Origin of the sequence: Kribbella alba (assembly GCF_039529635.1) — a bacterium.
GTDB lineage: Bacteria > Actinomycetota > Actinomycetes > Propionibacteriales > Kribbellaceae > Kribbella > Kribbella alba.
In genome coordinates, this window is sequence record NZ_BAAANE010000001.1 from 223,362 (window position 1) to 266,929 (window position 43,568).

At 68.6% G+C, this 43,568-nt stretch carries 35 protein-coding genes (1 of these 35 only partly in view); 22 read left to right on the plus strand and 13 right to left on the minus strand.

Features of this window, described 5'->3' with window-relative positions; genetic code table 11:
- The 7 genes from ABD210_RS01140 to ABD210_RS01170 form a co-directional block, all read left to right on the plus strand.
- A protein-coding gene (locus ABD210_RS01140; RefSeq protein WP_344107591.1) for a YhgE/Pip domain-containing protein crosses the window boundary here: on the plus strand, positions 1-358 show its final stretch. 1,706 nt of this gene lie to the left of the window's left edge; the window shows 358 of its 2,064 coding nt (coding positions 1,707-2,064); its start codon lies beyond the left edge, outside the window; the stop codon is at positions 356-358.
- Positions 359-421: 63 nt separating this feature from the next.
- Complete coding sequence (locus tag ABD210_RS01145; protein ID WP_344107593.1) at positions 422-1,699, plus strand: MBL fold metallo-hydrolase; 1,278 nt, start codon at positions 422-424, stop codon at positions 1,697-1,699.
- Between the two features lie 58 nt (positions 1,700-1,757).
- A complete protein-coding gene (locus tag ABD210_RS01150) occupies positions 1,758-2,078 on the plus strand; it encodes a hypothetical protein (protein ID WP_344107594.1) in 321 nt (106 codons plus the stop codon).
- Positions 2,079-2,089: 11 nt separating this feature from the next.
- Positions 2,090-3,421 carry an erythromycin esterase family protein gene (locus ABD210_RS01155; protein ID WP_344107596.1) on the plus strand — a complete coding sequence of 444 codons (1,332 nt, stop codon included), beginning with the start codon at positions 2,090-2,092 and terminating at the stop codon, positions 3,419-3,421.
- Between the two features lie 78 nt (positions 3,422-3,499).
- Positions 3,500-3,886, plus strand: a complete 387-nt coding sequence (locus ABD210_RS01160) for a DUF2267 domain-containing protein (protein ID WP_344107598.1) — start codon at positions 3,500-3,502, stop codon at positions 3,884-3,886.
- 227 nt (positions 3,887-4,113) lie between these two features.
- Positions 4,114-5,367 carry an MFS transporter gene (locus ABD210_RS01165; RefSeq protein WP_344107600.1) on the plus strand — a complete coding sequence of 418 codons (1,254 nt, stop codon included), beginning with the start codon at positions 4,114-4,116 and terminating at the stop codon, positions 5,365-5,367.
- Between the two features lie 7 nt (positions 5,368-5,374).
- Positions 5,375-5,983 (plus strand): DedA family protein, encoded by a 609-nt coding sequence (locus ABD210_RS01170; protein ID WP_344107603.1) that lies wholly within the window; start codon positions 5,375-5,377, stop codon positions 5,981-5,983.
- A 205-nt stretch (positions 5,984-6,188) separates the two neighbouring features.
- Here the strand turns inward: ABD210_RS01170 and ABD210_RS01175 are convergent, their stop codons facing one another.
- Positions 6,189-7,625 carry a gamma-aminobutyraldehyde dehydrogenase gene (locus ABD210_RS01175; RefSeq protein ID WP_344107605.1) on the minus strand — a complete coding sequence of 479 codons (1,437 nt, stop codon included), beginning with the start codon at positions 7,623-7,625 and terminating at the stop codon, positions 6,189-6,191.
- Between the two features lie 118 nt (positions 7,626-7,743).
- Entirely contained in the window at positions 7,744-9,372 is a 1,629-nt protein-coding gene (locus ABD210_RS01180) for an amidohydrolase (RefSeq protein ID WP_344107607.1), read from the minus strand.
- Between the two features lie 159 nt (positions 9,373-9,531).
- Between ABD210_RS01180 and ABD210_RS01185 the strand changes: the two genes are divergently transcribed.
- The 3 genes from ABD210_RS01185 to ABD210_RS01195 are packed head-to-tail and all read left to right on the plus strand — an operon-like array spanning position 9,532 to position 12,995.
- Positions 9,532-10,923, plus strand: coding sequence for an aspartate aminotransferase family protein (locus tag ABD210_RS01185; RefSeq protein WP_344107608.1), 1,392 nt, complete (start codon positions 9,532-9,534; stop codon positions 10,921-10,923).
- A gap of 51 nt (positions 10,924-10,974) precedes the next feature.
- A complete protein-coding gene (locus tag ABD210_RS01190) occupies positions 10,975-11,775 on the plus strand; it encodes a polysaccharide deacetylase family protein (protein ID WP_344107610.1) in 801 nt (266 codons plus the stop codon).
- Positions 11,772-12,995: a YncE family protein gene (locus tag ABD210_RS01195; RefSeq protein ID WP_344107612.1), complete on the plus strand. Its 1,224-nt coding sequence runs from the start codon at positions 11,772-11,774 to the stop codon at positions 12,993-12,995. Before ABD210_RS01190 ends, ABD210_RS01195 begins: the two co-directional genes overlap by 4 nt.
- Position 12,996: 1 nt before the next feature.
- On the opposite strand, the gene ABD210_RS01200 is transcribed toward ABD210_RS01195, so the two are convergent.
- From ABD210_RS01200 to ABD210_RS01220, 5 genes are read right to left on the minus strand one after another with little or no spacing between them, the layout of a single operon-like run.
- Positions 12,997-14,397 (minus strand): NAD(P)/FAD-dependent oxidoreductase, encoded by a 1,401-nt coding sequence (locus tag ABD210_RS01200; protein WP_344107615.1) that lies wholly within the window; start codon positions 14,395-14,397, stop codon positions 12,997-12,999.
- Positions 14,394-15,194, minus strand: a complete 801-nt coding sequence (locus ABD210_RS01205; RefSeq protein WP_344107617.1) for an ABC transporter permease — start codon at positions 15,192-15,194, stop codon at positions 14,394-14,396. The genes ABD210_RS01200 and ABD210_RS01205 overlap by 4 nt, the downstream gene beginning before the upstream one ends.
- Positions 15,191-16,084 (minus strand): ABC transporter permease, encoded by an 894-nt coding sequence (locus ABD210_RS01210; protein ID WP_344107619.1) that lies wholly within the window; start codon positions 16,082-16,084, stop codon positions 15,191-15,193. Before ABD210_RS01210 ends, ABD210_RS01205 begins: the two co-directional genes overlap by 4 nt.
- Entirely contained in the window at positions 16,084-17,208 is a 1,125-nt protein-coding gene (locus ABD210_RS01215; protein WP_344107621.1) for an ABC transporter ATP-binding protein, read from the minus strand. Before ABD210_RS01215 ends, ABD210_RS01210 begins: the two co-directional genes overlap by 1 nt.
- A gap of 4 nt (positions 17,209-17,212) precedes the next feature.
- Complete coding sequence (locus ABD210_RS01220; RefSeq protein WP_344107624.1) at positions 17,213-18,409, minus strand: polyamine ABC transporter substrate-binding protein; 1,197 nt, start codon at positions 18,407-18,409, stop codon at positions 17,213-17,215.
- A 169-nt stretch (positions 18,410-18,578) separates the two neighbouring features.
- On the opposite strand from ABD210_RS01220, the gene ABD210_RS01225 reads away from it, so the two are divergent.
- The 3 genes from ABD210_RS01225 (at position 18,579) to ABD210_RS01235 (ending at position 20,989) form a co-directional block, all read left to right on the plus strand.
- Positions 18,579-19,061 (plus strand): Lrp/AsnC family transcriptional regulator, encoded by a 483-nt coding sequence (locus ABD210_RS01225; RefSeq protein WP_344107627.1) that lies wholly within the window; start codon positions 18,579-18,581, stop codon positions 19,059-19,061.
- Positions 19,061-20,419: an NAD(P)/FAD-dependent oxidoreductase gene (locus ABD210_RS01230; protein ID WP_344107933.1), complete on the plus strand. Its 1,359-nt coding sequence runs from the start codon at positions 19,061-19,063 to the stop codon at positions 20,417-20,419. The genes ABD210_RS01225 and ABD210_RS01230 overlap by 1 nt, the downstream gene beginning before the upstream one ends.
- A 126-nt stretch (positions 20,420-20,545) precedes the next feature.
- On the plus strand, positions 20,546-20,989 hold the full coding sequence (locus tag ABD210_RS01235; RefSeq protein WP_344107629.1) for an SRPBCC family protein: 444 nt from the start codon (positions 20,546-20,548) through the stop codon (positions 20,987-20,989).
- Here the strand turns inward: ABD210_RS01235 and ABD210_RS01240 are convergent.
- Together ABD210_RS01240 and ABD210_RS01245 are read right to left on the minus strand one after the other, a co-directional pair.
- Positions 20,921-21,634 (minus strand): hypothetical protein, encoded by a 714-nt coding sequence (locus ABD210_RS01240; RefSeq protein WP_344107631.1) that lies wholly within the window; start codon positions 21,632-21,634, stop codon positions 20,921-20,923. The genes ABD210_RS01235 and ABD210_RS01240 overlap by 69 nt on opposite strands.
- An 82-nt stretch (positions 21,635-21,716) precedes the next feature.
- Positions 21,717-21,863, minus strand: a complete 147-nt coding sequence (locus ABD210_RS01245; protein WP_344107633.1) for a hypothetical protein — start codon at positions 21,861-21,863, stop codon at positions 21,717-21,719.
- A gap of 628 nt (positions 21,864-22,491) precedes the next feature.
- Between ABD210_RS01245 and ABD210_RS01250 the strand changes: the two genes are divergently transcribed.
- The 8 genes from ABD210_RS01250 to ABD210_RS01285 all read left to right on the plus strand — a co-directional run bounded on the left by ABD210_RS01250 (position 22,492) and on the right by ABD210_RS01285 (position 33,316).
- Entirely contained in the window at positions 22,492-23,280 is a 789-nt protein-coding gene (locus ABD210_RS01250) for a TIGR03084 family metal-binding protein (RefSeq protein ID WP_344107634.1), read from the plus strand.
- Positions 23,277-25,010: an acyclic terpene utilization AtuA family protein gene (locus tag ABD210_RS01255; protein WP_344107636.1), complete on the plus strand. Its 1,734-nt coding sequence runs from the start codon at positions 23,277-23,279 to the stop codon at positions 25,008-25,010. The genes ABD210_RS01250 and ABD210_RS01255 overlap by 4 nt, the downstream gene beginning before the upstream one ends.
- Before the next feature lie 20 nt (positions 25,011-25,030).
- Complete coding sequence (locus ABD210_RS01260) at positions 25,031-26,194, plus strand: acyl-CoA dehydrogenase family protein (RefSeq protein WP_425552609.1); 1,164 nt, start codon at positions 25,031-25,033, stop codon at positions 26,192-26,194.
- Between the two features lie 83 nt (positions 26,195-26,277).
- Positions 26,278-27,825: an acyl-CoA carboxylase subunit beta gene (locus tag ABD210_RS01265; protein WP_344107640.1), complete on the plus strand. Its 1,548-nt coding sequence runs from the start codon at positions 26,278-26,280 to the stop codon at positions 27,823-27,825.
- 5 nt (positions 27,826-27,830) lie between these two features.
- Positions 27,831-29,906 (plus strand): ATP-binding protein, encoded by a 2,076-nt coding sequence (locus tag ABD210_RS01270; RefSeq protein ID WP_344107642.1) that lies wholly within the window; start codon positions 27,831-27,833, stop codon positions 29,904-29,906.
- Positions 29,903-31,060 (plus strand): acyl-CoA dehydrogenase family protein, encoded by a 1,158-nt coding sequence (locus tag ABD210_RS01275; RefSeq protein WP_344107644.1) that lies wholly within the window; start codon positions 29,903-29,905, stop codon positions 31,058-31,060. Before ABD210_RS01270 ends, ABD210_RS01275 begins: the two co-directional genes overlap by 4 nt.
- Positions 31,061-31,105: 45 nt before the next feature.
- Positions 31,106-32,671 (plus strand): AMP-binding protein, encoded by a 1,566-nt coding sequence (locus ABD210_RS01280; RefSeq protein ID WP_344107646.1) that lies wholly within the window; start codon positions 31,106-31,108, stop codon positions 32,669-32,671.
- A gap of 36 nt (positions 32,672-32,707) precedes the next feature.
- Complete coding sequence (locus ABD210_RS01285) at positions 32,708-33,316, plus strand: TetR family transcriptional regulator (protein ID WP_344107648.1); 609 nt, start codon at positions 32,708-32,710, stop codon at positions 33,314-33,316.
- A gap of 33 nt (positions 33,317-33,349) precedes the next feature.
- Here the strand turns inward: ABD210_RS01285 and ABD210_RS01290 are convergent, their stop codons facing one another.
- The gene (locus tag ABD210_RS01290) at positions 33,350-35,623 is read right to left on the minus strand and encodes an NACHT domain-containing protein (RefSeq protein ID WP_344107650.1); all 2,274 of its coding nucleotides are present in this window, start codon (positions 35,621-35,623) and stop codon (positions 33,350-33,352) included.
- 151 nt (positions 35,624-35,774) lie between these two features.
- Here ABD210_RS01290 and ABD210_RS01295 point away from each other — a divergent pair, with 151 nt between their 5' ends.
- Positions 35,775-37,223: an MDR family MFS transporter gene (locus ABD210_RS01295; protein ID WP_344107653.1), complete on the plus strand. Its 1,449-nt coding sequence runs from the start codon at positions 35,775-35,777 to the stop codon at positions 37,221-37,223.
- On the opposite strand, the gene ABD210_RS01300 is transcribed toward ABD210_RS01295, so the two are convergent.
- The 3 genes from ABD210_RS01300 to ABD210_RS01310 all read right to left on the minus strand — a co-directional run bounded on the left by ABD210_RS01300 (position 37,220) and on the right by ABD210_RS01310 (position 43,000).
- Entirely contained in the window at positions 37,220-38,089 is an 870-nt protein-coding gene (locus ABD210_RS01300) for a proline dehydrogenase family protein (protein WP_344107655.1), read from the minus strand. The genes ABD210_RS01295 and ABD210_RS01300 overlap by 4 nt on opposite strands.
- Before the next feature lie 176 nt (positions 38,090-38,265).
- A complete protein-coding gene (locus ABD210_RS01305) occupies positions 38,266-39,690 on the minus strand; it encodes an FAD-binding oxidoreductase (protein ID WP_344107657.1) in 1,425 nt (474 codons plus the stop codon).
- Between the two features lie 76 nt (positions 39,691-39,766).
- Positions 39,767-43,000, minus strand: a complete 3,234-nt coding sequence (locus ABD210_RS01310) for an ATP-binding protein (protein WP_344107659.1) — start codon at positions 42,998-43,000, stop codon at positions 39,767-39,769.
- Between the last annotated feature and the right edge of the window lie 568 nt (positions 43,001-43,568).

A 43,568-nucleotide genomic window follows, 5' to 3' on the forward strand; every position in this document is an offset into this window, starting at 1 on the left:
CATGATGCTGACCTCGCTCACCTTCGTGGCAATCCTGCACGCCTTGTCCGCCTGGTTCGGTGCGGTCGGCAAGTTCCTCGGACTGGTGCTGATGGTGATCCAGCTCGTCAGTGCGGGCGGCACGTTCCCCTGGCAGACGATCCCGGCGCCGCTGTACTTCTTCCATCACGCGCTCCCGATGAGCTACGCGATCGACGGCATCCGCCACCTGATGTACGGCGGTCCCGGCGTCAGCCTGGGCGAGGACCTCCTCGTCCTCGCTGCCTGGCTCCTGGCCGGCCTCGCGGCCTCCTCCCTGGCTGCGCGGAAACAGCGCGTCTGGCCCGCGAAGAAACTCCAGCCCGAACTGGCTCTCTGACAGATTCGGACGGCTCCAGGTGGGTACCCAGGGCGGACGAATCGCCTCAGACCGGGAGCCGTCATGGACAGCATCACTTTCATCGGCACCGCCACCACGCTGATCAGGCTCGGCTCGTTCACGGTGCTGACCGACCCGAATTTCCTGCACAAGGGGCAGCGCGCCTACCTCGGCAAGGGAATCTGGAGCAGACGGCTCACCGAGCCGGCGCTGCAGCCGGGCGACCTGCCGGAGTTGGATGCGGTGGTCCTTTCCCACCTGCACGGCGACCACTTCGACCGGATCGCGCGGCGGGAACTGGACCGCACCGTGCCGCTGGTGACGACCGAGCCGGCCGCCGACCGCCTGAGCAAGTACGGGTTCGTCACTCACGGCCTGCCGGTCTGGCAGAGCTACCAGATGAACCGCGGCGGTGAGTCCCTGACCATCGAGGCCCTTCCCGGGATCCATGCGCGCGGGGTGTTCGGCAGGCTGCTGCCGCCGGTGATGGGCTCGCTGCTGGTCCACCGGGCGAACGGTCGGGTTCAGAGCCGCGTCTACCTCAGCGGCGACACGTTGACGGGCGACCATCTGGACGAGATCCGCGAGCGTCACCCCGCCATCGACGCGGCCGTCGTCCATCTGGGCGGCACCCGCATCCTCTGGGCCACGGTCACCATGGACGCGGCGCAAGGCCTCGACTTCCTTCGCCGGGTGCGGCCCGGGCTCGCGGTGCCTGTGCACTACGACGACTACCGCGTCTTCAAGTCGCCGCTGTCCGAGTTCCTCTCCGTCGTGGCCAACGACAGGGAGCAGTGGCGGATCGAGGCGCCCGCGCGGGGAGAGACCGTCGAACTGCCTGCCGGCCGACCGGGGAGGCTGCGTCCGGTGCCGGCGCCTGAGCCGGAGCCGATCGGTATCCGCGCCCTGCGCGCCATCGACGGCGAGCCGGACCTGCAGCTCAGCTGGCGGCTGGAGTGCAGCCCCGACAAGATCTGGCCGGCCCTGACGCATCCCGACCTGCTCAGCAAGTGGCTGGGGCCGACCCAGCTCAGCGACACGGACTTCGGGGTCTTCCGCGTCCGCTGCAACGACGACGGCCTGGAACGGACCGGCGTGGTCGTCACCTGCGACCCGGGGGTGTCGCTCCAGGTCGACTGGGTCGAACCGCGGGACCAGCGGACCAGGGTGGCCGTGAACCTTGTCCCGGACGGACGAGGCACGCTGCTGATGCTGACCTGTCACGATGCGCCGCGCGCCCGCGGTACGGCGTACCAGGAGGTCTGGCAGGAGCGGCTCCGCAGGCTGACCCAGCATCTGGGCGTCGCCGCGGAGCCGGCGCCGGCCGGGCAATCGGGCTGACATCGGCATGTACGGCGCGTCGACGGGTACCCCACGCGGCGAGTGAAGGGAGCCGACGATGGCAGACAGCAAGAGCAAAGGTCAGACCACTGAGGAACATCGCGGACAGACTCTGGAGACCACCGACCACGACGCGATCCGCGCGTGGGCCGAGCGGCGCGGGGCAAAACCGGCGATGGTGAAGGACACCGGGTCGGGCGGGGACGACGGTGTGTTGCGGCTGGACTTCCCCGGCTACGGCGGGCAGGACCTGCAAGAGGTCTCCTGGGACGAGTGGTTCAAGGTCTTCGACGACCGCGGCCTGCGCTTCGTCTATCAGGAGCACACCAAGGACGGATCGGACAGCAACTTCTTCCGCCTCGTCCGCTCGGACGACTGATCCCGGTCGCTATGAGGGCGAAGACCGTTTCCGTTGCTGACGAGTTGGTCGCCGCGGTGGGGAGCGCGGCCGACCCGATCCCGGATATCGAGACCGTCAACCTCACTGACCTGCTGCGCCGGATCGGTGATGCCCGGCTGGTCCTGCTGGGCGAAGCCTCGCACGGGACCAGCGAGTTCTACCAGCTGCGGCAGCGGATCACCCGCGAACTGATCGAACGGGAGCACTTCCGCTTCGTCGCGGTCGAAGCCGATTGGCCGGACGCTGCGCTCGTCGACGCCTATGTACGTCGTGGTCGGCAGGCACCGGCCGAACCAAGTCAGGCGTTCAGCCGGTTCCCAAGCTGGATCTGGCGCAACCTCGACGTCCTGGAGTTCGTGGAGTGGCTGCGGGTCGACAACGACCGCAATCCTGATCTGAAGGTGGCCTTCCACGGTCTGGACCTGTACAGCCTGAGCGAGTCGATGGCGCAGGTGCTCGAGTACCTCGAGAAGATCGACCCGCAGTTGGCCGACCTCGCGCGGGAACGCTATGCCTGCCTCACTCCCTACGCGTCGGATCCCCAGGCGTACGGGCGCGCGGCCGTCACCAACCAGTACAGAGACTGCGAGGACGACGTCGTCGCACTCCTCAAGGAGCTTCAGGCGCGTCGGGGTGAGTACCTGACCGGCGAGGACGAGGCCTTCCTCGACGCCGAGCAGAACGCGCGCGTGGCACAGAACGCCGAGCAGTACTACCGAGCGATGTACGCCGGCGCGGAACCGTGGAACATCCGGGATCAGCACATGTTCGACACGCTGCAGGCGTTGATGGAGTTCCACGGACGCACCGCTCGCGGCGTCGTTTGGGCGCACAACTCGCATCTCGGCAACGCGCGCGCGACGAGCATGGCCGCCCGCGGTGAGTACAACCTCGGCCAGCTCGTTCGACAGGCCTACGGCGACGCGGCGTACGCGATCGGTTTCGGCACGGACCACGGGACAGTCACCGCGGCGCCTCACTGGGGCGGCGAGGCCGAGACGATGGAGGTCCGGCCGGCGCATCCGAAGAGCTACGAGCGCTTGTTCCACACGGTTTCCGAGGACGCGTTCTTCCTGCCGCTGCGCGAGAAACATGCGGCCGCAGAGGTTCGGGACGGCCTCTTCGAGGAGCGCCTGGAACGCGCGATCGGGGTGATCTACCGGCCGCAGACGGAGCTGGCCAGCCACTACTTCGCGGCGAGATTGCCGGCGCAGTTCGACGAGTACTGCTGGTTGGACGCGACCACCGCGGTCGTGCCACTGGCCGGTGCCGAGCACACTCCGCTCGAGCCCGGGCATCCGTTCGCGGCGCTGGATATTTGACCGGAGCCGGAGCGCATGTGCCTTTGCGGCGGGGGGTACCCCCGGCCCGTCAGAAAACAAGACGACTGAGGACGGACCATGAAACACCACGAAATGGTCGCAGCGGTCAAGCGGGCCGCGGACCTCTCCAGTACGGAAGAAGCCGAGCGAGCTCTGCGAGCCACCCTACGGACCCTCGGCGAACGCCTGGCCGGCGGTGAGCCCTTCGACCTGGCCTCGCAACTCCCGGGTGAGCTGCAAGACGAACTGCCGCCGCTGGGTCCGGGCGAACCCTTCGGCCTGGACGAGTTCTACCGCCGCGTCGCCGAGCGCGAAGGCACCGACGCCGAACAGGCCCGGCGCCACGCCCGCGCCGTGATGGCAGTCCTCCGAGATGCAGTCAGCAGCGGCGAGTTCGACGACGTCCTGGCCCAACTCCCCAAGGAATACGCAGACCTCACGGACGTCTCCCTGACCCAACTCTGAGCCAAGCCAGCCGACGCAAGTGCTCCGGTGGCCTCGCCAGCTCAAGCAGAAACGCGGCCACCGGTAGCACCTTCTCCGACCGCTAGCGCCCAGTTTTGCCCCAGCCGCCGAACAACCTGCCAGCGGAGCCGCCGGGGACACCCGCGCGGGTCCGCGGCGGGTGCGAGCGCCCGGTTCTTACCGCTAGCGGCAAACTTTGCGGCGAGGGTAGGCGGTACGTTCGAGTCATGGGTTGGCGTGGGCGTCGCGGGGGCGCGGCAGGCAGCGGCGAGGTCGGCGCCGGCGACTCGGTAGGGCCGCCGGTGATGGGGGCGTTGTGGGCCGCCGGGTTCACCACTGCGTTCGGAGCTCATGCGGTTGCGGCCAGTTTGGGTGGGGCTTCTGGGGACGCGGTGAAGTCGCTGCTGACGTTGGGCGCGCTGCTTGCCCTGTACGACGGGGCTGAGGTTCTGCTGAAGCCTGTGTTCGGTGCTGTGGCTGATCGGGTCGGGGCGCGGCCGGTTCTGCTTGCTGGGCTGGTGGGGTTCGCTGGCGCGTCGGCTGTCTACGTGATTGCGGATAGGCCGGCGTGGTTGTGGGTTGCGCGGCTTGGGCAAGGGGCCGCGGCGTCCGCGTTTTCGCCAGCGGCGTCCGCGCTGGTCGCGCGGTTGAATCCGGCAGCGCGGCATGGGCGTGCCTTCGGTAGCTACGGGTTATACAAGAGCCTCGGCTACACGCTTGGTCCGCTGCTCGGTGGTGCGCTCGTCTGGCTTGGCGGCTTTCGGCTGTTGTTCTTGGTGATGACCGTCCTCGCGTTGGCCGTTGCCTGCTGGGCCTGGTTGGCGGTTCCGATCGTGCCGCCGCTCCCACGGAAGCGGCAGACGGTGGTCGACCTCGCCCGCCGCATCACGGATCCTGTCTTCCTCCGTCCGACTGCGGCGCTCGCCGGTGCGACCGCAGCTTTGTCAGTCGGCGTTGGCTTCCTTCCGGTGACCGGCGCCGCCGCAGGCTTGGGCACAGTTGCCACCGGCGCGGCGGTGTCCGTGTTGGCCGCCACCTCCGCCTTCGTGCAGCCGCGCGCCGGCCGCGCAGTCGACGCGGGCCGCATCTCGACTCGGCAAGGAATCGCCCTCGGGTTGCTCTTCGCGGCCGCTGGTCTGGGGTTTGCGACTGCTCCCGGGCTCGCCGGTGTCCTCCTCGCCGCGGTCTGTATCGGCGTCGGAGTCGGACTGATCACGCCGCTCGGATTCGCGGCCCTTGCCGCTTCCACGGAGCCGGCACGCCTTGGCCAGACCATGGGAACCGCCGAGCTGGGTCGCGAACTGGGTGACGCGGGGGGTCCCCTCCTCGTGGCCGGCATCGCGACCGCAACCACGCTGAGTCTCGGCTACACAGGACTCGCCGTACTCCTCGCGATCGGACCACTCGTCGCCTTCGGGACAGGCGCCGTACGGCGGGTCCAGCGCGGCGGACGCGGTCGCGAGACGACGATGGAAGGGTGATGGTCTTGTGATCGGGCGATTGACCGACTGGCTTCTCGGGTTGAGCGGCTGGCCTGTCTACGGGTTGGTCGGGCTGGTGGTGTTCGTCGAGGACGCGTTGTTCGTGGGATTCGTCGTGCCGGGGGAGACGGCCGCGGTGCTCGGCGGGGTTGCCGCGAGCACCGGGCATGTGTCCCTGCCGGGCATCATGGCGACTGTCGTGGCAGCGGCGATCCTCGGCGACACGGTGGGCTACGAAGTCGGCAGCCATTTCGGCTCGCGCCTGCTGCGAACCAGTCTGCTCCAACGACGCCGCGAACGGATCGATGCAGCCCGCGAACAACTGGCTCGTCGCGGCGGCATGGCCGTGTTCCTCGGTCGGTTCGTGGCATTTCTCCGCGCGACGACACCCGCGCTGGCCGGGACGGCCGGAATGCCCTATCCCCGGTTCCTCGCTTTCAACGCGGTCGGCGGGATCGTCTGGGGGGTCGCGGTGGTCATGATCGGCTACCTCGCGGGCAACTCGTACGCCACCGTCGAGAAGACCTTCGGCCAGGCGGCCGCCCTGATCGTCCTCGCGTTGGTCCTCGCCGGAATCGGCGTTTGGTTTGTCCGCCGCCACCGCAACCAAGCCTGACCAGCTGTGCCCGAGCTAGCGGAGGGAGTCGCGCAGCGGTCACGAAGTGGCGACCTTGAACACCAAACAGGGACCGCGGACACGAAATAACGTGTTCAAGGCCCCGACTACCTGTCCCAGGTCCCCACTCTTGGCCAGGGCCGCACCCACCCAGCCCTCCGCGGCCCCTTGCCCAAAGGCATCATCACGAACTACGGCTGTCGGACTAGACCTCGATGTTGGACATGACGTGTTTGATGCGGGTGTAGTCCTCGAGGCCGTAGACGGAAAGGTCCTTGCCGTGGCCTGAGTGCTTGAAGCCGCCGTGGGGCATCTCCGCCACGATCGGGATGTGGGTGTTGATCCAGACGCAGCCGAAGTCGAGCCGGCGGGCCATCCGCAGCGCTCGGCCGTGGTCGCGGGTGAAGACCGAGGAGGCCAGGCCGTACTCGACGCCGTTCGCCCAGCGGAGTGCCTCATCCTCGTCGGTGAACCGCTGGACGGTGATCACCGGTCCGAAGATCTCGTCCTGGATCGCCTCGTCGGTCTGCTGCAGCCCTGACACAACTGTCGGCGCGTAGAAGAAGCCGCGATCGCCCACGGCCGAGCCCCCGGTCTGCAGCGCCGCGTGGTCGGGCAGCCTGTCGACGAAACCGCTCACCCGGCGGAGCTGGTCGGCGTTGTTGAGCGCGCCATATGCCACGTCCTCGTCGTCGGGCTGCCCGGTCTTCGTGCCCTTCGCCTGCTCGGTCAGGGCCGCGACGAAGTCGTCGTGGATCCGCGGACCGGCGAGCACCCGGGTCGCGGCGGTGCAGTCCTGGCCTGCGTTGAAATAGCCGGCTCCGGCGATCGCCTCGGCCGCGGCCTCGAGGTTCGCGTCATCGAACACCACCACGGGCGCCTTGCCGCCGAGTTCCAGGTGCGTGCGCTTCAGACCGCGGGCCGCGGACGTCGCGACCTCCATGCCGGCCCGGACCGAGCCCGTGATCGCGACCAGTTGCGGGATCTCGTGCTCGACCAACGCGCGGCCCGTGTCGCGATCTCCGCAGACGACATTGAACACACCCGGAGGCAGGAACTCATTGCACAGCTCGGCCAGCAGGGCAGTCGACGCCGGGGTGGTGTCACTCGGCTTCAGCACCACGGTGTTGCCGGCGGCAAGAGCCGGCGCGATCTTCCAGATCGCCATCATCAGCGGGTAGTTCCACGGCGTCACCTGCCCGACCACGCCGATCGGCTCCCGCCGGACGAACGACGTGTGGCCGGCCAGGTACTCACCGGCTGAGCGGCCCTCGAGGAGTCGCGCCGCACCGGCGAAGAACCTCAACTGGTCCACGCATGGCGGCAATTCCTCGGCAGCGGTGAGTGCCAGCGGCTTGCCGGTGTTGTCGCTCTCGATCTTGGTGAACTCGTCGGCACGCGTCTCGAGCGCGTCGGCGATCTTCAGCAGCATCCGCTGCCGCTCGGCCGGAGTCGTGTCCCGCCACGACTCGAACGCGGTCGCGGCCGCCCTCATCGCCTGGTCCACATCTTCCGGCCCGGACCTGGGCGCCTGCGCGTAGACCTCACCGGTCGCAGGGTTGACCACGTCGTACGTCGCGCCGCTCAGGGCTCCGGCGGCCTTGCCGTCCACGAGATTCGTGAGGGTCTGCAGATCAGCCATGACAGTCCTTGTCTGCTCGGGATGACCGTGAGCCTAATCGCACGACCAACGGAATCGGTAGGCCTTTCGGCCAGACAGCGACTAAATCAATAGGGCTACGGCGCTCATGGCGACGAGATCACCCGTCGAACACCCGCTCGCCTTCGACATAGGTTGCCCGGACCCGGGCCGATGCGATCTCTTCCGGCGGACCCGCGAAGAGATCGCGATCGAGCACCGCCAGATCCGCGAGCGAGCCGACCGCGATCCGCCCGCTGTCGTCCGCGTGGTTCACCCGCGCACTGCCCGACGTGTACGCCGCCAGCGCCGTCGCCAGGTCCAACGCCTGCTCCGGCAGGAACGCGTCGTACGCGCCATCGGCAAGGGCAGCAGGGGCTCGGCGGTTCACAGCGGCGTGTACTCCGGCCAGCGGATCCGGGCTGGAGACCGGCCAGTCGGAGCCGGCCGCGAGCCGCGCACCCGAGCGGGCCAGCCCGCCGAACGGATACTGCCAACTGGTCCGCTCCGGCCCGAGAAACGGGATCGTCAGGTCGAGCATCTGGCGCTCGTACACGGCCCACAAAGCCTGCAGATTGGCGGTCACCCCCAGCGCAGCGAACCGCCCGATATCGTCCGGGTGGACGACTTGCAGATGAGCGAGGTGGTGCCGCAGGTCGTTGTCGCCGTTCGCAACCCGGGCCGCCTCGAAAGCGTCCAGCGCCTCGCGGACAGCCCGGTCGCCGATCGCGTGCACGTGCACCTGGAATCCGGCCGCATCCAGCAGGGTGACGTTCTCCCGCAGAGCCACCGGGTCCACGAGGGACAGGCCCGCATTACCGGTCCGGCAACCACAGCCGTCGAAGTACGGCTCGAGCATTCCGGCGGTGAAGTTCTCGGCCACTCCGTCCTGCATGATCTTCACGGTGCCGGCGGTGAACCGCGGGTACTGCAAGGCGTCCCGGCGCTCGACGAGCTCCGGGATCTGCTCGGCACCGCGATCACGCTGCCACCAGAGCGCCCCCACCACTCGCGCTGTGAGCCGGCCCTCGCGCGCCAGTTCGACGTACGCCGGAGTGGCATCCGACAGGTTCGCGTAGTCGCCGAGGATGGCGTCCTGCCAGCCGGTGATCCCGAGCGAGTGCAGGTACGCCTGGGCTTCCATCAGCGCGGCGACCTGCTCGACGTGGGTGGTCGGCGGGACCAGCCGGCCGACGAGATCCATCGCCCCCTCGTGCAACGTCCCGCTTGGCGAGCCGTCGGGCGCGCGTTCGATCCGCCCGTCCGGTGGATCGGGCGTCCCCGCGTCGACACCGGCGACAGCGAGCGCCTCGGAGTTCACCCAGGCGCCGTGGTGATCGGCGTTGACCAGGAAGGCCGGGCGATCGCTCACCACGGCGTCGAGCTCGGCCGCCGTAGGAGCGCCACCGGGGAAGTCGGGTTGATGCCAGCCGCCTCCGAGGATCCACTCAACCTCGGGGTGCGCAGCGGCGTACGCGGCGATCGTGCGCAGGCACGCCTCGCGGCCGTGGGCCGGCGACAGGTCGCAGCGTCCGCGCTCCAGACCGCCCTGCACGGGGTGGATGTGGGCGTCCACGAAGCCGGGCACCAGCAGACCGCCGGCCAGGTCGACCACCTCGGTCCGCGCAACTGCCAGCCCGCGCAGGTCCTCCTCGACTGCGACGACCCGGCCGGACCGGACGGCCACCGACAGCCCGGGCCGATACCGGAACCCGTCGAACACCGAACCGTTGACGAACAGGGTGTCCACCGGCCGACCTCCTTGGCTATGTGCGGATTTCGTATCAAATGCGAATTTCTACAGCCGACTTCGGCACGATATCGCCTGTCATAGAACGAAATCACTTGCCAGCGCCCTGGTGCGACAGGCAGGATGGCGATCAACGGTCAGCTTGAGATGAGGAACCCGATGATGCCGTCCGACGCCCTCGACGACGCCGACTTCGACCGTCTGCAGCAGTCCGCGCGCGATCACCTGTGGATGCACTTCACCAGGATGTCGAGCTACCAGACGGCCGAGGTCCCGGTGATCGTCCGTGGCGACGGCGCCTACATCTACGATGCCAAGGGCAAGCGCTACCTCGACGGACTGGCCGGGTTGTTCGTCAGCCAACTGGGCCACGGCCGCACCGAACTCGCCGAGGCCGCGGCCAAACAGGCCTCGGAACTGGCGTTCTTCCCGCTCTGGTCGTACGCGCACCCGAAGTCGATCGAGCTCGCCGAGCGGGTCGCCGGGTATGCGCCGGGCGACCTCAACCGGGTGTTCTTCACCAGTGGCGGTGGCGAGGCGGTCGAGTCCGCCTGGAAGCTGGCCAAGCAGTACTTCAAGCTCACCGGCAGACCTGGCAAGCACAAGGTCATCAGCCGGGCCATCGCCTACCACGGCACCACCCAGGGCGCGTTGTCGATCACCGGGCTTCCCGAACTGAAGGCACCGTTCGAGCCACTCGTGCCGAGCACCTTCCGGGTGCCGAACACCAACATCTACCGGGCCCCCCATCACGGCGACGACCCGGTCGCGTTCGGCCGCTGGGCCGCGGACCAGATCGCCGTCGCGATCGAGAACGAGGGCGCCGACACCGTCGCCGCCGTGTTCCTCGAGCCGGTGCAGAACGCCGGCGGATGCTTCCCGCCGCCGCCCGGCTACTTCGAGCGGGTCCGCGAGATCTGCGACCAGTACGACGTCCTGCTCGTCAGCGACGAGGTGATCTGCGCGTTCGGGCGGCTCGGTCACATGTTCGGCGCCGAGCGGTACGGCTACCAGCCCGACATCATCACCTGCGCCAAAGGCATCACCTCCGGCTACTCCCCGCTCGGTGCGATGATCGCTACCGACCGGCTGATGGAGCCGTACCTGCACGGCAACACGTCGTTCCCCCATGGCTACACGTTCGGTGGCCACCCTGTATCCGCCGCGGTCGCGCTGACCAATCTGGACATCTTCGAGCGAGAAGGCGTCAACGAGCACGTACGGAACAAGGAGGGGCAGTTCCGTGCGACGCTCGAGAAGCTGCTCGATCTGCCCATGGTCGGCGACGTCCGCGGTGATGGCTTCTTCTACGGGATCGAACTGGTCAAGGACAAGGCGACCAAGGAGACCTTCGACGACGAGGAGTCCGAGCGGCTGCTGCGCGGATTCCTCTCCAAGGCCCTGTTCGACGCCGGCCTGTACTGCCGGGCCGACGACCGCGGGGACCCGGTCATCCAGCTCTCGCCGCCGCTGATCTGCGACCAGCAGCACTTCGACGAGATGGAGCAGATCCTGCGCTCGGTCCTCACCGAGGCGCAGTCGAAGCTCTGACGGACCACGAGTTTTACCGTCCTTTGGTGTTCGGGTTTGTAGCGTCGGCGCATGGCTCTCGACCGACGGACCGTCCTTCGCTCCACCCTGCTCGCACTTGGAGGAGCAACGGCGGCCGGCTGTTCCGACAACCAGGTAGCCGGCAGTTCGAAGACCGCCTCACCACCTTCCGGTCCCACCGCGCCACCCTCCCGGTCGCCGTCGGCAGCGCAACCCAAGGCGACTCCGACCACCACGCCTTCGGCAGCGCACCTGCCGGCCGAGGTAGCCCACGGGCCGAGGACGGCACGGAAGGTGGCACTGACCTTCCACGGCAACGGCGATCCGGCCCTCGCGCACCGACTGCTCGACCAGGTGGAGCAGGCAGGTGCCCGGATCAGCGTGTTCGTCGTCGGCACCTGGCTGGTCAGCCACCCGGAGATGGCCAAGCGCATCCTCCAGGGCGGTCACGATCTCGGCAACCACACCATGCACCACAAGCCGATGCGCCTGCTGGCCGCCGCCGCGGCTCATCGCGAGGTCGGTGACTGCGCGGCCGTACTGCGCCGCACGGCCGGCAGCCCGGGGCGTTGGTTTCGCGCATCCGGCACCCAGAAGACCACTGCACTGATCCGTTCGGCCGCCACGGCCGCTGGGTACCAGACGTGCGTGTCTTACGACGTCGACGGCCTGGACTGGCAGGATCCGAACGCAGCCACCGTGCAGAGCGCGGTGCTGGACAACGTCCAGCCTGGTTCGATCGTCAGCCTGCATCTCGGGCACCAGGTCACCGTCGACGCGTTGCCGAAGATCCTCGCCGGGCTCTCCGCGAAGCGACTGAAGCCGGTCACTCTCAGCGAGCTGTTGGGATGAACCGCCGCGCCTGGCTGGGGATCGTGGTCATGGCCCTGGTCGTGGTCCCGGTCGGGGGCTGCTCCGGCAACGACGGCGCGACGCCGGAGTCCGACGCCGGCACCAGTCCAGCCCCGAGCGGCTCCCGGTCGACGGCGACGACTGCCCCGGTCAAACCGTCCACGACCGCCACATCCGATCTGCTGCCGGGCATGCCACCGCCCCTGTCGGCCACAGATGTGTGGGCGGCCGACCGGTCCGGACAATTGGCGCCTTCCGTGCGCCGGTTCCCGTACCGGATCTATGTGCCGAACAGCAGGAGTGACACGGTCACCGAGATCGACCCGCGGACCTACAAGGTGGTACGAACCTTCCGCACCGGTCGGCAGCCGCAGCACGTCGTGCCGTCCTGGGACATGCGCACGCTGTGGGTGAACGACGACCTCGGCAACACGCTGACACCGGTCGATCCGGCGACCGGACTGCCCGGCCGGCCGGTCACCGTGCACGATCCGTACAACCTCTACTTCACCCCTGACGGCAAGCGCGCAGTCGTGATGGCCTCGGCCGACCGGCAACTGGTGTTCCGTGATCCGCACACGATGGCTGTGCGCAAGACGGTGCCGGTGCCGTGCGCCGGGGTGAACCACGCGGACTTCTCCGCCGACGGCCGAACCTTCGTCGTGTCTTGTGAGTTCTCCGGCCAACTGCTGCTGGTCGACACCGCCGCCGAGCGAGTACTGCGGGTGGCCAGGTTGCCGCGGCGGCCAGGCAAGATGGCGCCGATGCCACAGGACGTCAAACTCTCACCGGACGGCCGGACCTACTACATAGCTGACATGATGAGCGACGGCGTCTGGCTCTACGACGCGCGCACCTTCGCCCTGGTGAACTTCATTGCCACCGGCAAAGGTGCGCACGGTCTCTACGTCACCCGGGACTCGCGACGACTCATCATCACCAACCGCGACGAAGGCTCGATCTCCCTGCTCGACTTCGCCAGCCGGAAACTGGTGGCGAAATGGCACATTCCCGGCGGCGGCAGCCCTGACATGGGCGGCGTTTCCCCGGACGGCAAGGTGCTGTGGGTCTCCGGCCGCTATCACGGCGTGGTCTACGCCATCCATCTCGTGACCGGCCGGCTGCTCGCGCGGATCAAGGTCGGGAACGGGCCGCACGGCCTTGCTGTCTTCCCCCAGCCGGGGCGCTACTCGCTCGGTCATACCGGCGTCTTCCGCTAGCTCAGAAGTCGAAGCCGAGGCCGAGGCGGTCGAGAGTTCGCAGCCAGGGGTTGCGGCGGCCGCCGTGGGCGTCCGCTCTGGCCATGGACCAGCGGGTGAGGTGGATCCCGGCGGAGCGCAGCGGCTCGGGTGGGAACGGAAGCGGCCGCTCGCGGACCATTCGGAGCTGGGTGCGCTCGGAGTCCTCGCCGTACAGCAGGTCGAGCATCACCTCGGCACCGAAGCGGGTCGCTCCGACGCCGAGGCCGGTGTAGCCGAGCGCGTAGCCGAGCTTCCCGTCCGAGGCGGTGCCGAAGAACGCGCAGAACCTCGTGCTGGTGTCGATCACGCCGCCCCAGCGATGGGTGAACCGGATCCCGTCCAGCTGCGGGAAGGTCTGGAAGAAGTGCTCGGCGAGCAGGCCGTGGATCGCGTCCCGTTGCTCGAGCGCCGGGTCGATCCGGCTGCCGAAGTAGTAGAGCGGGGTGTAGCCACCCCAGAGGATGCGGTTGTCCCTGGTCAGCCGGTAGTAGTGGAAGAGGTTCGAGGCATCTCCCACGCCCTGCCGGTTTCGCCAGCCGATCGCGTCCAGCTGCCCGGCCGAGAGCGGCTCGGTGACCAGCACAAGGTCGTAGACCGGCACCGTGTACAGCCGGAGTCGCCTCAGCAGGGAGGGAAACGCGTTCGTACCCAGCGCGACCTTGTCTGCCCGGACCGGGCCAGTTGCTGTCAGCAACGACCTTGCCCGGCCGTCCCGCCGTACAGCGGTGACTCGCGTGTGCTCATAGATGCGTACTCCGGCGTCGAGGCAGGCCCGGCGTAATCCCCAGGCGAGCCGCGCGGGCTCGACCAGCGCAGTACTGGTGGTGTCGGCCAACGCACCGAGATACGTCGGCGAATTGAGTTCGGCCTGTACTGCGGGTTGGTCGAGCAGGGTGGCCTCGTGACCGAGATCTCGCAGCCGGGTGGCTTCCTCGGCCAGTTCGTCGAGGTGGTGCGGCGCGGTGGCGACGGTGAGTTCGCCGGTGCGCTCCCAGCCGCAGTCGATCCCCAGCCTGCCGATGGTTTCGCCGATGGCCACCAGGTTCTCTCTGCCGAGACGGTCCAGCGTGGGTAGCTCATCCGGCCAGCGGGCCAGGCCGTTGGCGAATCCGTGGGTCAGGCTGGCGTCGCAGAAGCCGCCGTTGCGGCCGCTCGCGGCAGCGCCGCAGGTGTCAGCCTCGAGTAGGACGACATCGAGTTCCGGGTGGCGGTCCTTCGCCCGAAGGGCCGTCCACAGACCTGTGTAACCACCGCCGACCACGGCGAGATCTGCTGACTGAGCGCCGGACAACGGCGGCTCGGGCTCGGGCGCCGCCTTGTCGTCGAGCCAGAACACCATGGGTGCGGCGTCGGCGAGAGCCGCGACCGCCTGGCTGTTCACCGGGTCCTTCGGCGCCGGGTCAACTCACCACCGAGGACGAGGATCACCGCGAGCAGGAACATCGCAGTACCGACGACGTTGATCTGCGGCGGGATGTCGCGCTGGGCCGATCCCCAGACGTACATCGGGAAGGTCACCGTCCGGCCCGCGTTCAGGTTCGTGATGATGAAATCGTCGAAGGACAAGGAGAAACTGAGCAGCGCCGCGGCCAGGATGCCGGGGAAGACCAGCGGGAAGGTGATCCGCCAGAACGTCTGCCACTCGTTCGCGTACAGGTCCATCGCCGCCTGCTCGAGCCGGGTGTCCATGCCCGCCAGCCGGGCTTTCACCGTCACCACCACGAACGACAGGCAGAACATCACGTGCGCGATCAGGATCGTCCAGAACCCGAGCTGGCCGCCGAAGCCGGACGAGACGAACAGGGCCAGCAGCGAGGACCCGAGCACGATCTCCGGTGAGGCCATCGGGAGGAAGATGAACAGGTTCGTCGCGGCGCGACCGCGGTACCGGTGGCGCACCATCGCGAAAGCCATCAGCGTCCCGAGGACCGTGGCGACGATGGTGGCGAGCAGGCCGATCCGCAGACTGGTGCTGACCGCGTCGCACAGCCCGAACGGCTGGCAGGGGTGCAGCCAGTTGTCCAGCGTGAAGCCGTCGAACTGGTAGGACAACCGGCTCTTCGGATCGTTGAACGACATCAGCACGACAACGAAGATCGGCGCGAACAGGTAGAGGAGGACGAGCAACCCGGCGAACAGCACCAGGTGCCGCCCGATCCACCGCCCCGCCCTCGTCATACCAGGTCCTCCGTCCCTGCGCGGCGTACATAGAACAGGACCAGTACGACGATCGCGGCCATCAGCGTGACCGACAGCGCGGCGGCCGTCGGGTAGGCGCCGGCGGCGAACAGCTTCTGGATGTCGTTGCCGATCATCCGCTGCTTCGGCGTACCGAGGAGTTCGGCGTTGATGTAGTCACCAGCCGCCGGGATGAAGGTCAGCAGGGTTCCCGCCACGACGCCCGGCATCGACAGCGGAAGGGTGACCGTGCGGAACGCGGTGAGCGGCCCGGCGAACAGATCACCGCCGGCCTCGATCAGCCGGTGGTCGATCTTCTCCAGGCTGGCGTAGAGCGGGAGCACCATGAACGGCAGGAAGTTGTAGGTCAGCCCGGTGACCACCGCGGCGGTGGTGGCGAGCAGCCGGCCGTCGGAGCCGAGGATGTGGACCGCTTTCAGGGTGTCGACAACCACGCCGTTGTCACTGAGCAGGAGTTTCCACGACAGCGTGCGAACCAGGAAGCTGGTGAAGAACGGCGCGATCACCAGGGCCAGCATCAGGTTCTTCCATCGGCCGGCCTTGAAGGCGATCGCGTAGGCCAGCGGATAGCCGAGCACCAGGCAGAACGCGGTGGTGAGCAGGGCGTACCACATCGACCGCCCGAACGGCCTGGCGTAGTCGCGGAGCGCGTCGACGTAGTTCTGCCAATGGCCGGTCACCGCATAGCCCGTCTCCACCGAGCCGCTCGGGTCGTACAAGCTTGCGCTGAGCAACGACACCAGCGGTATGACGAAGAACAGCAGGAGCCACAGGCCGCCCGGCAACAACAGTAAGTACGCCGTCAGCCGCCGCCCGGGTTTCTCGGTCACCGCCGCGGACGTTCCGCCCAGCTGGCTCAGCGCAGCCATCAGCTGTCCTCCGCGATGTCCTCGACACCCGCGTTCGCGTCCTGACCGGCATCGAGCACGAATGTGTGGGACGGCTGCCAGTGCAGGTCGACCGGATCCCCGACCGCGAACGTGTCGCGAGCGCCGGTGTTCTGTTCGAAGACGGTGAGCTCCTGCCCCCACGGCATCCTGGCCAGGTACTGCGTACTCACCCCGCAGTAGCTCACATCGGTGACGACGCCACCACGCAGGGAGTTCGCCCCGGTGTCGGTCTCGCTGCCGGCGCGGGCGAGGAACACCTTCTCCGGCCTGATCCCGACCCAGACCTCGCCGTCCGTGACCCGCGAGCGGCTGACCGGGACGGCCTGCTTGCTGCCGTGCACGTCGATCACGAGATCCTCGCCGGACCGCTCGAGGATGGTGGCCGCTACCAGGTTGGACTGGCCGAGGAAGTTGGCCACGAAGGTTGTCGACGGCAGGTCGTACAGGTCGGTCGGGGCGCCGCGCTGCTCGATCACGCCGTCGTTCATCACGGCGATGGTGTCGGCCATCGTCATGGCCTCCTCCTGGTCGTGCGTCACGTGCACGAAGGTGATGCCGACCTCGGTCTGGATCCGCTTCAGCTCGATCTGCATCTGCCGGCGCAGCTTCAGGTCGAGCGCGCCGAGCGGCTCGTCCAGGAGCAGTACCTCGGGCCTGTTGATCAGCGCCCGGGCCAGCGCGACCCGCTGCTGCTGACCGCCGGACAACTGGGCCGGCCGACGTTTGCCGTAGCCACCGAGTTCGACCAGCTCGAGCATCTCGTCGACCTGGCGGCTGATCTCCTTGACACCGCGACGACGGAGACCGAAGGCAACGTTCTCGAAGATGTCGAGGTGCGGAAACAACGCGTAGTTCTGGAAGACCGTGTTCACCGGCCGCTTGTACGGCCGCAGGGCCGTGATGTCGTCGTTCCCCAGGCCGATGCGCCCCGCGCTCGGCTCCTCGAGGCCGGCGACCATGCGCAAAGTCGTGGTCTTGCCGCAGCCGGACGGGCCGAGCAGCGCGAAGAAGGCGCCCTGCGGGACGGTCAGCTCGAGATCGTCCACCGCGGTGAAAGCGCCGAACCGTTTCGTCAGGCCGCTGAGCACCAGGTCGCCGGCCATCCGGTCAGCCTCCGATCACCTTGTTGAAGTCCGACTCGTACTGCTTGGCTTGCGCCTCGTCGAGCGCCATGAAGCCGGAGGCCTTCGACAGCACGGCCTCGTCCGGGAAGATCAGCGGGTTGTCGACCAGGTCGGGATCAACCTTTTCCATCGCCTGCTTCGCGCCCTGCACGGGGCAGATGTAGTTGACCCAGGCAGCCAGCGTCGCGGCCACCTTCGGGTCGTAGTAGTAGTTCAGGAGTGCCTCGGCATTCGCCTTGTGAGCGCCCTTGTTCGGCACCAGCACATTGTCGGACCACAGCGACAGGCCCTCTTCGGGTACGACGAACTTGATGTCCGGGTTGTCCGCTTGCAGGGCGAGCACATCACCCGACCAGGCCTCGCAGGCGACGATGTTGCCCGCGTTCAGATCCTGGATGTAGTCGTTGCCGGTGAACCGGCGGATCTGGCTCGACCCGACATAGCCCTGCAGCTTCTCGACCGCCTTGCCCCACGCCGCGTCGTCGAACTTGGCCGGGTCCGCCCCGACGAGCTTGAGCATGAAGAGCATCGTGTCGCGCATCTCCGACAGCAGCGTGACCTTGCCCTTGAGGTCGGCCCGGGTGAGCAGGTCCGTGAAGCTCTTCACCTCGCGGGTGTGCTTGGCGTTGTAGGCGATCCCGGTCAGGCCGGTCTGCCAGGGGACGCTGTAGTCACGACTGGAGTCCCAGGCCGGACCCTTGAGGCTGGCCAACAGGTTCGCGTCGACGTTCGGGATCTTCGCGTGGTCCAGCTTCTGGATCCAGCCGAGCTTGATCATCCGGGCCGCCATCCAGTCCGTCAGCACGAACATGTCGCGGCCGGTCGGCTGGCAGGCCCCCAGTTGGTCCTTGACCTTGGCGTAGAACTCGGCGTTGTCGTTGACGTCGGCGGTGTAGTTCACCTTGACGCCGGAGGTCTTCTCGAAGGCGGCCAGGGTCGGCAGCACCGTCTTCCCGTTCACCTTCTGGTCGGACTCGTCCATGTAGCTCGGCCAGTTCGAGAAGTTCAGCGTCTTCTGGCTGCTCGAGAGGTCGTCGCTGACGCACTGTTGTTCCGTCTGCTTGGCGGCCGGCGTACCGCACCCGGCCAACAGACCCGTGCCGGTCAGGCCGAGCGCGGACAGTGACATCCCCCTCAGGACTGTCCGGCGGCTGACGGTGTACTGCGGGCGGACGCTCATCGGGGGACCTCCAGGGGACCTGCGGTACAGCACGAGAAACGCTGGACGCGGGCGATACTGTCAAAGGCCACCCACTGAGACAAGGGATTCCGTAGCATTAGCGCCCTTTTGCAACGAAATCCTCTGCGGCAACTTGCTTACAGGAGGTGACGCTGGGAGGATCTCCAGCGTGGCTGTGCGAACGGGGAATCCAGACAAGAACCAAGCCTTGCTCGACGACATCTCCAAGGCGATCATCGAGCAACTGCAGGTGGACGGGCGCCGCTCGTACGCCGCGATCGGCAAGGCGGTCGGGCTGTCCGAGGCCGCCGTCCGGCAGCGGGTGCAGCGGCTCACCGACGCCGGCGTGATGCAGGTGGTCGCGGTGACGGATCCGCTCGAACTCGGCTTCGCCCGGCAGGCGATGATCGGCATCAAGGCCGAGGGCGCGCTGGAGCCGATCGCGGACGAGCTAGCGAAGATGGACGAGATCGAGTACGTCGTGATCACCGCCGGGTCGTTCGACCTGCTCGCTGAGGTGCTCTGCGAAAGCGACGAACACCTGCTCCGGGTGCTGTCCGAACGGATCAGGGCGATCGAGGGAGTGAAAGTGACGGAGACCTTCGTCTATCTGAAGCTGGTCAAGCAGACCTATTCCTGGGGCGTGCGCTGATCGCCGACCCGCTCTGGGCTGATCCCGAGCCGCAGCCAGTCCGCCCCGGGCTCGAGGGTGACCGGGACGCCGACGTAGCGATCGTCGGCGCCGGCTTCACCGGCCTGTGGACTGCCTACTATCTGGCGAAGGCAGATCCCACGCTGCGAATCGTCGTTCTCGAGGCGGAGACAGCGGGGTTCGGGGCCTCCGGCCGGAACGGTGGCTGGTGCTCGGCCCTGTTCCCCGTCTCCTCGAAGCGCCTGGCCGCCTTGCCCGGGTCGAGCCGGGAGTCCGCCCGGGCGATGCACTGGGCGATGCAGGCCACCGTCAACGAGGTCGGGCTGGTGACCGCCGCCGAGGGCATCGACTGTGACTATCACAAGGGCGGCACGATCGTCCTCGCACGAACTCCGGCGCAGCTGGCTCGCGCGCAGGCCGAGGTGGCGGACTCGCACGAGTGGGGTCCGGGCGATCTGCGCTTCCTGGAACCGTCCGAGGTCTCCGAGCACGTCCGCGCGACGAAGGTGCTCGGGGCAACATTCACGCCGCACTGCGCGGCCATCCACCCGGGCCGACTGGTCCGCGGCCTGGCCCGAACCGTCGAGCGGCTCGGCGTGACGATCCACGAGCACACCCCCGTCACCGCGATCGAGCCGCGCCGCGCGGTCACGTCGTACGGCGTGCTGCGGGCTGAGGTGGTCATCCGGGCCACCGAAGGCTTCACGCCCGGGCTGGAAGGGCAGTCCCGCGCGATCGCGCCGGTCTACTCCTTGATGGTGGCGACCGAGCCGCTCGACGCGGCGACCTGGGAGCGGACCGGGCTGGCCGGCCGACCGACGTTCAGCGACTACCGCCACCTGATCATCTACGGGCAGCGCACCGCTGATGGGCGGATCGCCTTCGGCGGACGCGGCGCGCCGTACCACTTCGGCTCCCGGACCAAGCCGTCCTTCGACAACTCGCGACGAGTGTTCGCCGCACTGCAGGCAACCCTGCGGGACCTCTTCGACGGGCTCGACGAGGTCCGGTTCACGCACGCGTGGGGAGGCCCGCTCGGGATCGCACGCGACTGGTGCGCATCCGTCGGCCTGGACCGTGCGACCGGCCTCGGCTGGGCGGGCGGCTACGTCGGCGACGGCGTCAGTACTACGAACCTGGCCGGCCGCACACTGACGGATCTCGTACTTCGGCGTGACTCCGACCTCGTCCGGCTACCGTGGGTCGGCCACCGCTCACCCGACTGGGAGCCGGAACCTCTGCGTTGGTTGGGGATCAACGCGGGTCTTCGCGCCATGACCGTCGCCGACGCCGAAGAACGCCTGACCAAGCACTCCAGCCGGATCGCCCGGCTGATATCTCCCCTCGTCGGCGGCTGAAGCCTAGGCTCGGGGTGAGCTTGGCGCTGAGTCTCGCGGTGAGCTTGGTGCTGCTGAGTCTCGGCGTGAGCTTGGTGCTGAGTCTCGGCGTGAGCTTGGTGCTGAGTCTCGGGGTGAGGAGGAACGATGGCAGTCGACGTGCTGACCGAGGTGGTGATCGACCGCCCGCTGGCAGCGGTGGCGGAGTACGTCGCCGATCCGTCCAATGCGCCGGAGTGGTACGCGAACATCGAATCCATCGCCTGGCAGACCGAACCGCCGGTCACGGTCGGCTCCCGGCTGGACTTCGTCGCCCACTTCCTGGGCAGGAGGCTCGCCTACACCTACGAGATCACCGAACTCGTCCCGCACGAACGACTGGTGATGCGGACAGCGCAGGGGCCGTTCCCGATGGAGACCAGCTACCAGTGGTCAGCCGCCGGCGACGACCAGTCCACTCGGATGACGCTGCGGAACCGCGGCGAGCCCTCCGGCTTCGCAGGCGTCGCCGCCCCGCTGATGTCAGTCGCTATGCGCCGCGCCAACCAGAAGGACCTGACCCGCCTCAAGACCCTCCTCGAATCCCGCTGAGCGTTCCGTCTGACCGCTTCGACCCACGGCGGCGAGTGGGTCCTGCTTCAAGAGTGCGGCAAGGACTGGACCGTAGAGGCGGATGGTGGGGTCGCACCAGTCCTCGGCTGTTGGGTCCGGAGCGGCGAGTTCGGTCCGGGTGAGGTCGTAGAGCTGGGCCGCGTTACCGGTCTGGTCGACGATGTACTGCAGCAGGTCGGCGGTCTGCTCCTCCCAGAGGACGTTGTCCGCGGCAACTTCGTCAGGCCGGATCAGCAGCAGGTCGACCTCGCTGTCGAGATCGCCGTCACCGCGGGCGATCGCCCCGAACAGGCTGGCGTGGATCGGCGGGATCAGCCAGTTGGAGAGCTTGGCGGCGAGACCGGCGACGAAGGTGGTGCGGAGATCGGCCAGGAGTTCTACGGCGGGTGCGGCCAGGTGGTGACGGTTCAGCGTGTAAAGCAGGGAGTTGCCGGCCTCGTGAACGTGAACGAGACCGGTCGAGGTGAGCCGCTGCAGGACGAGGCGGACTCCTGCGACACTCCCCGCGCCGCAGAGCCGGTGGATTTCCCGGCCGGACAGCATCCTCGTACTCCGCGCGAGTACCTGCAGAACAGGTCCGTCGAGTGAGGGAACGACCGCGCTGATCGGGTTACCGAGGTCCACCACTGTCAAAATAGTTGCCAAAGGCCCATTTTTCTAATCAGCATGCCACCTCAGCTACTTCCCGTGACTACTCAGGCAGCTCCTACTTGGGGGCCGAGAGGATCTTGTCGACCACCGGCGTGAGTATGTTGATCAGCTCGCCCCCGATCGCGAGCGCATCGTGCGCGTCGTCGACATTGACCGCCTCAGCCCGACTCGCCGGCGGGGATCGCACTTCCTTGATCGACATCGCCACTTCCCGGATCACCCGCCGAGGTCGTTGCCGCTTCGCAGATCGACCCGCGAGCTTGCTCGACTCGCCGGGTCGACGCGCCGAGGCGGCCCCACGACCCGGTCCGACCCGCCGAGGTCGTTGGCACTTCCCGGATCGACCCGCCGGGTTTGCTCGACTTGCCGGGTCGACACGCCGAAATCGTGACGGCGAATCGGCGCGTCGACCCGGGTAGTGGCGATGTCCCGGTGGGTCGGGCCGGGTAGTGGGGCCTGGCCCGGTGGGTCGACCCGGGTAGTGGCGATGGGCCGGCGCGTCGATCCGGGTAGTGGGGCCCCCGGCGCGTCGATCCGGGTAGAGGCCTCCGGCGCGTCGATCCGGGTAGTGGGTCCGCGCCGGGGCGCCGTTGGGGTCGCCGGGTAGTAGCGATGGGCCGGTGGGTCGACCCGGGTAGTGGCGATGGGCCGGCGCGTCGAGCCGGGCAGTGGGGCCTGTCCCGGTGGGTCGGGCCGGGTAGTGGGGCGGTGCCGGTGGGGTCGCCGGGTAGTGGCGATGGGCCGGTGGGCGTAGGAAAAAACAAGCAGGCTTGATTCTTTTTGTCCGAAGTGCCAGGCTCGGCTGACGATCCGATGCAGGGGAGACCCGGGTGCAACTGGACGAAGTGCTTGCCGATCTGAGCGCCGAGAGTGCTGAGCTGGATCTGCTCGTCGGAGCTCTGCCCGCTGACGGCTGGGCCACGCCGACACCGGCCGAGGGCTGGACGATCGCGCACCAGGTCGCGCATCTGGCCTGGACGGACGAGGCCGCGCGACTGGCCGCCGCCGAACCCGATGAGTTCAAGGTCGCGCTTCAGGAGGCGGTGGCCAATCCCACCGGCTACGTGGATGAAGGTGCCCAGCAGATCGCCACACTGCCGCCGGCCGAACTGCTGACCTTTTGGCGTGAGGGTCGAGGCGAGTTGCAGGTGGCGCTGAAGGCGGTTCCGCCGGGCGAGAAGGTGCAGTGGTACGGGCCGCCGATGAGCCCCACCTCGATGGCGACCGCCCGGCTGATGGAGACCTGGGCGCATGGGCAGGACGTGGTGGATGCGCTCGGCGTAAAGCGCCAACCGACCGCCCGATTGAAGCACGTCGCGCACCTGGCCGTGCGGACGAGGAACTTCGCCTACCTGCTCAACGACAAGACCCCGCCGGCGGCAGAGTTCCACGTGGAACTTCGCGCACCTGGCGGGCAGACGTGGAACTGGGGACCGGAGGAGGCGGAGCAACGGGTCACTGGTTCGGCGCTCGACTTCTGTCTGCTGGCGACGCAACGCCGGCACCGCGACGACCTCGACGTACAGGCTGTCGGTTCGGACGCGGAGGACTGGCTCGGCATCATCCAGGCGTTCGCCGGGTTGCCGGGCAAGGGGCGGACGGCAGGGCAGTTCGGATGAGCGCGGGGTCGAGTGAGCCGATCCGGATCGGGAACGCCTCGGGCTTCTACGGCGACCGGTTCAGTGCGTTCGAGGAGATGCTGACGGGTGGGCCCCTCGATGTCCTGACCGGGGATTACCTCGCCGAGCTGACCATGCTGATCCTCGGGCGGGACCGGCTGAAGGATCCCTCGCTCGGCTATGCGAAGACCTTCCTCAGGCAGTTGGAGACCGGACTCGGCGAGGCGCTCGATCGCGGTGTCAAGGTGGTCAGCAATGCAGGCGGCCTCAACCCGAGCGGACTCGCCAATGCCATCCAGGAGCTCGCCGACAAGCTGGGCCTGCACCCCAAGATCGCCTACGTCGAGGGCGACGACCTGCTGCCCCGGGCCAAGGAGCTCGGCCTGGGCCAGCCCCTGACCGCGAACGCCTACCTGGGTGCCTGGGGAATCGCGGAAGCATTGAAAGCGGGGGCGGACGTCGTCGTCACCGGACGCGTGACCGACGCCTCGGTGATCGTCGGACCGGCTGCCGCCCACCACGACTGGAAGCGGGACCAGTACGACGAACTGGCCGGCGCGGTGGTCGCCGGACACGTGATCGAGTGCGGATGCCAGGCGACCGGGGGCAACTACGCGTTCTTCAACGAGGTCCGGGACTTCGGCCGGCCGGGATTCCCGATCGCGGAGATCCACCCGGACGGCAGCAGCGTGATCACCAAGCACGAGGGCACGGGAGGCGTCGTCACGATCGACACGGTCAAGGCCCAACTGCTCTACGAGATCACCGGCAGCCGGTACGCCGGTCCGGATGTCACCGCGCGGATGGATTCCGTCGAGCTGACCGCCGACGGCCAGGACCGGGTCAGGATCACCGGGGTCCAAGGCGAGCCACCTCCCCCGACGTACAAGGTGTCGCTCAACAGCGTCGGCGGGTTCCGGAACGAGGTGGACTTCGTCCTCACCGGGCTGGACCTGGAGGCGAAGGCGGAGCTGGTCCGGCGGCAGCTCGAGCAAGGTCTGCGGAAGAAGCCGGCCGAGGTGAAGTGGACCGTGGCCTGGACCGAGAAGCCGAACGCGGAGACCGAGGAGCAGGCGAGTGTGCTGCTCCGGTGCGTGGTGAAGGATCCGGATCCGAAGGTGGTCGGCCGGGCGTTCTCGAGCGCGGCGATCGAGCTGGCGCTGGCGAGCTACCCGGGGTTCCATGTGACCGCTCCGCCCGAGGACGCTTCGCCGTACGGGGTGTTCACCGCGGGATTCGTCGAGGCGGGCGAGATCGAGCAGGTCGTGGTGCTGCCGGACGGGACGCGGCGCGTGATCGAACCGTCGGCCGAGACCCGGGTGCTCGAGCCGGCGGAGGAAGCGGGTCTGCCGATGCCGTTGCCGCAACTGGTCGCGGCGGGGCGACCTGCGCGGACCTTGACACGGGAGGTGCCGCTCGGACGGGTGGCCGGTGCGCGCAGTGGGGACAAGGGCGGCGACGCGAACGTCGGGGTCTGGGTGCGGACCGAGACCGCCTGGCGCTGGCTCGCGCACACGTTGACGGTCGAGGTCTTCCAGGACTTGCTGCCCGAGACCAGGGATCTCAGAGTCACCCGGCACGTGTTGCCGAACCTGTGGGCGCTGAACTTCGTGGTCGAGGGTCTGCTGGGCGAAGGTGTCGCTTCGCAAGCGCGGTTCGACCCGCAGGCGAAGGCCGTCGGCGAATGGCTGCGCTCCCGCTACCTGGACATCCCCGAGGTGCTGCTGTGAACCGCCTAGCGTCCGAAGAGGTGGAGGTCCTGCCCCGCCGTTCTTCGGACGCAAGCGAGGAGCGGGGGGCGGTGAGGGCGACCGTGAGGCGGTTTATGGCGGCGGAGGTGCTGCCGTGGCTTGGCCGGTGGGAGCGGGAGGGCGAGCTGCCGCGGGAATTGCACGAGAAGGCGGGCAAGCTCGGGCTGCTGGGCGTCGCGTTTCCCGAGGAGGTCGGCGGGGGCGGAGGTTCGCTGGCTGACGCGATCGCGGTGGTCGAGGAGATGCACTACTCGGGCGGCTCCGGCGGACTGGTCGCTTCGCTGTTGACCTGCGGGATCGCCCTGCCCCACATCGTTGCGGCGGGCGACTACGAACAGCTCGAGCGGTGGGTCCGGCCGACACTGGAAGGCCGGCTGATCGGCTCGCTTGCGATCACCGAGCCGGATGCTGGATCCGATGTCGCTTCGCTGCGTACTACGGCCCGCCGCGACGGGGATCATTTCATCGTGAACGGCGCGAAGACCTACATAACCTCGGGGTGCCGCGCGGACTTCGTGACCACGGCTGTCCGCACGGACGGGCCGGGCGCCCATGGCATCAGCCTGCTGGTGATCGAGCGGGGTACACCCGGATTCGAGGTGTCACGCAAGCTGGAGAAGATGGGGTGGCTTTGCTCGGACACCGCGGAGTTGTCCTTCACTGAGGTACGAGTGCCTGCTGCCAACCTGGTCGGAGTACAAGGGTCTGGGTTCGTACAGCTCGCGCAGAACTTCGTGGCGGAGCGGTTGACGCTGGCAGTGCAGGCGTATGCCGGGGCGCAGCGGGCGTTGGACCTCACGGTCGAGTGGTGCCGCGCGCGGGAGACGTTCGGGCGGCCGCTGATCTCGCGGCAGACCGTGCAGCACACGCTGACCGAGATGGCCCGGCGGATCGACGTCGCGCGGGTCTACGTGCACGAGGTGGTGGGTCGCGCCGAGGCAGGGGACGACGTGATCGCCGAGGTGTGCTTCGCGAAGAACACTGCAGTCGAGGCCGGGCAATGGGTGTGTGACCAGGCGCTGCAGTTGCACGGCGGGCTCGGCTACCTGCGCGAGGCCGAGGTGGAACGCCAGTACCGCGACCAGAAGATCCTCGCCATCGGCGGCGGGACCACCGAGATCCTCACCTCCCTTGCTGCCAAACGACTGGGGTTCACTGCATGACCAAGCTTGCTGCGTCCGAAGAACCGGGGGGCAGGACCCTCACCCCTTCGGACGCAAGGACTCGGGAGGGGAATCGGCGGGCGATGCTGGAGAAGCTTGCTGCGCTGGAGGAGGAACACGCCAAGGCGTTGGCGGGCGGGGGCGAGAAGTACGTGGCGCGGCATCATCAGCGCGGCAAACTCCTGGCGCGGGAGCGGATCGAGCTGCTGCTGGATCCGGACTCGGCGTTCCTGGAGTTGTCGCCGCTGGCCGGGTGGGGCTCGGACTTCACCGTCGGGGCCAGCCTGGTCACCGGCATCGGCGTGGTCGAGGGGGTCGAGTGCCTGATCACGGCCAACGACCCGACCGTCAAGGGCGGCGCGAGCAATCCGTGGACGCTGCGCAAAGCGCTGAGGGCGGACGAGATCGCCCGGGCGAACCGGCTCCCGGTGATCAGCCTGGTCGAGTCGGGCGGCGCGGATCTGCCCACGCAGAAGGAGATCTTCATCCCCGGCGGGGCGATGTTCCGCAACCTGACCCGGCTGTCTGCGGAAGGGATTCCGACGATCGCGTTGGTGTTCGGCAACTCCACCGCGGGCGGTGCCTACATCCCCGGCATGAGCGACTACGTGGTGATGGTCGACGGAGGCGCCAAGGTGTTCCTGGCGGGGCCGCCGCTGGTGAAGATGGCGACCGGTGAGGACGCGGACGACGAATCACTCGGCGGCGCTTCGATGCACGCGCGGCAGTCCGGGTTGGCGGACTACTTCGCGGTGGACGAGCAGGACGCGATCCGCCTGGGACGGCAGATCGTGTCGCGGTTGAACTGGAAGAAACTCGGTCCCGCGCCGGCTCCGTCGTACGAAGAACCCCTGGATGACGAGGATGAACTGCTCGGGATCGTGCCGGGGGATCTGAAGATCCCGTTCGACCCGCGGGACGTGATCGCCCGGGTGGTGGACGGGTCGGTGTTCGACGAGTTCAAGCCGCTCTACGGGTCGAGTCTGGCGACGGGCTGGGCGTCCGTGCACGGATACCCGGTCGGCATCCTGGCGAACGCGCGCGGCGTGCTGTTCAGCGAGGAGTCGCAGAAGGCCGCGCAGTTCATCCAGCTGGCGAACCGCGCGAACACGCCGCTGATCTTCCTGCACAACACCACCGGTTACATGGTCGGCCAGGAGTACGAGCAGGGCGGGATCATCAAGCACGGCGCGCAGATGATCAACGCGGTCTCCAACTCTCGCGTCCCGCACATCTCCATGCTGATGGGCGCTTCCTACGGCGCTGGGCACTACGGAATGTGCGGGCGGGCCTTCGACCCTCGCTTCTTGTTCGCGTGGCCTTCGGCGAAGTCCGCGGTGATGGGGCCACAGCAGTTGGCCGGCGTGCTGTCGATTGTGGCGCGCGCCGCGGCGGCCGCGAAGAGCCAGCCGTACGACGAGGATGGTGATGCCGCAATGCGGGCTTACGTGGAGGGTCAGATCGAGGCGGAGTCGTTGCCGATGTTTCTGTCCGGGCGGCTCTACGACGATGGCGTGATCGATCCCCGCGACACCCGGACCGTGCTCGGCCTGTGCCTGTCCGCCATCCACTCGGCCCCGGTCGAGGGGACCCGCTTCGACGGCGCCAACTTCGGCGTTTTCCGGTTGTGATGCCGATGACCACCTCGAAAGCGCCGATCACCTCCGTCCTGGTCGCCAACCGCGGCGAGATCACGCGACGGGTCTTCCGCACGGCCCGTTCGCTCGGCCTGCACTGCATTGCCGTGCACTCGACAGCGGACGCCTCGATGCCGTACGTCGGGGAGGCGGACGCGGCGGTTCATCTTCCAGGCACAGCGCCGGCGGAGACGTATCTGCGCGCGGACCTGGTGATCGACGCCGCGCGGCGGGCAGGCGCGGATGCGATCCATCCGGGCTACGGGTTCCTCTCGGAGAACGCTGGTTTCGCCGCGGCCGTGATCGAGGCGGGGCTGACCTGGATCGGGCCGCCGGCCGAGGCGATCTCGTCGATGGGCTCCAAGATCGAGGCGAAGAAGTTGATGGCGGCGGCCGGGGTCCCGGTGCTGGCTGAGCTGACTCCGGCCGAGGTGTCGGAGGCCGAGCTGCCAGTGCTGGTGAAGGCGTCGGCTGGTGGTGGTGGGCGCGGGATGCGGGTCGTGCATCGGTTGGAGGACCTCGCGGCCGAGATCGACGCGGCGTCGGCGGAGGCGCTGTCGGCGTTCGGGGACGGGACCGTGTTCTGCGAGCGGTATCTGGCGACCGGGCACCACATCGAGGTGCAGGTCCTGGCCGACCAGCACGGCACGATCTGGGCGGTCGGCGAACGTGAGTGCTCGATCCAGCGGCGCCACCAGAAGGTGGTCGAGGAGGCGCCGTCGCCGCTGGTGGAACGGATCCCGTCCATGCGTGCCGCATTGTTCGATGCGGCGCGGAAGGCGGCGGACGCGATCGGGTACGTCGGGGCCGGGACGGTGGAGTTCCTTGCCGATGAGGGTGGCGACTTCTACTTCCTCGAGATGAACACCCGGCTGCAGGTCGAGCACCCAGTCACTGAGGCGACCACCGGCCTCGACCTGGTCGCGCTGCAGTTCTCGATTGCCGCGGGGGATGCATTGCCTCCTGAGCCGCCGGCCGCCGTGGGTCACTCCATCGAGGTCCGCGTGTACGCCGAGGACCCGGCCCGCGACTGGCAACCCCAAACCGGTCGGCTGTACCGCTTCGAGCTGGGCTCCGCCGGCGCAGGCGGTTCGGCCGGGTCGGCCGGCGTGAGCGGTTCGGCCGGCGTGCGCGGTTCGGCCGGCGGGGCTGGTTCTGCCGTCGCCGAGTTCGCGCCGGGTGGTCCCCGGGCCGGGGCCCCCTGGTTGCGGCTGGACTCGGGTGTGGTGAGCGGATCGGAGATCTCGCCCTACTACGACGCGATGCTGGCGAAAGTGATCGTCTGGGGATCCACCCGGGCGGAGGCCGCAGCCAGACTCGCAGCGGAGTTGAGCCGCGCGAAGATCCACGGTGTGCGGACCAACCGGGATCTGCTCGTCCGGGTGCTCCGGCACCCTGCGTTCCTCGCCGGCGAGACCGACACCGCGTTCTTCGACCGCCATGGGCTCGACCTGCTGGCGGAACCGCTCGCGGACAAGGCGACCGAGGAGTTGTCGGCGCTGGCGGCCTCGCTTGCGGATGCTGCCGGGCGGCGGAGTACCGCGCGGGTACAGAGGGGGCTGCCGAGCGGCTGGCGGAACCTGCCCTCTCAGGCTCAGCGGAAGACCTTCACGGTGGGCGACTCGCAGTACCAGGTGACCTATCGGCTGACTCGGGACGGATTAGTCGCTGAGGGCAACGTCGTGGTGATTGAGGCGAGCGCTGAGCAGGTGGTGCTGGAGGTAGCCGGCGTCAGCCGGAGGTTTCAGGTGGCGGCCTATCCCGGGCTGGTCTGTGTGGACAGTTCGTTGGGGTCGGTGGCGCTGGCTCCGGTGGAGAGGTTCCCGGACCCGTCGCAGCAGGTGGCAGCCGGGTCGTTGCTCGCGCCGATGCCGGGGACGGTCATCCGCGTGGGTGTGGAGGTCGGCGACAAGGTCACGCAAGGGCAGCCGCTGCTCTGGCTGGAGGCGATGAAGATGGAACACACCATCTCCGCACCCGCCGGGGGCATCGTGGCGGAACTCGCCGTCAGTACTGGTCAACAAGTCGAGCTCGGCGCCGTGCTGGCTGTCGTGCAAGCACAGGAGGAGACATGAGCTTCGTCGAGAACGAGGAGCGCCGGGCACTGCGGACGGTGGTTCGCGAGCTGGGCAGGAAGTACGGCTATGCGTACTTCAACGAGCGCGCACGGTCCGGCGGGCAGACCACCGAGCTCTGGCAGGAGGCCGGCAAACTCGGCTACCTCGGCGTGAACCTGCCGGAGAAGTACGGCGGCGGGGGCGGCGGGATGGGTGACCTGTCCATCGTCCTGGAGGAGCTCGGCGCCGCAGGCTGTCCGCTCCTGATGATGGTCGTGTCGCCCGCGATCTGCGGCACGGTGATCACGCGCTTCGGCACGGACGGGCAGAAGGAGACGTGGCTGCCGGGTATCGCTGATGGCTCGACGACGATGGCCTTCGCGATCACCGAACCTGACGCGGGTTCCAACTCGCACCGAATCACCACGACAGCGCGCCGTACCGTCGACGGCTGGTCGCTGTCCGGGCGGAAGGTCTACATCTCCGGCCTGGACGTCGCCAAGGCAGTGCTGGTGGTCGGCCGGACCGAGGACGCGAAGACAGGCACCTTGAAGCCGGCGTTGTTCATCGTGCCGACCGATGCCGCGGGTGTCGAGTTCAAGCAGATCGAGATGGATCTGATCAGCCCCGACAAGCAGTTCGCGCTCTTCCTCGACGACGTGCGACTACCTTCGGACGCACTGGTCGGATCCGAGGACGCCGCTCTGATGCAGCTGTTCGCGGGACTCAACCCGGAACGGATCATGGCGTCGGCCTTCGCGATCGGGATCGGTCGGCACGCGCTCGACAAAGCCGTTGCCTATGTCAAGGAACGCCAGGTCTGGAAGACGCCGATCGGCGCCCACCAAGGCATCGCACATCCGCTGGCCCAGTGCAAGATCGAGCTCGAGCTGGCCCGCTTGATGATGCAGAAGGCCGCCGCTCTGTACGACGCCGGAGACGACCTCGGTGCGGGTGAGGCCGCCAACATGGCGAAGTACGCGGCCGGCGAGGCCACGGTGCGGGCCACGGACCAGGCGGTGCAGTCACTCGGCGGCAACGGCATGACGGTCGAGTACGGCGTCGCCTCGCTGGTCGCCGCGGCCCGGGCGAGCCGGATCGCGCCGGTCAGCCGGGAGATGATCCTCAACTTCGTCGCCCAGCACAGCCTCGGCCTACCCAAGTCGTACTGAATCCTTCAAAGTCGTCCGTCTCCGTCGTCGTGAAAGGGCCCGCCCATGGTGATCCACAGTGAGTTCCCACCCGTCGAGACCCTCGACGTACCGATCCACGATGCCGTTCTCGGCCGCGCCCGGGAGTACGGCGACCGGCCGGCGCTGGTGGACGGCGTCACCGGCAAGGAGATCAGCTACGCCCAGCTCGACCAGATGAGCCGTCGGATGGCGGCCGGTTTCGCCGAGCTCGGCATCCGGCATGGCGACGTGATCGCCTTGCACAGCCCGAACACGATCCTCTGGCCGGTGGTGTTCTATGGCGCCACCCGGGCCGGCGCCACCGTGACGACCGTCAACGCGCTCTACACCGCGGACGAGCTGCACAAGCAGTTGGTGGACTCGAAGGCGAAATTGCTGGTGACGATTTCGCTGTTCCTGCCGCTCGCGACCGCCGCGGTGGAAGGCACCGACGTGCAGGAGATCCTCGTCTGCGACGCTGCCGAGGGATTCCGCTCGGTGATGGAGTTGCTCGCCACCACCGCGCCGGAGCCGGTGGTGGAGATCGACCCAGTCGAGGACGTCGCCGTGCTGCCGTATTCGAGCGGGACCACCGGCGCGGCCAAGGGCGTGATGCTGACGCATCGGAACATCGCGACGAACATCTCGCAGGCGGAGGTGACGATCAGCGTGGACGAGAACGAGCGGATCATCGCGATCCTGCCGTTCTTCCACATCTATGGGCTGACCGTGCTGATGAACCTGCCGTTGCGGCTCGGCGCGACCGTGGTGGTGCTGCCGAAGTTCGATCTGCAGCAGTTCTTGACGACGCTGGACGAGCAGAAGATCACCCGGGCCTTCGTGGCGCCCCCGGTGGTGCTCGCATTGGCGAAGCACCCGGCTGTGGACGGGGTGGACCTGTCGTCGCTGAAGTACGTGACGTGTGCGGCGGCGCCGCTGGACGGCGAACTCGCCGAGGCCTGTGCGAAGCGGCTCGGGTTGCACGCGATCCTGCAGGCTTACGGGATGACCGAGCTCTCGCCGGGCACTCACGCAGTACCGCAGGATGACCAGGATCCGCCGCCCGGTGCCGTGGGCAAGTTGTTCCCGTCGACCGAGATGCGGCTGGTCGGTGCCGATGGCAACGGCGTGGGCGAAGGCGATCCGGGCGAGATCTGGATCCGCGGGCCGCAGGTGATGAAGGGGTATCTCGGCCGGCCGGCGGAGACCGACGCGACGATCGACCCCGAGGGCTGGCTGCACACGGGCGACATCGGGCGGGTCGACGCCCGTGGCTACCTGTACGTCGTGGACCGGGTCAAGGAGCTGATCAAGTACCACGGGTACCAGGTGCCCCCGGCCGAGTTGGAGGCCGTGCTGCTGACAGACGACCGGATCGCGGATGCGGCCGTGATCGGAGTACAGGCCGATGGCAATGAGGTGCCGAAGGCGTTCGTCGTCCCGATGCCGGGCGTCTCGCTGTCCGAGCAGGACGTGATCGACTACGTCGCCGCCCGGGTGGCGCCGTTCAAGAAGATCCGGCAGGTGGAGTTCATCGACGCCGTCCCGAAGGCGGCTTCGGGGAAGATCCTGCGGCGCGAGCTCCGAGCACGGGAGGCGGCCCGTGAGTGAGCTGGCGGGCCGGACGCTGAGCTTCCTGGAGTCGTCGTGAGCGAGGCGCAGCGCGAGCCCCAGCAGGACCGGAGCCGCGCCACCCGGCAGAAGCTGCTGGGGGCCGCGCTCGAGTCGCTGGCCGAGGTGGGCTACTCGGCCACGACGGTCGCTGTGGTCGCCGCCCGCGCGGGGGTTTCGCGGGGTGCGGCGCAGCATCACTTCCCGACCCGAGCGGATCTGTTCGCGGCGGCAGTCGAGTACATGACCGAGGTGCGGCTGGAGGAGATCCGGGCGCAGGCCGCGGGACTGCCCAGCGGCGACGGGAGGACCGAGGCGATCGTCAGCATGCTGGCGGACGTCTACACCGGGCCTTTGTTCCGCGCGGCGCTCCACCTGTGGGTCGCGGCCTCCACCGAGGAGCCCCTTCGGCAGCAGATCGTGCGGCTGGAGGCGCACGTCGGACGTCAGGCACATCGCGCCCTGCTGGAGGTGCTCGAGGTCGACGAGCGGACCCCCGGCGTCCGCGAGACGGTCCAGGGCGTCCTCGACCTGGCCCGCGGCCTCGGCCTCGCCGACCTCCTCACCGATGACGCCCACCGCCGCCGCGGCATCGTTCGCCAGTGGTCCACGATCCTCGACCAGGCCCTGACCGCCGCACGCTAGTGCCGCGGTGCCAATGGAGTTCAGACACGGGCACTAGCCTCGCCGGCGGGCTCGCTCGGCGATCCGGCGGTCGACCTTCGCCGCCAACGCGTCCGGGTCGCAGTCGGCCAGGTGGTCCCGCACCAGCAGGTGGATGAACGCATACTCGCTTCGCCCGCTTCTTGCGAGCACATAGCGATCGGCTGCGTAGCGGAGGAAGGGGCCGCGGCGCCACGGGAGATACCCGCTCCAACGCAGCAACAACCCGTGCAGGATCCTGGAGGGGCCACCGGCGAACAGGGGCGCCCTTCGCCGCCAGGCCTTGGCCGCGATCCCGCCGACCAGCACGCCGAGGACCGCCTCGGGTTCAGGCGAGATCCTCGCGCCCAGGATCACGGCCGTCAGCAACCCGACCAGCACGCCACCGAGCACCCAGGGATCCATTCGCCACGTCGCTCGCGGACCGTCCTGGGACTCGTCCGCGCTGTGCGGATAGACCCGGTGATCCATCGGCAGCGCCTTGACCAAACGGATGCCCTGGGCAACTATCAGCCCCACCGCCAAGCAGGCGACGAACTTGCCAGGCGATTCCGAGCGGGTGAAGACGAGCCAGCCCAGCACCGTCACCAGGGCCAGCCGCACGCCCAGCAGCAGCCGGCGACCGTTGGTGGTCGACAAGATGAGCTCCAGCCCGTACGACGCGCCGACCGCTGCCGCCCCCAGAGCAAGGCCGAGCCAGGCGGGCAGCAGCGACACAAGTCCAGCGCCGATCATGACCGACGCCAGTCCCGCTACCGCGCCCGTGCAGAGCATCACGGCTGTCAGCAGGAGCCGCGGCTGGTTCTGTCTGTCCTGCAGCACCCACCAAGTGCGTGGGCGGACATGCACCAGGAGGAGCCCGTACGCGCCCACCGCCAGCCCGGCAGGTACGCCGTACAGGGCGGCTGTGGCGAGCGTGGCACCGCCGACCAGCCCAGCGAACAAGGCCGGCAGGCAAACCATGTGAGCCAGGTAGCCCACAGGAGGCAGGACCAGGCCGTACCACCCGTTCGGAGTCAGCCGTCGCGGTACTGCGATGCGGTCACCTGCGCGGGTCCGCGTCCACCAGGCCAGGCACCACAAGGAGCGGACGGCCGAGCGAGAGTCGTACTGACGGCCGGTCGACCGGTAGCGCGCGAGGACTTCGGAGACGTAGGTGTCGAACAGTTCGCGACGGTGGTCGGCGACCGCGCCCGCGGCGATGTCGCGGGCGTCCCGGCCCCGGTAGGCAAGCGCCATCACGTTGAGCATCAGCGGCGAGTCGACCAGGTCCCACAGGTCGTCGTCCTGCTCGATCGCGGCTCGGGCACCGGCGAGTTCCTGGCCGGCCGAGGCGAAGTAGTCGAGCACTTGGCGACGGCTGAGCGGGCGGATGCGGACAGCGCCGTACAGCCGGAGTGGTTGCGGGAGCCGCTCGTAGTCCTGGATGCGGCAGGTGACGGCCAACTGGCCGATCAGGTAGCGGTGCTGCAATTCCTCCAGCACTGGGGCCAGCTTGCCCCGCTGGGCTCCGGCGATCTCGTCCACGCCGTCCAGGAGCAGCCCGAGTCTGCCCTTGCGCAGCCAGACGCGGCCGACCGCGACGGGGATCTGGTACCTGCTGCTCAGTTCGTCGAGAAACCAGCGAACGAATCCGGCGAGCAGCGCGCTGTCATCGGGATCATCGTCGTCATGCCGGGCTGTCGAGCCGCTCCAACCGGCCAGGTCGACCAGTACGGGGATCGGGTGCTCGGGTTCGCTGTGCGCTCGCGCTGCCAACGAGCGGGCGAGGTCCAGCAGCAGCGTGGTCTTGCCGGCACCGGGTGCGCCGAGGATCAGAACCGAGTCCTGCAGGTCCTCGAAGGCGGTCGCGATGTCCGCGTCCTCGCGGATCTCCGTGACGCTGCTGGCGAGCGGCTGGACGAGCAGGTCGTACGGAGGGATCACTGCCTCTGGCCGTTCGTCGAGCGCCAGAGCCAGCCGGGTTCTGGAGGCGAGCGAGCCGGCGACCCGGTCGGCGAGGTAGCGGTCGATCCGGGCGAGCGCGTTCGGGCGGTTCCTCGGCTGGTCCGCCGAGCGGGCCGAATGGCCGACCGTCCGGCGGCTGCGGAACTCCCAGAGGCCGGTCAGGATCGCGACCAGCCAGAGCAGCCCGATCACCGGCCAGGTCCAGTCGACGTATTGCGCCAGGAAGGCCGGGGCCGTCCCGCCGGTGCCGACATTGATCGCGATCGGCAGCAGCACCAGGGTCAGCGAGAGGGTCACGACCAGTACGACGACCCTGAGCAGGCCGTTGCCGCGGATCCTCATCCACGGAGGTTATCGAGCCTGCGGGCCGCAGGTGGCCGTCGCCCGCGTTTCACCCTCCGGAGCGGACCGGCCGACGGCTCGCGCCGGCGGCATCCCACCTGCCGGGCACCGCTCGGTAATCGTTGTCAGGTCACGTAAGTTGCCCTTTGTCATGACTACTGAGCGGATCGACCGGGCGAGTGTGGGGCTGCGGTCCGAGCGAGGGCCGATCCTGCTCGCGGTGATGCTGAGCGTCGGGCTGGTCGCGATCGACGCGACGATCCTGGCGACCGCCGTGCCGTCGGTGGTCGAGGACCTCGGCGGCTTCACACAGTTCCCCTGGCTGTTCTCGATCTACCTGCTGGCCCAGGCGGTGTCGGTGCCGATCTACGGCAAGCTCGCGGACCAGCGCGGCCGGAAGCCGATGATGCTGCTCGGGGTCGGACTGTTCGTGCTCGGCTCGGTGCTCTGCGGGTTCGCCTGGAACATGCCCGCGCTGATCGCGTTCCGGCTGATCCAGGGCCTCGGTGCGGGCGCGATCCAGCCGATCGGGATGACGATCGTGGGCGACATCTACAGCGTCGCCGAGCGGGCCAAGGTGCAGGGCTACATCGCCAGCGTCTGGGGCATCGCCTCGTTCGTCGGGCCGACCCTCGGCGGGGTGTTCTCGGACTACATCTCCTGGCGCTGGATCTTCTTCGTGAACATCCCGCTCGGCCTGGCCGCCGCGTGGGTGCTGAGCCGGCGGTTCCACGAGAGGATCGCGCAGCAGACCAAACACCAGATCGACTATGCGGGGTCGATCCTGCTCGCGGTCGGTGGTTCGCTGCTGCTGCTCGGGTTGCTCGAAGGCGGCGTGATGTGGTCCTGGGACTCCGCGATCAGCATCGCGGTTCTGGCGCTGGCTGTTGTGCTGCTGGTGACGTTCGTGTTCGTCGAGCGGCGAGCCGCGGAACCCGTCCTGCCCTTGTGGGTGCTGGGGCAACGCGTACTGAACTCGGCGAACTCCTCCGCGCTGCTGGTCGGCGTACTGATGGTCGGGCTGTCGACGTACGTGCCGCTGTATGCGCAGGGTGTGCTCGGGACGTCCGCGCTGGTCGCGGGGTTCGCGCTGGCGGCGATGACGATCGGATGGCCGATCGCGGCGTCGTTGGCGGGCCGGATCTACCTGTCGCTGGGGTACAGGACGACCATGCTGTTCGGCGCCGCGATCGTGGTCATCGGCGCAGGTCTGCTTCTCGGCGTGAGCCCCGGAAGCTCGGTGCTGTACCTCGCACTGGCCTGCTTCGTGATCGGGCTCGGCCTCGGCTTCACCGCCTCACCCGGTGTGGTCGCCGCCCAGTCCTCGATCGACTGGCGGAGCCGCGGCGTGGTCACCGGTGCCAACATGTTCGCCCGATCGGTAGGTAGCGCTGTGGGCGTCGCCGTGTTCGGCGCAGTCGCGAACGCTGTGGTCGCCTCCCGGGTCGGCGGCAACCAGAAGGAGCTCGAGAAACTCCCCGGCAACGTGCTCGCCCCAGCGATCCACGACGTGTACTACGGTGCCGCAGCCGCCGCGGTCCTACTGGTCGTGGCCGCGGCCTTCATGCCCAACCGGGTGAAGGAACAGCCCCGGGACTAGGCCCCGCGGGATTCTGCGACGCGGCGGAGCCAGTAGCGGAACCAGTCGGGCCCGTAGGGCACATAAACGCGCGTAGGGATGCCACGGTCGCGCAGTTCATCCAGTACTTCGGGTCGCACCCCGAGGAGCTGCTCCACGGGGACCGTGCCGAGGGATAGCTGAACGGCCTCGCGCAGGCGGCCGTCATGCGTCGCCAGCGACCACCTTGCCCCGCTGGCCGCGAGCTGGTGTGCCAGCTGGAGGTACGCGATGTCGGTCGGTTCGCCGTACGGGTGTGCGCCGGTCGATTCTATGTACGCGCCCTTGACGAGCCGCACGTGGACACCGGCAGAGGTCAACGTCTCGACGTCTTCCGGTGAACGCTTCAGGTTCGCCTGCACGGTGGCGCCGAGCCGATCCGCCAGGCCGCGACCGGCGACTTCCAGCACGCATTGCCGGATCTGGTCGGTCCGGGTGGTGTCTTCGGCTCCGATCTGGAGCAGGCGACCCGGGGGCAGAGCCTCCGCAACGTTGGCAACCAGCTCCGCGGCACCGGCCGGGTCCACGTCCAGGGCGAGGTGCGAGAGGTCGAGTGAGAGCCAGACATCCGCGTCCGGAAGCAGCTTGGCGAGCTCGAGATACTCGTCGACGACGCGGGCCGCTTGTTCCGGATCGGTCGACATCTCGCCGAACAGGTCGAGGCTGACGCCGTGCCCCTTGCCGAGCTGGCCGGTGGCGACCGCGAGCGCCTCGTCGAGAGTCCGGCCGGCCACGTAGCGGGAGGCGGCGCGCCAGGCATTCGCCTCCCCGCCGGGCAGGCCCTTCACCACCTGCTCCAGCCGATCGCTCGTCGCCAACTTGAACAGCACCGCCCGATCAGCTCGCATACGGTCGAGTCTGCCAGCCCGCACCCCCTGGCCGTCGCCGACGCAATCGCAGCAAGGCTGCCGCGGTGCCGCTGATCCAGCCGCTCCCCCCAGGCGGCTGGACCAGCGGTGGTATGGACTGAGCTATGCGCCGCCGCAGCTCGCCGCGACAGGCCACGATCGCCACCGGACGGTGGTCATGGTTGCCGATCCGGACTGACCGACGGTGGGATGTTCTGGTTGAGCCGGAACAGGTTGGTCGGGTCGTAGCGGCCCTTCACCGCGGCAAGCCGCGCATAGGTCGCCGGCGGGTAGGACGCTCGGACGCGTTCGTCGCTCGCCTCGCCGGTGAAGTTCACATAGGACGCCGCGTCCGGGCCCAGCGCCGCGGACGCCGAGCGTGCCCATTCGACCACCCCGTCGAAACCGGCCGAATCCGGTGTCCGGGCGACGACGTTGAGGATGTACTCACGGTCCCGGGTACCGAACGCGGTGGCGTCAGCCGGGACCCGGCCCATTGCTCCGCCGAGGTGGTGGATGTGAAGTTCGGAGACAGCGTTGGGCGCTTCGGAGTACGACGAGATGAGCGCGTCGACTGTTGTCGCGCCGAGGTCGCTGAAGAACGCCGAGCGGAAGTAGTTCCACATGCCGCGCGGGTACAGCGGATCGAGGAGCGACTGCATGGCGACGTACGGCATCGGGCCGAAAACGTCGGCCACGACCGGCGCGAGCCCGCGGAACGGCTTGGTCGCCGCGTCACCGTCCTCGGTCCGGCCCGACCACACGCCGAGAACGGCGACGATGGGCTTGCCATGGATCTCCTCGGGCAGGAACGGCAACGGCGGCGCGGTGGTCAGGTTGACCGCCAGCGACAGCTCGTCGGGCGCGTTCGCCGCGGCCTCGCCGAAGCCCTGGAGCACCTGGGCGGCATCCTCGCCCCGGTAGAAGACCAGGCCGGAGAAGACCGTCGGACCCACCTCGTGCGCCCGGAACTCGAACGACGTGACGACGCCGAAGTTGCCGCCACCACCGCGCAAGGCCCAAAGGAGATCGGGGTGTTCGTCCTCGCTGGTGTGCAGGTACTGACCGTCAGCGGTGACGATGTCGGCCCCCACGAGGTTGTCGCACGTCAGCCCGCAGCGGCGAACGAGCCACCCGATCCCACCGCCGAGGGTGAAGCCCGCGATACCGGTCGTGGACACCAGTCCACCGGTGACCGCCAGCCCGAACGCCTGCGCCTCGACGTCGACGTCGCGCCACAGACAGCCGGCCTGCGCCACGATCCGGCGCCGGTCCGGGTCGACCCGGACTCCGTTCATCGCTGAGAGATCGAGCACGAGACCGCCGTCGGAGGTCGAGAACCCGGGGATGCTGTGGCCGCCACCTCGGATCGCGAGCGACAGGCCCTCGCTTCGTGCGAACTCCACGCCGCGGAGCACATCGGCCACGCCGTGACACTGCACGACGGCAGCCGGCAACTTGTCGTGGGCGCCGTTCCAGATCGATCGTGCTTCGTCGTACGAAGGGTCTTCCGGGCGGATCAGCACGCCACGCAATGCCTGGGCGAGCTCTCCTAGCGTGGCTTCTCCCAACGCGTCGTGACGCGCCTGAGTCGTTGTCATCGTTGCTCCTCGATCGTCAGCCTGAGACGTCCTGAGTGGACGGACACGACGCTAGGAAGACCGCCTTTGCAGCGGCTTAGCGCGCCTTAGCGGGCCGTGAAGGAGCGCGCTTCGAGTCCCCGACGGGCAGCGTGGCTGCCCGCGCCGTACCGAGCTGGCAGCCGAGGCGGGCGAAGAGCTCGGTCGCCGTGCGGCCATGCCTGACGAGCGCCGCCGAGTCGTTGTCGTCACGGGCGAGCTCGGCGGCGAGGAGCCGGGTCCACGCCTCGAGTCGCAGGTAGCCCTGCGGCTGAAAAGCCTCCACCGCCTGTTCGGCCAGTACGCGGGCGGCGTGCCGTTCGCCGGCGAACAGTTCGACGACGGCGAGATCCAGCAGCGCACCCGCCACTCCCGGCGCATCCTCGACGGCCTCGCCGCGGTCGACAGCCTGGCGGGCGAACCGTCGTCCCGCTTCGAGGTCGCCCGCGGCCGCGGACAGCAGCCCGAGGTTGGCCAGGCTCACGTTCTCACCGCGGCGGTCCCCGAGCTGCGCGCGAATCCGCAAAGCCTCGCGCAGATGCTCGTCGGCCGGCTCGAACAGCCGGCGGTCGCGCTCGATGCAGCCCAGATGGTTGAGAGCGTGGGCCAGCCCTGCCGGATCGTCGATGTCGGTGAACACAGCGACCGAGCGCCGTACCGCGTCGATCGCGTTGTCCAGGTCGCCGGCGAGACGATGGGCGTCGGCGAGCGCCGAGAGGGTGTAGCCACGGCCTTGCTGGGCGCCGACCCTACGGCCGAGCAGCCAGGACTCCTCGAACACCGGGACCGACAAACCGTCGACTGGGACCAGCGGCAGGGACAGCGTCACGGCTGGGAAGAAGGGGACGACTGTCGCCTCGATCAGACCCAGGTGGCGAAGGCAGTCGCCGAATCGTTGCTGCGCCGACGTCACGTCCTCGCGGAACAAGGCAGCCATGGCGGCCAGTCCGCGGGCCGCCGCGGCCGCAGGCGCCGCCCCCAGCGCCTCGGCATCGGCAACCGCTTTCGTCGCGGTGCGCTCGACCTCGTCGAGGTTGGCACTGCTCAGCAGCAGGGTGCCGCGCAGAACCCGCGCGTAGACGACCTCGGCTGGATCACCTGACTGCTCGGCGACACCGACGCCGGCGTCGCCCAGACCCCGCAGTCGGTCACCCAGACCTCTGCGGGCGTCGAGGACCGCCAGGGCGAACAGCGCACGTGCCCGCTCCGGTGACGGTGCGGCCGCCACCTCGAGGACGCGTTCGAGCCAGCCCGCCCCTTCGACGAAATGACCCCGGGCCAGCCAGTACGGCCACAGGCTGACGGCCAGCGACAACGCCCGCTGATGGTCGTTGCGTAGGGCCCAGCCGAGTGCGGCGCGGAGGTTGTCGTGATCGGCGTCCAGCAGTTGGGGGCGTTCGACGACGACACCGGCTGCCCGCTCCAGGTCGTGGTGGCGGGCGACATCCAGAAAATGCCGGGAGTGTGCGGCATCGAACTGCTCTACCTCGCCCGCTTCGACGAGTCGCTCCAGGGCGAACTGTCGAATGGTCTCGAGCAGTCGGTAGCGGGAATGAGAACCGGCACGTTCGACCTGCAGCAGAGACTTGTCGACCACCCGGCCGAGGCAGTCCAGCACGTCGCGGACCGGAAGCCGCTCGTCCGCGCACACCTGCTCGGCTGACACGAGCGAGAAGCTGCCGGCGAAGACCGCGAGCCGGCGCAGCAGGACCTGCTCGTCCTCCGACAGCAACTCGTGGCTCCACTCGAGCGCGGCCCGCAGGGTCGCGTGCCGGGTGATCTGGCCGCTTCGTCCGAGCAGCGGGAGCGCCTCGCTCAGCCGCTCGGCGATCTCTGCCGGTTCGAGGTGGGACATCCGCGCAGCGGCCAACTCCAGGGCGAGTGGAATACCGTCGAGCCGCCGGCAGATCTCCACAACGGACCCGGTGCTACCCGCGTCGAGCACGAAGTCGGGCCGGACATCACGGGCACGGTCAAGGAACAACCGGACAGAGGCGAGACTCCCGAGCCTGTCGAGGTCGCCGGCGTCCCCAGGCTCGGGAAGCTCGAGCGACGGCACCCGGAAAGTCACCTCTCCCGGAACCCGCAGCGGCTCGCGGCTCGTCGCCAGCACCGTGACACCCGCGCAGCCGCGGCGCACCGCGTTGGCGAGCTCAGCACAAGCGGCGAGGAGATGCTCACAGTTGTCGAGCACGAGAAGAAGGGTCCGCGGGGCCAACCGCGCGACCAAGGTGCGCAACGGATCGGCACCCGCCGCGGGATCCAGCCCCAGGGCCGCCGCCACCGTGTCGGCGACGAGACGTGGGTCGGCTACGGGCACGAGATCCGCCACCCAGACCCCGTCGGGATATGAGTCGACCAGTCTGCGAGCCGCCTCCTCCGCAAGCCTGGTCTTGCCGGCACCCCCCACCCCCGTGAGCGTGAGCAGCCGGCCACGGCTCAGCAGGCGGCGGACATCCGCGATCTCCCTTTCGCGCCCGACGAAGCTCGTCAGCGCCGGAGCCAGGTTGTGGCCGCCCAGGTCGGGCGCACGGGGCGCCTCATCCTCGAGGCTGCCTGTCAGCAGGTCGCGGTACAGCCTTCGCGTCTCTGGGTCGGGATCGGTGCCGTACGCCGCGCGCAGGTCATCGCGCAACTGCTCGTACCGTGCCAGGGCCTCCGAGCGTCGGCCCATCGCCGCATGCCGCCGCATCAGGCTTCGAGCCGCACGCTCGTGGAGCGGGTTTGTCGCCAGCGCGCGCTGCAGCGCGTCGAGTGCCTCCACCTCGTACCCCTGCGCGCCGCCAGCAGAAATGGTGTCTGCGAGGTCCACGAGGAGATCGCAGAAATTCTCGCGGAGCTCCTCACGCGGCCGGGCGGCCCAGTCCTCGAACCGGTCCTCGGGGAGCAGATCGCCGGTGTACGCCGCCACCGCGGCGCGGAGATCAGCGAGGTCGCCGCCGGCCCGGGCGAGCGCGGTCAGTTGCTCGAAGCGCCGCACATCGACGTCGACGAGACCGTCCGTCAGCAGCGAAACAACATCATCACGCAACTCCAGCAACCCATTGGTCGGCCCATCACCCGCGAGCGCCCGACGGGCGACGTGCAACGCCTGATGGAGGTTGTTGACCGCGGACGTCGGATCCCGGTCCGGCCACAACGTGTCGAGGAGCACCTCACGGTGCAGTCGCTGATCACGCGTCAACGCCAACAACTTGACGAGCGTGCGCGCCTTACGCAGACGCCACGCCCTGGGTTCGACGGGCTCCCCGCCACGATCCACACCGAAACCACCCAGTAGCTGGATCTGCACGATCGACCTCCCCGTTGAGAGTAGACGCCCGGCGCTGGCGCGCGAGGTCGAGGAGGAGACCGGCTGGAAGGTCCGGGGAGATCCTCGCGGCCGTCACCGACTGGGAGTGGGAGTACGAAGGGCGGGTGCGACGGTGATCGCCGGCTGCGGGACATCGTCGCGTTCGCCGTACGGACCCGGGTCACGGAACGGTTGCGGCTGGAACCGGTCACTGGTCCAGGTGAGGTCCTGACCGGACATGAGGCGGACATCGAGCGCCTGCAGGCGGATCCCTGCATCACCCGAGCGCCACCGGGATGGCACTACCGGCCGTAGAGCCGGATGTCAGTCAGAGGCCCAGGAATCCCGGCACAACGGTGCGGCAACCACGCGCAAATGGCTCCGCTGTGTGACCGCCCAGGCGCGGCGGTCACACAGCGGAGTCGGCCACCTCGGAGAGTGGCTCGTGGTGAGGTGTCACGAGCCACTGGTTCCGCCCGGCCCGAGGTGTCGGCCAGGAGGTGGTTGGAACGGCTGGGCGGCGGCGATACAGGGAGTCAACCGCCGGCCCAGCCGGGCCGGTGGGCGG

Excerpts from the sequence above, each read along its gene's own strand:
- ABD210_RS01145 (WP_344107593.1), top strand. The coding sequence starts at position 422 with ATGGACAGCATCACTTTCATCGGCACCGCCACCACGCTGATCAGGCTC.
- ABD210_RS01150 (WP_344107594.1), top strand. The coding sequence starts at position 1,758 with ATGGCAGACAGCAAGAGCAAAGGTCAGACCACTGAGGAACATCGCGGA.
- ABD210_RS01155 (WP_344107596.1), top strand. The coding sequence starts at position 2,090 with ATGAGGGCGAAGACCGTTTCCGTTGCTGACGAGTTGGTCGCCGCGGTG.
- ABD210_RS01160 (WP_344107598.1), top strand. The coding sequence starts at position 3,500 with ATGAAACACCACGAAATGGTCGCAGCGGTCAAGCGGGCCGCGGACCTC.
- ABD210_RS01165 (WP_344107600.1), top strand. The coding sequence starts at position 4,114 with ATGGGTTGGCGTGGGCGTCGCGGGGGCGCGGCAGGCAGCGGCGAGGTC.
- ABD210_RS01175 (WP_344107605.1), bottom strand. The coding sequence starts at position 7,625 with ATGGCTGATCTGCAGACCCTCACGAATCTCGTGGACGGCAAGGCCGCC.
- ABD210_RS01185 (WP_344107608.1), top strand. The coding sequence starts at position 9,532 with ATGATGCCGTCCGACGCCCTCGACGACGCCGACTTCGACCGTCTGCAG.
- ABD210_RS01190 (WP_344107610.1), top strand. The coding sequence starts at position 10,975 with ATGGCTCTCGACCGACGGACCGTCCTTCGCTCCACCCTGCTCGCACTT.
- ABD210_RS01195 (WP_344107612.1), top strand. The coding sequence starts at position 11,772 with ATGAACCGCCGCGCCTGGCTGGGGATCGTGGTCATGGCCCTGGTCGTG.
- ABD210_RS01205 (WP_344107617.1), bottom strand. The coding sequence starts at position 15,194 with ATGACGAGGGCGGGGCGGTGGATCGGGCGGCACCTGGTGCTGTTCGCC.
- ABD210_RS01210 (WP_344107619.1), bottom strand. The coding sequence starts at position 16,084 with ATGGCTGCGCTGAGCCAGCTGGGCGGAACGTCCGCGGCGGTGACCGAG.
- ABD210_RS01215 (WP_344107621.1), bottom strand. The coding sequence starts at position 17,208 with ATGGCCGGCGACCTGGTGCTCAGCGGCCTGACGAAACGGTTCGGCGCT.
- ABD210_RS01220 (WP_344107624.1), bottom strand. The coding sequence starts at position 18,409 with ATGAGCGTCCGCCCGCAGTACACCGTCAGCCGCCGGACAGTCCTGAGG.
- ABD210_RS01235 (WP_344107629.1), top strand. The coding sequence starts at position 20,546 with ATGGCAGTCGACGTGCTGACCGAGGTGGTGATCGACCGCCCGCTGGCA.
- ABD210_RS01245 (WP_344107633.1), bottom strand. The coding sequence starts at position 21,863 with ATGTCGATCAAGGAAGTGCGATCCCCGCCGGCGAGTCGGGCTGAGGCG.
- ABD210_RS01255 (WP_344107636.1), top strand. The coding sequence starts at position 23,277 with ATGAGCGCGGGGTCGAGTGAGCCGATCCGGATCGGGAACGCCTCGGGC.
- ABD210_RS01265 (WP_344107640.1), top strand. The coding sequence starts at position 26,278 with ATGCTGGAGAAGCTTGCTGCGCTGGAGGAGGAACACGCCAAGGCGTTG.
- ABD210_RS01270 (WP_344107642.1), top strand. The coding sequence starts at position 27,831 with ATGACCACCTCGAAAGCGCCGATCACCTCCGTCCTGGTCGCCAACCGC.
- ABD210_RS01275 (WP_344107644.1), top strand. The coding sequence starts at position 29,903 with ATGAGCTTCGTCGAGAACGAGGAGCGCCGGGCACTGCGGACGGTGGTT.
- ABD210_RS01280 (WP_344107646.1), top strand. The coding sequence starts at position 31,106 with ATGGTGATCCACAGTGAGTTCCCACCCGTCGAGACCCTCGACGTACCG.
- ABD210_RS01290 (WP_344107650.1), bottom strand. The coding sequence starts at position 35,623 with ATGAGGATCCGCGGCAACGGCCTGCTCAGGGTCGTCGTACTGGTCGTG.
- ABD210_RS01295 (WP_344107653.1), top strand. The coding sequence starts at position 35,775 with ATGACTACTGAGCGGATCGACCGGGCGAGTGTGGGGCTGCGGTCCGAG.
- ABD210_RS01300 (WP_344107655.1), bottom strand. The coding sequence starts at position 38,089 with ATGCGAGCTGATCGGGCGGTGCTGTTCAAGTTGGCGACGAGCGATCGG.
- ABD210_RS01305 (WP_344107657.1), bottom strand. The coding sequence starts at position 39,690 with ATGACAACGACTCAGGCGCGTCACGACGCGTTGGGAGAAGCCACGCTA.